Here is a 55,250-nt window from a genome sequence, read left to right as displayed (position 1 = left end):
CACCGCCAAGCAAGGTGTCGGCGCCCCAGGACGTGGTGAGGATGTCCTTGCCGGCGCCTCCGTCGAGGAAATCGTCACCGCCAGGAATGTTGACCTGCGGATCATCGCCTTCGGCTATGCCGCCGACATCGGATTTGTCGCCATCGAGCTGGTCATCGCCATCGCCGCCATACAGCCGGTCCTTGCCTTTCGATCCGGCCAGATTGTCGTTGCCGGCGCCGCCTTCGATGGTGTCGTCGAGCAAGCCCCCGAGCAGGGTGTCTGCGGCGGGGGTACCAAGCAGGTCCAGGCCGCGCTCCGATCCGGATGGCGCAAAGCCGCCGATAAAGGAAGCACTCGACAGGCTGGCAAATGTGGTGTTGTCGAGCGTGACGGCGAGCTTGAACCCGCTGCCATTGCGCGCGGCGCCATCGCTGTCGACGTAGATCTTGACTTGCGTTCCCGCCTGTTCCGCTTTCAGGTAGCCAAGGGTGCCGAATGGATTGCCGCTCGTAGTCTGGGAGACGAGCAGGGGGCGCAGGTCGAGCCTGTCGCCTTGCGAGAAATCGGTAATCGTCAGGTCGGCGTAGGCGCCGATGCGGAATGTGTCGGCCCCCGAGCCTCCGCTGGCGAGTACTTTCTCCGAGCCGGTAGCATTGGACACATGCAGGAGGTCGTCGCCCTCGTCTCCTTCCATGCTGACGGTGTGCGCCTTGCCGCCGAGGGACACCAGCATCAGCTGGTCGTTGCCGGCGCCGCCGGACATCCGGTCGTTACCGCTGCCGCTCCTGAGGCGGTCGTTGCCCTCGCCACCGCGCAGCGTATTGCTGCCCGAAGTGTCGTCCAGGTAGTCGTCACCGGCGCCACCGTCGATCAAGTCGTTACCGCCGCCTCCGTACAGGATATCGGCGCCGTCCTCGCCGTTCAGGGTATCGTCGAGCAGCATTCCCTCCAGCTTATCCGCCGCGGTCGTGCCGGTGAGGATGATGCCGGTGGTCCCGCCACGCGGATCGATTCCTCCCATGAAATTGGCGCCGGTGAGTTGGCCCGGCTGGATCCCGGCCAGCTTGAACAGTGTGTGGTAAACCGATTCGTTCACGGCGTCACGCCGTTGGAGCAGGGTGTCGGTACCGGACGCCACCAGGCGCAACTGGCCGCTTGCTAAGGGATTGACGCCGCCTTGCAGCCCCGGCATGCGCAGAAGGTCGATGACGTCGCCGCCGGCGCCTGCGCCAAAATCACGGATGGATATCGCCGTGCCGATGCCGAATGCATCCAGGACGAATACATCAGCGCCATTGCCTCCCGAAACGGAGACATTGCTGCCGTAACTTGCGTCGCCCCTGATCTTGATCGTGTCCTTGCCATCTCCGCCGTCAATGGTGGTCGGGCCCGAATCCTTCCCATACAGATCCACGTCGATGAGATCGTCGCCGGCCCCGCCCAGGTATGCGACACCGGCGCCGCCGCTCAGCTTGTCGTTGCCGCTACCGCCATCGAGCGTACCGCTGCTGCCGGGCGATGCGGACAGGGTATCGTTTCCTTCGCCTCCCGACATGGTATTCCGGCCCGCGTCTCCATTGAGCGTGTCGTCACCAGCGCCGCCATTAAGCTGGTCGTCCCCGGCACCGCCCCAGAGAGAGTCATTGCCATCGCCACCGAGCATGATGTCGTCGCCATCGCCGCCATCCAGGGCATCGTTTCCGCCGTAGCCATAGAGCGTGTCCTTCCCCGCCAGGCCACTGATGGTATCGGCATGGTCGCTGCCCTCCAGGGTGTCGTCACCATCGGTGCCGCTCAGATTCACTGCGACCGGGCCCGGACCGGTGGTGATGCCGAAGACAATGGGATTGCCATCGTTTGCCATCGTCGCGATGAGCGGAGAAATGGTGCTGGTCGCCACGGCATTGCCGAGCATCAGGCCATTCGAAACGGGAGAGGAGCGTTTGGTCATGCCGGAATCGTTCGTGAGTCAACAGGAGCGACGACTATCCCCGACACATCGACGGCTGTCCATATCCAGAGGCAATTTCATGCCGCCTGGATGAGAGGGCGTCTGATTCATGGCGGCCGATGGCAATCGCCCCTCAAACAGCGGCGCCTCGCCCCGCTACGCCTGTCGGTTTGCTATGCTAGCGCCTTTACGCGCGCCGGCGCCGTGCCGGCCGTCATCGAAGGAGCAGAACAATGGTCTCGCTGCAGGAGCAGTTGCTGAAAGCCGGCCTGGTGGACAAGAAGAAGGTCCAGAAGGTCAACCAGGACAAGAGCAAGCAGAAGAAGATCGAGCGCCGCACCGGCGCCGAGTCGGTCAACGAATCGCGCGAGGCCGCGCTCGAGATGCAGCGCCAGAACGCCGAACGGGCGCGCGAGCTGAACGCCCAGCGCGACGCGCAGGCGGCGCAGAAGGCGGTGCGGGCCCAGATCGCCCAGCTGGTGCAGGTGAACCGGCAGCCGCGCGCCGGGTCCGGCAAAGGCGCGGGCAAGGGCGACATCGCCTACAACTTTACCCACGGCAGCAAGATCGAACGCATCTATGTGTCGGAACAGGTGCAGCAGCACCTGGTCGCGGGCCGCCTGGTGATCGTGTTCCTGAATGGGAACTACGAGCTGGTGCCCAAGGTCATCGGCGAGAAGATCGCCGAGCGCGACCCGGCCAGCGTGATCCAGGTGAAGCGGAGCGAGGCCGCGCCGCAGGCAGGGGAAGAGGATCCCTACGCCGACTTCAAGATCCCGGACGACTTCACCTGGTAAGCGCGGCGCATGCCGGACCCGACGCCACCTGCACGGTGGCGTTTTGCATTCGACCAATTGAAACGAATCATTGTTGAGTTGACATTCTCACTGCGCTACACTGGCTCTGTCTCGTTTTTGTAGCGGGACTTGCATAGACAATTGGTTCAAAGGCTGGTCGTATGAGCGCGAAGAAAATGGATGGTTCAGGAGATGGACAGGGCGCCGGCAGCCGGCAGGTGACCTACCGCAGCGGCGTGGCTGCGCGGCTGGCGGGCCTGCCGGTGGAAACGCTGCGGGTGTGGGAGCGGCGTTATGCGCTGTCGGAGACCCAGCGTTCGGCGCACGGGCAGCGGCTGTACACGGCGGAGCAGGTGCGCCGTCTCGGGCTGCTCAAGCAGCTGGTCGACCTCGGCCATCCGATCGGCGTGCTCACCGGCCTGCCGGTAGAGCGGCTGGAAGAGATGATCGCACCCGATCCGGCGCGGGCGCGCGAGGTCAGCGGGCCGATGCGGGTATTGGTGGTGGGCGACAGCCTGGCGCGCCGCATCGCGGCCAGCGGACGCGACGGCCGCGCGCTGCAGGTGCAGCACCAGCATGCACGGCTCGACCAGGTGGTGGCGAGCGGCGACGGCGTCGTGATCGACGTGCTGCTGATCGAAGCGTCCGAGCTCGACGAAGCCCCGCTGGACAAGGTGATGGCCGCGCGCGACGCGGTGCATCCGGCGGCCACCGTGGTGCTGTACCGCTTCGGCGGCAGCGCCACCATCCGCGCCCTGCGCGCCGAAGGCTGCCTGGTGGCGCGTGTACCGGCCGAGGTCGGCGAACTGGTGCTGCTGTGCCGCTCGGCGCTGGCGGGGCAGGGCATGCCCGCCGAGGATACCGAGGGCGTGGAGGTGGCCCCGCGCCGCCTCGACGATGCCGCGCTGGCGGCGATCACGGCGGCCGGCAACCGCCTCAACTGCGAGTGCCCGCGCCACCTGTCCGAGATCCTCATGATGGTCGGCAGCTTCGAGCGCTACAGCGCCCAGTGCGCATCGCGCAACCAGGAGGACGCGCGCCTGCACCGCGAACTCGAACTGGCCTCCGGCCGGGCCCGCGTGGTGCTGGAAGAGGCGATGATCCGGCTGGCATTGGCGGAGGGATTGCCGCTGCCTGGCAAGGACGGCTAATCCGCTGCAAAGAGAACACCGAAGGGAAGAGAGCCTGGCTACAACGCCAGGCTTTTTTTCGCCCGTATGCCGGTAATTGCGTGCTTAAGTGAAATTGCTGCATGTAAAGCGGATATCGCTTTTGGCGCGCGGACAAGAACACGTTTGATCGGCATCATGCCGACGCGCGATGCTGGGATAAGTCGAACCGTGCGCACCGTGTCCGCTCCATGATCACCCTGATCCGCCCGGATTGTCCGATGCGGCGGGACGGAATTCATCTTTACGGGAGAGACATATGCGGCGCGTGCATACAAACGGCAGGTCGAAGACGAGCGTGGCGTGGTGGCCCTGCCTGCTGCTGGCGCTGGCGGCAGGCGGCACGGCGCTGGCGCAGCAAGCCCCGGCGCCAGCCCTCGAGGAAAACAAGGGCGGTGCGGTCCGCACCACTTACCGGGTGGTCAACCTCGGGTCCGGCGAACTCAGTGCGCTGCCGAAGATCAACGCCCGTGGCCAGATCGTCTTCTCGCTGTGGGACGGCGCCGCCTCGCGCGGCTATTTCTACGACGGCAGAACAGTCCGGGACATCGGCACGCTGGGCGGCAGCGGCACCGTGGCGCTGGGCCTGAACAATGCGGGGCAGCTCGCCGGCGGTTCCTTCACCGTCACGGGCAGCGAACATGCCTTCGTGTGGAGCGCGGGCGGCGGCATGCTCGACCTCGGGGTGCTGCCGTTTACCGCCAACTCGCGCGCGCAGGCGATCAACAACCGCGGCGTCGTCACCGGCTTTTCCGAAGGCGTCCCGAGCACGCCGCCGCTGGCCTTCCGCTGGAGCGTGAGCGAAGGCATGAGCAGCCTCGGTGCGCTTGCGCCCGGCGTCGACGGGGCATCCTGGGGCGCCGCGCTGAACGACGCCGGCCTCATCGCGGGCGCCGCCAACACCGCCAGCCTGGAGCGCCACGCCTTTGCATGGATGCCCGCGCGCGGCCTGGTCGACATCGATACGCTCGGCAGCCTCTACTCGGACGGCATCGCCGTCAGCGCCAGGGGCGAGGTGGCCGGCAGCCGCCTGCCGGCGGACGACGCCACCTATCGCGCCTGGCGCTGGGCGCCCGGCCGCGGCATGCAAGACCTCGGCGCGGCCGGCGGCGTCGAGTCCTTCACCCTCGCCATGAGCCCCGGCGGCCGGATCGCCGGGCTCGTCAACCTGGCCAGCGGCGACCAGCGCGCCATGACCTGGACGCGCACGGAGGGCATGCGCCTGCTCGGCACCCTGGGCGGCGCCAACTCGCGCTCCCAGCAGGCCAACGATCGCGGCCAGGTGGTCGGCTATGCCACCGACCGCACGCAGGCCTTCCGCGCATTCGCCTGGTCGGCCAGGAGCGGCATGGTCGACCTGAACACCCGCCTGCGCAACGCGCCGCCGGGCCTGGTGCTGGACGATGCGCTTGCCATCAACGACAACGGCGACATCGTCTCCAGTTCCAACGCCGGCCTGGTGCTGCTCACCCCCGGCCATCGGCACAAGGGCGGCCATGTGGTCGGGCCCGTGGCGGCGCCGGAGGTCGTGCGGGCAGGCGCCGCATTCGCCGCCACGGTGGCCTGGGTCGATTCCGCCAGGGTGGGCACGCGCAGCGTGAGCTGGTCCTGGGGCGACGGCAGCGGCGCGCAGGCCGGCAAGGTGCGCGAAGCGGGCGAGGCGGGCAGCGCCAGCGCCAGCCACCATTTCGCCATGCCCGGCGTGTATCGCGTCACGGTGACCGTGACCGACCGCAACGGCCGCAGCAAGGCCGTCAGCCGCACCGTCGTTGCCGCCGCATCCGCCGCCGGCACGGTGGCTGCCAGGGGCAGCGTGCTGTCGCCAAGGGGCGCTTACCGGAAAGCGCCGTCATGGGTCGGCAAGGCGGCGTTCAGCCTGGTGGCGCCGCTTGCCGCGACGGGACCGGCGGCGCAGGTGGCGGGCATGCCGGCGCAGGTGCACTTCGACCTGCCCGGGCTGCGCTTTCACAGCAGCAGCTTGCGCTTCCTCGGCCGCCAGGGGGCGCAGCACGTGTTCCACGGTGAGGGATCGATCAATGGCGCAGGCAAGGTGCGCTTCCGCCTCGCGACCACGGTCGGCCTGGCGGGCGCCGCGCCGGAGCGCTTTGCGCTGAAGATCTGGCAGCCGGATCCTGTCTCCGGCAAGGAAGTGGTCCATTACGATAATAGCGGCACGCCCTCGGGAGAGGCCGCGGCCCCGCTGGTGGAGGCAAGCGTGCTGGCGCAATAAAAGGGCGTGGCGGCCTGCGGCCAGGGAGTCTCCTGGCGTGCGGGCGCGGATGGCGATCTGTGCTTGAATGGCGATCCCGGTTCGCGAATGTCCCGGTGCGGTTCAAATCCGGGGCATCGCGGCCATCCATTCGACTATTTCGATGAGGCCAACATGGCAGACACATTCAAGGCTGGCGACAAGGTGCAATGGCAGTCGTCCCAGGGCACGGTGCATGGGACGATCAAGAAGAAGCTGACAGCGCCCACCGAGATCAAGGGCCACCACGTGGCGGCCTCGAAGGAGCACCCCGAGTACCTGGTGGTCAGCGACAAGACCGGGGCGGAGGCGGCGCACAAGGCGGACGCGCTCAAGAAGGCCTGAACACTGCCTGCCCGGCTGGCCCGGCATCGGCTTCATGCCGGGCCGAGGCCCCGCATCCGTGCGTCAGGGCGCTGCCGGCTTTCCGTCGTGCGCGCCGTCGTGTGCCGCTTGCTGTCCTTCGCCATGCGCCGCGTGGGTATTTTCCCAGCCGCCACCAAGCGCCAGGAAGAGCTGCGCCTGGTCCTCCGCCAGTTTTGCGCTGGAAGCGGCGAGCATGCTCTCCGCACTGGCCAGGGTACGGTCCGCGTCCAGGGCAGCGAGGAAGTCGCTGCGGCCGAACTGGTAGAGCCTGGCTGTCTGCTTCGCCGCCAGTGCGCTCTGGTCACGCGCTGCGCGCAGGGCGGCATTGCGGTCGAGTTCGCGGGCGTAGACGGTCAAGGCACTTTCCGTCTCGCGCAGCGCGTTCAGCACCACCGAGTCGAAGCGCGCCAGCGCGCCCTGGGTAGCGATGTTCGCCTGGGCGATGTGCACGCGCGCCGGGCTCAGGGCCGGCAGGTTCCAGGAAATCAATGGCCCCAGCGAGAACTTCCAGGTGTTGGCGTCGCCGAACTGTTCCATGAAGCCGACGCCTCCGAAGGAGGCGCCCAGCGTGATGTTCGGGTAGAGCTCGGCGGTGGCGACGCCGATGCGCGCCGTGCTTGCCGCCAGCCGGCGTTCGGCCTGGCGCACGTCGGGGCGACGGCGCAGCAGGGCCGCGCCGTCGCCGACCGGAATGGCCGCGGCCACGCGCGGCGGCGTGGCGCACTGCGCGACCTCCGCCGGGAACTGGCTCGGCGCCTCGCCGGTCAGCACCGCCAGGCGGTACAGCGCCGTGCGGCGGCCTGCTTCCAGCGGCGGCAGGTTGGCGCGCAGCAGCTCCAGCTGGGCTTGGGCGCGGCTGGTGTCGATGGCGATGCCGCGGCCGCGCTGCACGCGCTGGGCCGTCAGCTTGACGAACTGCTGCTGCAGCGCGACCGATTGCTGCGCCACCTTCAGCTGGTAAGCGGCCGAGCAGGCCTGGGCATAGGCGCGCGTGGTGTCGGCCGCCACCATCACGTGGGCCAGGTCGCTGGCCGCCTGCGCAGCTTCGTGGTCGGCGTGCGCGGCCTCGACGGCGCGGCGGATGCGGCCCCACAGGTCGACCTGGTAGGCCACCTTGATGTCGCCTTCATAGATGCCGGTGCGCGGCAGCTGTTCCGGCAGGCCGATCGAGGCGCCGGCGATGCGGCCGTACAGCGGGGCGGCGCCCATCTCGACCTCCGGGCGTTTCTTTTCCTCGACTTCTTCGAGCACCGCATGGGCGCGCGCCAGGTTCGCCGCAGCCACCCGCAGGTCGGCGTTGGCGCTGAATGCCCTGGCAATCAGCCTGTCCAGTACCGGATCCTGGTACAGGCGCCACCAGTCCTCCGGCAGTGGGTCGGCACTGAACGGCGTCTCGGCGGCTCCCATCAAGGGCGCCCTGGCGGCGTCGCGCTGGATGACGGCCTCTTTCGGCAGCTGGTAGTCGGGGCCGACCGTGGTGCAGGCGCCCAGCACGGCAAGCAGGCACAATGACGCTGCCTTGCCGGCGAGCTTGCGGTTACGATGCATGTTCACTCTTTACTCCGCCTTCCTGGCGCCAGGCGCAGCCGCCACGGCGCGCGCGACGGGTGCGGCATCGGCTTCAGCCGGCAGCACTTCCACGGTCGCGGTCTGTCCGGCGACCAGGCGCACGCCTGCCGGCACCTGGTCGATCGCGATGCGCACCGGGATGCGCTGGGCCAGGCGCACCCAGTTGAAGGTCGGGTTCACGTTCGGCAGCATGTTCGCGCCGGTGCTGCGGTCGCGGTCGGTGATGCCCTCGGCGAAGCTCTCGACGTGGCCCTTGATCGGCTGGCGCACCCCCATCAGGGTCACGTCGACCCTGTCGCCGACCTGGATGGCGGGCAGCTTGGTTTCTTCAAAATAGCCTTCGACATAGAAGGTGTTCCGGTCGATCAGCGCCATCACCGGACGCGCCGCGGTCGCATACGAGCCTTCGCGCAGGTCGAGGTTGGTGACGATGCCGCTGACCGCCGACACCACGTGCGAGCGTTCCAGGTTCAGCCGGGCCGTGTCGCGGTTGACGATGGCCTGGGCAAGGGCTGCCCTGGCCTGGTCGGAGCGGGTGAGGCCTTGCTCGCGCGTTTCCGTCGATACCAGCTCGTCCAGCTCGGTATTGCGCTTGTTCTCGCGCCGGGCCTGGGCCAGGGCCGCCTCGCTTGCGGTCACCTGGGCCTCGGCCTGGCGCAGCGCCAGCGCGAAGCGCGCACGGTCGATCTCGAACAGCGGTTCGCCGGCCGCGACGTGCTGGTTGTCGCGCACGTAGACCTTGGTCACCTGGCCGGTCACGTCCGGCGCCACCTGCACCACATACGCTTTCACGCGGCCGTCGCGGGTCCACGGCGCCAGCTCGTAGTGGCGCCACATATGCCAGAGCGCGTAGGCCGCGCCGGCGGTGGCCAGCAAGGTGACGCCGACCCGGCCCAGGGCCGGTAGAAATTTGTTCGTAGCCATGTCAGGACCAATTGCGGGTGAAGTAGGCCAGCGTGCCGAGCACGATGACGAACAGGGAAAAATCGAACAGCGCCGGATGCCACACCAGGCGGTAGAAGCCGGTGCGCGCCAGGGCCAGGTTCAGGACGCGGGATATCAGCAGTGCCGCCAGCGTCAGCAGCAGGAGCGGAGGAAGGTAGAGGCCGTAGAGGCTGACTTCGCCGATCATCGGATCTCCTTGTCGTAAGCAGTCAGGGTGGAAGGTTCGTAGGCCGGCGCCTGGGGAAACAGGTCGCGCCGCATGCCGGTGAGGGCGGCCAGCGCCTCGCGCTGGGCGGTATCGACCGTGCCCTGGCAGACCGCGCGCAGGCTGTTGTCGAGGGCAGCCAGCAAGGCGGCTTCCTCATCCCGGTCGAGCGCCGGCAAACGCGCGAAGCGGCGCGACAGCCGGGACATCAGGGAGGCGAGTGCCGCTTCGCCACGCCCGAGCTGCGTCCGTACGGACTGCAGCAGGCTCATGTTCAGGCCCACGCGCAGGTCGCGCAGCGCGTCGGCCGCCTGCAGGTCTGCGTGGGCCCCGGCCATCGCCAGGCGCGGGGTGAGCAGGCCGACGCGGTCGACCATGCGCGCCGAGAATTCCCTTGGTGCGGTCACGCGCTCGCCGCTGCCCAGGCGCGCCAGCTCCTGCCAGCCCGCCCTGAGCAGGCGGCGCGCGGTCCAGCCGGCGCCGACGCTGCGCAGCACGCGGGTGATGAGGGCGGCGGCGGCCAGGCCCATGATCTGCGCCAACATGCCGTTGGTGAAGGAGACGATGTCGGCGCTGTGGGTGTCGACCATGGCCAGGGCGCCGCAGATGCCGAAGAGAAAAGGCATGGCACGCCCGAAGGTCGACGGCCGTGCCAGCAGCACGCCCAGCACCAGGAAGGTCGGCGCGCAGGCCAGCACCAGCGACTCGAATCCGTGCACCGCCGGCAGGATCGCCAGCAGGTACAGCGCCGCTACCGGAATCGAATACACGGTATAGGTGAGGAAACCCTGGATGAAGGGCGCCGGGTCGTCCTGGCCGGCGAAGAAGCAGCACAGCACCGCCGCCATCATTGGCGCGGCCGCGCCGGCCGGCCAGCCGGTGAGGATCCAGAAGGCGCAGCAGGCCAGCACGGCGACGACGGCGGCAAGCGCCGACAGCAGGGCCATGCCGCGGTCCTGGTGCAGGGCGCTGGGCGCGACGCCGGGCAAGTGGCGCACGCTGTCGGGCAGGTGGCCATGCACGCCGGCGTCGATGTGCTGGCGCAGCAGGCGCGTCTCCAGCACCAGGTCGACCAGCATGTGCAGGCGCGCCGCCAGGTTCAGCGCCAGGAGGCCGGGCCAGTCGAGTTCACGCCCGCCTTGCGGGGCCAGCGCGTCGATGCGCGTGTGCAGGGCCGCGCCCCGGACCGCGAGGGGCGTGTCTTTCGGGGTTTCAAGCAGGGCAGTCACGTCTTCCAGCACCGTGCGCCAGCGCGCCGACACGACGTCCGCGCCCAGTTCGCGCAGCGCCGCCAGGCGGTCCTCGATGCTTGAAACGATGGGCACGAACTGCGCAAGCCGTTCCTGCAGCGCGTTGACCGCCTTCTCGGTCCAGCGCAGCTGCGAGGTGTCGAAGGGTAGATGAGTGCTCATCAGGCGCAGCTCGGTGATGTCGCCGGCCAGCCTGCGGCGCTCGCCCGCGCTGCGCGCATCGCCGCCGGGTTTGAGCGCATCGCGGATCCAGGCCCCGGCGTCACGCGCCGCGCCGTCCAGGCGGGCCAGCAGCACCGGCGCGAAGCTCTGCGGCAGCACCAGGGTGTGCACCAGGGTCGCGCAGGCCATGCCCAGCACGATCTCCTCGACCCGCGCGAGCGCGATGTCGAAGATGGCGCCCGGTTCGCCCACCGCCGGAAAGCCGATCAGGCCGGCCGTGTAGCCGGCCAACATCAGCACATAGGAACGCGGTGTGCGGTCCAGCAGCGAGAAGTACAGGCAGCCGCCGATCCACAGCGCCAGCGCGAGCGAGAGCAGCTCGGGGGCGTTCGACAGCTGCGGCACCAGGAACACGACCGCAATGGCGCCGAGCACGGTGCCGCCCGCCCGGTAGATGCCCTTGGAGCGGGTCGGCCCGGCGAAAGGGGCGGAGACGATATAGGCCGTCATCATCGCCCAGAAAGGACGCGGCAGTCCGATGCGCATCGATAGGTAAACCGAGAGCATCGCTGCCGCGAATGACTTGATGGAGAACAGCATCTCCGACCGGCTGGCCAAGGTCATGCCTGCCTCACGCTTGCCTGCTGCCGGCGCCGTCGGAAGAAGTCATGTTGGCAATCGCCGCCGGCAGGCCGGACAGCACCCGCAGGCAGGCCTCGACGTCGGCGGGTTCGAACTCGCCGAACAGCTTGCGGCGGAAGGGCCGCAGGGCCTGGTCCATCTGTTCCGCCGCCTGGCGCCCCTCGTCGGTCAGGCGCAGGATCTTCGCGCGGCGGTCGGCCGGGTCTTCGTGGCGCTCCACCAGCTTCGAGGCGATCAGGCAGTCGACCACGCGCACCAGCGAGGACGCTTCCAGGCCGAGGGCAAGCGCCAGCACGCCGGGCCGCACGCCGTCCTCGCCGAAGCGGCTGATGACCAGCACCGGCAGGCCGGTCGCCTGGGACAGGCCGTAGTCGGCCGCGATCTTGTCGGCGGCGGCGCGGTAGGCGCGCGAAGCGTAGCTGAGGGCGGCGGTCAGCTTGCCGAGGGTCTGGTCGGATACGCTCATTTGATTGGCATACACATTGTTCTCATGCGAAAGCTTAGCATGCGAAGTAATTTCTTTCAAGGAGAGGCTGTGATCAAGCGAAAACGCCGGGCCTCAAGGCCCGGCGTTTGTCGATGGTGGCTTGCCGGCGCGGCGGCAGCGTTCGGAGCAGTATTTCACCCGCTCCCAGTCGCGTTCCCACTTCTTGCGCCAGGTGAAGGGCAGTCCGCAGTGCGCGCACTCCTTCGTCGGCAGTTCCGACTTCTTGCGCATTTTCATTGGAGCGGGGCGCCGCAAGGGTCGAGCGCGGAATGCGCGGTCGACGACATCTGGCCCTCGCCGGCGGGCACGTCCTGCGTTGCCCCATACCGCAGCGCCAGGCTGGCGGCGATCTGTCCGACGTGCTCGCGCAGCGACGCCGGCGCCAGCACTTCGGCTTCGGCGCCGAAGCGCAGCAGCTCGTACGCCGCGTGGCGCACCGGTCCGACCGGCAGGGTGACTGTGCGCCAGCCATCGGCCGACGCCTCCCCGACCGTGGCGTGGGTGATGGAATAGGGCGGCAGGAAGGCGTCCATCATCTTGAACCCCCAGGGCGACAGCCGCAAGGTCGCCAGTTCCGGATGCTGCTCCTGCTCGAAGCGGCGCGCATTCTCGGCCCAGTAGGTCGGCAGGTCGAACTCCCTGGCCCCGTCGATGTGGCCGTCGAGCAGCTGCAGCGCGAGGATGCGGGAAACGCGATAGGTGCGCACATCGGCGCCGCACCGGGCGACCAGGTACCAGGCCCCGCCCTTGAGCACGATGCCGAGCGGGTCCAGTTCGCGCTCGTTTTCGCCTTTCCAGCTGCGGTAGCGGATGCGGATCGGCTGTTCGCCCCACACGGCCTGCGCCAGTTGCGGCAGGCAGGCCGGCCGTTCGCTCGCTTCGAACCAGCCGGGCACATCCAGGTGGAAGCGCAGGCGCATCCGGCCGGCGCCTTCGCGGACGTCGGCGGGAAGGGCGGCCAGCAGCTTGTCACGGGCGCTGGCACAGGCCGCGTCCAGGCCGAGTTCGGCCGCCTGTCCGGACAGGCCGCTCAGGAACAGGACTTCGGCTTCCAGCGCGGACATGCCGTTCAGGCGCGTGCGATAGCCGTCCAGCAGGCGGTAGCCGCCCTGGTTGCCGCGTTCGCTGTAGATCGGGATGCCGGCGGCGCTCAGGGCGTCGACGTCGCGGTAGATGGTGCGCAGCGATACCCCGTATTCGTCGGCAAGCGCACGCGCGCTCGCGCGGCCGCGGGCCTGCAGGGTCGTGAGGATGAAGAGAAGTCGGCTCGCTCGCATCGGGCCAGTGTAATCCAAATCCTTCCGCATACCTGACAGAAGATGTCAGCTTGGCAGGCATACCATGCTCGCAGTCGACCGCGGATCGGCCTTCATCAACCATTCATCCAGGACATCACCATGAGCACACAGCGCAGCATCACCTTCTTCCACTCGCCGCACACCCGGTCCTCGAGTACCTTCACCCTGCTCGAGGAACTGGGTGCGCCCTACGAAATGCGGGTCCTGAACATGAAGGCCGGCGAACAGCGCCAGCCCGCCTACCTGGCCGTGAATCCTTTAGGTAAAGTGCCTGCCATCATGGACGGCGACACCGTCGTCACCGAGCAGGTCGCGATCTTCATCCACCTGGCCGACAGGGTTCCCGAGGCGGGCCTGGCGCCCTCCCTCGGCGATCCGCGGCGCGGCGCCTACCTGCGCTGGCTGGTCTACTATGCGGCCTGCTTCGAGCCGGCGCTGGTGGACCGCAGCATGGAACGCGCACCGGCTCCCCATATGAGTTCGCCCTACGGCGACTTCGACGCCATGCTCGGCGTGATCGACGCCCAGCTGCAGCGCGGTCCCTACCTGCTCGGCGACACCATGTCGGCCGCCGACGTCCTGTGGGGAACGGCGCTGGGCTGGGCCATGGCCTACGCCGGCGTACCGCGCCTGCCCGCTCTGGTCGAGTATGCCGAACGCATGGGCGCCCGCCCGGCGTCGAAACGCGTGGAAGAACGCGACATGGCCCTGGTCGCCGAACACGAGGCGGCCCTGGCGCAAGCGTAGGACTGCCCGCCACGGCCAGGTCATTGCCAGGTCATATTCCACGCTTACATTGCCCGCATATCCTTGATGGAGAAGCGGGATGAGGGAAGGCGAACTCCAGCGTGGCATGGCCGGAAAGACGATCCTCGTGCTGAGCGTGCCGGCCGGCGCCGGCCATACCCGGGTGGCCGAAGCCATCCGCCGTTGCGCCATCGATGAATATGGTGGCGCCACGGTCGTCCACCTGGATGCGATGGCCTTCGCCACCCCGCGCCTGCGCAAGGTCTATACCGACGTCTACCTGGGCCTGATCAAGCGTGCACCAAGCCTGTGGCGCCACGTCTACCAATGGACCGACCGGCTGCGGCCGGATGGCTGGCTCAACCGTCTGCGGCGCCGGATCGAAGCGCACGACAGCCGGCCCCTGCTGGCGGAAATCGCTGCGCTGGCGCCGGACATCATCATCTGCACTCACTTCCAGCCGGCCGAGCTGCTGTCGCGGCGCATCGCGTCCGGCCTGCTTCGCTGCCCGGTCTGGGTCCAGGTGACCGACTTCGACCTGCACCGCATGTGGGTGCATCCGCATATCGCCGGCTACTTCACCGGCAACGACGAGGTGGCCTTCCGCATGCGCGAGGTGGGCATCCCGGCGCAGGCGATCCACGTCGCCGGCATCCCGACCATGCCCGCCTTTTCACGCCACCACGAGCGCGCCGAATGCGCACGTGACATCGGTCTCGACCCGGGCCGCACGACCTTGCTCCTGATGGGTGGCGGCGCCGGACTGGGCGGCCTGAGCCGGGTGGCGCAGCGCTTGCTGGCGATTCCCGGCGACTTCCAGCTGATCGTCCTGGCCGGCAGGAACGCTGCCGAACTGGCCGCGCTGCGCACGCTGGCCGCGCAGTTTCCCTGCCGCCTCGCGCCCCAGGGTTATACCGACCAGGTCGAGCGCCTGATGGCCTGCGCCGACCTCGTGATCACCAAGCCCGGCGGCGCGACCACGGCCGAATGCCTGGCCATGGGCTTGCCGATGATCGTCAACGCGCCGATTCCTGGGCAGGAAGAGCACAACGCCAATTTTGTCCTGGAGCAGGGCGCCGCGCTCGCGGCATCCGACCTGCCGGGCCTGGAATACCGCGTCCGCCACCTGCTGGCGCATCCCGCGAAGCTGGAAGAAATGGCCGGCCGCGCGCGGCTGCTCGGACGTCCGCATGCCGCGCGCCAGGTGCTGGAAACCGTCCTGGTGGCCGAAAGGGCCTATGCTTGAGTTGTCGGAGGCGGGCCGCTTCGTGTCGATGGTGGCCGCGGTACTGGTGCTGGCCTACCTGTTCGCCCGGGTAGAGGTGGAAATCGAAGGGGAGGCCGGATGGGCGGCGAACCTGCCGACCTGGCGCATCGAGGAGCATCCCCTGCTCGACCTCTTCATGGGCGGCCGCGCCCTGACCGGCTACCACCTGTGGATGTTCGCCTTCATCGGCCTGGTCTTCCACTTCCCGCTGTTCTTCATCGGCCGCTGGTCGCCGGAACTCGAGGCGCGGGTGCTGGCTTCGATCATGCTGTTCTGGATCGTCGAGGACTACCTCTGGTTCATCGTCAATCCGGCCTTCGGCTGGCGCCGTTTCAAGCAGGAGCACGTCCCCTGGCACAAGCACTGGGCCTTCGGCGCCCCGGTCGATTACTGGGTGTTCGGCGCCATCAGCATGCTGCTGCTCTGGTACGGGGGCTGAACCAGCACGCCCAGGTCGAGCGCGTGGCGGATGCGGCAGCACAGCTCCGTCGAGGTGCGGGAAATCAGCTCCTGCGGGATGGCGTACTTGCTGGTGAGCCGGTCATGGTCTTCGAAGCCATAGGAAACCATGAAGGGATGCATGCCGGTATTGATTGCTGCGGTGAAATCCTTGTGCTCGTCGCCGCAGACATAGGCGCGCGCCGGGTTGATGCCGAAGCGCTCGCGCATCGCGCGGAACTGGGCGGTCTTCTTTTCCTTGAGCGGGATGTGGACCAGGAAGTCCAGTTCGTCGATGTCGATGTCGTGGCGGCGGAACAGCCGGCGCAGCGTCTCGAGCGGTTCGATGGTCACGTTGCGCGTCACGATGCCGACCGTGATGTCGGGCGCGGCGATGAGTTCGCGGAGCAGGTCGGCGATGCCCTCGTACAGGCTGGCCTCTTCGCGGTAGATGCCGGTCAGGGTGTCGACCAGCCTGGCGCGGCTGTTACTGCGCAGGTTTTTCCGGATGATGGAGGGGAATTCCTTCAGGCCGCCCACGTACTTGAGGAGGTGGTGCCGTTTCTGGAAGTTGGTTTCCGCCCCCAGCGCCATGCCGTGGCGGGCAAAGGCCGCTTCGATGGCGGAGAACGCGTCGATGGTGGTGCCGTCCGCGTCGAGGATCAACAGCCGTTTGTCGCTTGTGTACATGGGACACCATTTCGAAAGGCCTTGTAGGTATCATCCGGCGCTGTCATGACGGGCGTATGACAGAAAGGCCCATGATGCTCCCCAGTCGGATTGTCCGGTGGTAAGCTAGTCATGTTGTCACTTCACTCTGAAGGAAAGTCATGAAACCCTTGTTCTCCTCCGAAGAAGAAGCGAATGCAGCCGCCCAGCAGCCTGTGGCGCCCGCGCCCCTTGCTCCTTTGCTCAATCCGGCGCCGACGCTGGACCGGCTGCCTGCATCGCTGTCGGAGGTGAGCCCGGCGCCTGCGGCGCCCGTGGTGCCCGCCGCCCCCGTGGTGCGCGTCGATGTCTCCGGCATCGATGACAAGGCCATCGAGGCCCTGGGCGGCAACACCGGCGCGGGCGTGGCCAAGGTGTCGGCCAAGCTGCTCGGCACCGTGCGCGCATCGGATGCGGACGTCTTCGGCACCCAGCTCAATGAGCTGATCGCGACCTCCAAGGGCCTGGACCCGGCCAAGCTGCGTTCCGGCGGCCTGCTGTCGCGCGTTACGAACATGTTCGGCTCGGTGAAGGAAAAGATGCTGTCGCAGTACCAGGTGGTCGAATCGCGCATGGACACACTGATCGCGGAGATGACGCGCCATGCGAATGTGCATCGGGGCCGCATCAAGGACTTCGACGACATGTACCTGGGCCTGGAGCAGTATTACCAGGGGCTCGACGCCGACGTGAAGAAGGGCGAGGCATGGGCCGAGCAGCTCCGCCTGGCGGTCGCCCAGCAAAGCGCCGCCACGAATGCCTTCGAGGCCCAGCAGGCGACCGAACTCAAGCGCCGTCTCGAGCGCCTGGAAAAGCGCATCGACGACCTGCGCCGCGCCATGCTGATGGCCACCCAGATGGTGCCGCAGATCCGCCTGTCGCAGGACAACGCCCGCGCGCTGACGGACACGTTTACCGACATCGTCAACGTGTCGATCCCGGCCTGGCGCAATGTGTTCTCGCTCTACCTGCTGCAGCTGGAAGCCAAGCAGAGCGCCGCGGTCGCCAACGCGGCCTACGACGCCACCGACGCGGCCTTCCGCGCCCAGGCCGACATGCTGCTGGAAAATACCGAGACCGTGGCGCGCGCCAAGCAGCGCTCGCTGGTCAGCCTGGAAACCGCCCAGCACGTCCAGAACCAGCTGGTGAGCGCCTTCGACAAGCTCGAGCAGATCTCGAACGAAGGCCAGCAGCGCCGCAAGGACGAGCTGCCCAAGCTGCAGGAACTCGAGCGCGAACTGATCGCGCGCTTCTCGCCGGCGGCGGGCTGAGCCAGGCACCTTATCAACCGTTTCGATCATAGAAGGGAAGTCCATGTCGACGACACTCCAAACCGGCCACCGCATCAACCTGGAGAAGACCGCGCCGGGTTTGAAACGCGTGCGTATCGGCCTCGGATGGAAAGTCAACGCGGCCGCGGGCCATGCTTTCGACCTCGACTCGTCGGTATTCCTGTGCAGGAAGGATGCGAGCGACCATCCGGTCATGATCAGCAATGCCCACTTCGTCTACTACAACCACAACACCTCGCCCGACGGCGCGGTCGTGCACTCGGGCGACAACCGCACGGGCGACAAGGATGGCGACGACGAAGTCATCACCGTCGACCTGTCCAGGGTCGACGCCGAGGTCATGGAAATGCCGATCGTCGTGACCATCCACGAGGCCGAGGCGCGCAGGCAGACCTTCGGCAGCGTCACCGACGCCTACGTGAAGGTGTACAACGACGAGACCGGCGAAGTGCTGGCCGAATACGACCTCGACGAGGATTATTCGGACAAGACCGCGCTGCAGTTCGGTTCGCTGTACCGCAAGGATGGCGAATGGCGCTTCCAGGCCGTCGGCGCCGGCTTCAAGCTGAGCCTGGCGACCTTCATCCGCAAGCTCGGCGGCACCGTCGGATAAGACGGACCTGCTCCATGCGGTCATGCCGGCCACGATGACAGACCCTACGCCCAAGGCATTCGATTTCGGTGAGACGGAGCGGGCGCCGGCCGCGCCTTCCAACGCGTCCGGCACACCCAGGGCGTTTTCGTTCGACGACGAGCAGACCGCGCCGCACCCGCCGTCCAGGCCGGCGGTAGCGGTCCTGTTCGACAGCGACGACCATCCGGCCGTGCGCGACGCCATGTCACTGGCCCGGTCCGGGCACCCGGCGCTGTTCGCCACGGCGGAACAGCGCCTGGCCGCGCTGTTCCGCCGCATCCTGCCGGTTCAGGTCTCGCTCGCAGCGCAGTGGGGCGATGAGCCGCTCAGGGAGCAGGTCGCACAGCTCCAGCCCGTTGCCGAGCTGGTGCGGGCCTTCGCGCAAATGGCTGTGCCTGCGCAGCTGGAAGCGGCGCTTGAACAAGCCAGGCCCGCAAGCGGCATCATCGGCAAGCTGCTGCGCCGCACGGCCACGCTCGATGAGCACCAAAGGAGCCTGGCGACAAGCCATGTGCGCCTTTTGCAATTCGTTGCCGACAGCCAGGCCGCCGCACGGACGCTGGAAGCGTCGGCGCGAGAGCTGGCCTTGCACGGCGCCGTGCTGGGTGTGGTGGCGCAGCTGGCCGGCGGTGCGGACGAACTGCTGCGCGACGTGATCGGCCAGCGGCGCAGCTTGATCCAGCAAGCATTGCGCCAGGCGGAGCTGTCGATCCTGCAGCTGCGCCAGGTGGAACGGCAGGCGGCGGAGCTGGCGGGACAGGTGGCCTCCTTCCTGCACGTGACCCTGCCGGCCCTTGAACTGGCGCGGCGGGAGGCCGGCCGCTAGCGCTTTTTCGCTTGCACGTTCTCTTTGGTGCAATTTCGGCAATATTATTTGTGCGAAGCTATAATCAAGTAAATGCCGTTAACAATCACCAAAAAGGGACTTCATGCGCCTAAGATCTCTGCAATTCGCATTGCGCTTCATTGTCCCCCTTGCGATCGTCCTCGCGCTGATCGGATATTTCGCCTTGCCATGGATGGAGCGCCTCACCGAACGCTGGTTCGTGCGCGACCTGGAAGCGCGTTCCCGCCTGGTGGCGAGTACGCTGGAGCAGCCCTTGCTCAATTACCTGGAAGCGGGCGCGGGCCAGCGCATCGACGCGATGTTCGATCGGGCGATCCAGGATGAGCGCCTGTTCGCGCTCGGTTTCTGCGATCCCGATGGCCGCCTGTCGCATCGTACCGCCACCTACCCCGACCGGATCGGCTGCTGGAACAAGGGCGATCCCTTGGCGGATGAAAAATCCGTGCTGCATCTCCCCCAGGGGGTGGTGCATGTCTCGGCCAGGGAAGTGACCCAGGACGGCCGTCCGGCCGGCCGCCTGGTCGTGTTGCAGGACATGCGATTCATCGCTTTGCGCGGCTCGGATGCGCGGACGTATTTCATCGGTCTGTTCGTCCTGGTAACGGGCGTGGTGTCCCTCCTGACCGTCCTGATCGCACAGCTGAGCTGGCACGGCTGGCTGACAGGCGTGAAGGACATGCTGCACGGTGAACTGTTGCGGCGCACGACGCGCCGAGCGCCGCCGGAACTGGCGCCGCTGGCCAGCGATCTGCGCTCCCTGCTGAACGAATACCAGCGTGAGCTGCAGGTCGGCGGCCTGGAGACCGCAAGCTGGGATGCGAACACGCTGAAGGTGCTGCTGAACAAGGAGCTGGCCGGCGACGAGATCCTGGTCGTCTCGAACCGGGAGCCGTATATCCACGTGGCGACGCCGGACGGCGTCGTGGTGCAGCGTCCCGCCAGCGGACTGGTCACCGCGGTGGAAGCCGTGATGCGCGCCTGTTCGGGAACCTGGATCGCACATGGCGCCGGATCCGCCGACCGCGCCACGGTCGACGCCAACGACCACGTGCGCGTGCCGCCCGAGCAGCCGAGCTATACGCTGCGCCGCGTCTGGCTGTCGAAGGAGGAAGAGCAGGGGTATTACTATGGATTCGCCAATGAAGGGTTGTGGCCGCTGTGCCATATCGCCCACGTGCGTCCGGTATTCCGCTCGTCCGACTGGGATGAGTATGTCAAGGTCAACCAGCGCTTCGCCGATGCGGTGATCAGCGAAGCGCGCTCCGAGAATCCCGTGGTGCTGGTGCAGGATTATCACTTTGCCCTGTTGCCCCGCATGGTGCGTGCGGTGCTGCCGAAGGCGACCATCATCACCTTCTGGCACATTCCCTGGCCGAACCCGGAATCGTTCGGCATTTGCCCATGGCGCGAAGAGATCCTCGACGGCATGCTGGGCAGCACGATCCTCGGCTTCCATACTCCTTTCCACCGGAAAAATTTCCTGGACACGGTCGACCGCTATCTCGAATCACGCATCGAAGACGAAGCATCGACGATCAGCTACGGCAACCAGCTGACCCAGGTGCAACCGTATCCGATCTCGATCGCCTGGCCGGACCCGCGCAGCGACGATCCGGATGTCGCGGCATGCCGCGCCGACGCCCGCCGTGCGCTGGCGCTGCCGGACGACCGCCTGCTGGGAATCGGGGTCGACCGGCTCGACTATACGAAGGGTATCGTGGAGCGGTTCCAGGCGGTCGAGCGCATGCTCGAGCTGCATCCGGAGATGGTCGGCAGGTTCACCTTTGTGCAGATCGCGGCGCCGACCCGTTCCTCGCTCGACGAGTACCAGAACTTCGAGGCGCGCGTGCGGGCGCTGGCGCGGCGGATCAACGACCGTTTCTCGAGCGAGGGCTACGCACCCATCATCCTGAAGGCCGAGCACCACGAGCAGGCGGCGCTGCGTACGTACTACCGCGCCGCCGAGGTATGCAGCGTGACCAGCTTGCACGATGGCATGAATCTGGTGGCCAAGGAATTCATTGCAGCCCGCGACGACGAGCAGGGAGTGTTGATCCTTAGCCAGTTCACCGGCGCCGCCCGCGAGCTGAGCGAGGCCTTGCTCGTCAATCCCTACCATATCGAAGAAGGCGCGGAAGCGCTGTATCGCGCGCTGACCATGCCGGCCGAGGAACAGCGCGAGCGCATGCGCAGCATGCGCCGCCGGGTCCGCGACTTCAACGTCTACCGCTGGGCCGGGCGCATGCTGCAGGATGCCGCCCGCCTGCGCCAGCGCGAGCGCGTGCAATCGCGGATCGTCTCGCTCAGCCAGGGTCGCGCGCACGAGGGGCGGACATGAGTGCCGGCCATCATGACGCCCTGGATCTGCTCGGCGGCGCCGATTGCGCGCTGTTCCTCGACTTCGACGGTACGCTGGTCGACATCGCTGCGCTGCCGAGCCAGGTAGTCGTGACGCCGGAGCTGCTTGCGACGCTGGCCGCCTTGCAGCTGCGGCTTGGCGGCCGGCTGGCGGTCGTGTCCGGGCGGCCGATCGCCGAGCTTGACACCTTGCTGGCGCCCCTGGTGCTGCCCGCCGCCGGCGTCCACGGCATGGAGCGGCGCGGCGCGGACGGGGTCGTGCGGCGCCTGCCGCAGCCGGATTTCTCCCGCGTGCGCGCCGAGGCGCAGGCGCTGGCCACCCGGCATCCCGGCCTGTGGGTCGAGGAGAAGCATGGCGCACTGGCCCTGCACTGCCGCCAGGCGCCCGCGCTGTATCCCCTGTGCAGCGCGGCGATGGGAGCGGCGATCGCCGATCGCCCGGACCTGGCCCTCATGGCCGGCAAGATGATCGTCGAAGTCAAGGCAACCGGCACCGGCAAGGGAACGGCGATCCGGGATTTCCTTTCCGAAGCACCGTTCCGCGGGCACCGGCCGCTGTTCATCGGCGACGATACGACAGACGAGGCCGGTTTCGAATACGTACAGCGAATCGATGGAATCGGCCTCAAGGTGGGACCGGGGCCAAGCATGGCCAGATGCCGCATCGCGTCGGCGGCTGAACTGCGCGCGGTATTGGCGCGGTCAGCCGCGACGCCAACCTCAGACAAGGACATGACATGATGGATGCTCAGCAGACGCCGCGCGCCGTAGCGCCGGACCAGACACCGGGAACGCTCGATTGCGGCGTCATCGGCAATTGCTCTTTCAGCGCCATGATCGACCGCATGGGCAGGATGGTGTGGTGCTGCCTGCCGCGCTTCGACGGCGACCCGGTGTTCAACGCCTTGCTTGACCCGGGGCCCGACGGCAGCCTGTGGAGCATCGATATCGAGGATTTCGCGCGCAGCGAACAGGCATACGAAGCAAATACGGCGGTGCTGCGCACACGCCTGTATGACAGTGCCGGCAACGGCATCGAGATCACCGATTTCGCTCCGCGCTTCATGAGCCGCGACCGGATGTTCCGTCCCTTGATGCTGGCGCGCCGCGTGCGCCCGCTCGGCAGCGGGGTCAGGGTCCGGGTGCGGTTGCGCCCCCGCTTCGAGTGGGGCGCGAGGCTGCCCGAGATCACCCAGGGCAGCCATCACATCCGCTATGTCGGGCCGACCCAGACCCTGCGTCTGAACACCGACGCCTCGCTCAGCTACGTGCTGGCCGAATCGTTCTTCCTGCTCGATCGTCCGATGAACTTCCTGCTGGGTCCGGACGAGACGCTCGCCGACGGCATCGAAGAGATCGCTCACCGCTTCGAAAAAGAGACCATCAGCTACTGGCGCACCTGGTCGCGGCGTCTGGCTTTGCCGCTGGAATGGCAGGATGTCGTGATCCGGGCGGCGATCACGCTGAAACTGTCGCTGTACGAAGACACCGGCGCGATCATCGCCGCCATGACCACGAGCATACCGGAGGCGCCAGGCAGCGAACGCAACTGGGACTACCGCTACTGCTGGTTGCGCGATGCCTTCTTCGTGATCCGCGCGCTCAACAGCCTGTCCGAGGTCGGCACCATGGAAGACTACCTGCGCTGGCTGGGCAACGTCGTGGCCCGCGCCAAGGGTGGCCATATCCAGCCCTTGTACGGCATCGGGCTGGAAGAGCATCTGCCCGAATCGATCGTCGATCATCTGCCCGGTTACCGCAACACCCGTCCGGTACGTGTCGGAAACCAGGCACAAGAGCACTTCCAGCATGATGTGTATGGAAACATCGTGCTCGGCGCCGCGCAGGCATTCTTTGACCACCGGCTGTTCCGGCGCGCCGGGCATGCCGAGTTCCGCCAGCTGGAGGCGGTCGGCGAGCAGGCGTTCCGCCTGCATGCCGAACCGGATGCCGGCATGTGGGAATTGCGCACGCGGGCACGGGTGCATACCTCGTCGGTGCTGATGAATTGGGCTGCCTGCGATCGCCTGGCGAAGATCGCCGTCGAGCTGGATCTGCCGGAGCGCGCCGCGCTGTGGGCGGACCGCGCGGAACACATCCGCAAGCGCCTGCTGGCCGAGGCCTGGAGCGAGGAGCGCCAGGCCTTTGCCGAAAGCCTGGGCGGCCGCGACCTGGATGCGAGTGTCCTTCTCATGGCCGAGATCAATTTTATCGATCCCAAGGATGCGCGCTTCGTCGCCACGGTCGATGCGCTCGAACGCTCGCTGTGCGACGGCCCCTACATGCGCCGCTACGAGGCGCCCGACGACTTCGGCAAGCCTGAGACCGCCTTCAATATCTGCACGTTCTGGCGCATCGACGCCCTGGCGCGTATCGGCCGGATCGACGAAGCGCGGGCCGTGTTCGACGCCATGCTGGCGGCGCGCAATCACCTCGGCCTGCTGTCCGAGGATACCCATCCGGTTACCGGGGAAATGTGGGGGAACTTCCCGCAGACTTACTCGATGGTTGGCTTGATCAATTGCGCAATGCGTTTGTCGGCGCCGTGGAACAGCGTGGTGTGACTGCCGGAGCGGACAGTAGGCGGCAGCCTCAGCTCTTGCGGACGAACGCCGACTTCAGGCTCATCGCGCCGAAGCCCTCGATCTTGCAATCGATGTCGTGGTCGCCATCGACCAGGCGGATATTCTTCACCTTGGTGCCCTGTTTCACCACGCCGCCGCCGCCCTTGAGCTTGAGGTCCTTGATGACGGTGACGGCGTCGCCGTCCTGCAGCACGGTGCCGGCTGCGTCACGCCACACACGCGCCGTTTCCTCGGCCATCGCCTCGGCCTTGACCGGCCATTCGTGGGCGCATTCGGGGCAGGCGTAGTTGCCGAGACCGTCTTCGTAGGTCAGTGTGGAGCGGCAGGCGGGGCAGGGCGGCAGGGCTTGCATGGACATATCCGGTCGAACGGTAAAAGGGAAGCGCGGGTGCGCAAACGTCCATTGTACGCGCTGAGGGCCGCGCTTTCCCGACAGGCGGCCGCAGCGGGCACCGGAGATGCGGCCCTGCGTCCGGTGCTGTTAAAATTTGCGGCAGCCTGTCGATGCCATTTGCTGGAGTACAGAAATCCTACGTCTATTCGTCACGGCGGCGATCCGCCGGCCAAAACTCGCCGCGGTCGTCGCGCTGCTGCTGCTGGCAGTACTGGCCGGCACGATGACTTACACGGCTTACCTCGTCATCGGGGTCCTGGCTGACTATCTCGGCACCGGACGGTTCCTGGCGGGACTGCTTCTGGGCGCCGTTCTTGCGCGGTTTCCCTGGATCCGCGAGGGCAAGCTGCGCATCGTCGGCCTGTTGCCCAAATCGTTGCGCCGGCCGCTCATCGTGGGCCTGCTCGCGCTCTGCTGCCTGCACTTTTTGTCGCGGGCCGACTATGTGGCCGCGGCGTTTACCGGTTTTTCGACCGCCTTCGTTCTCACCATGCCCTGGTTGCGGCGCACTGTGTTCGATCGGGTCTCGTCATCCGTGTTCTCGTTCGCCGGCCGACAAGCGCGCAAGCGCAGCGACGACATGGTGATCGAGGGTGAATTCAGGGAGAAGAAAGACTGAAACGAAAACGCCAACCTGCGTGGGTTGGCGCTTGCCTGGCACGGCCCGGAGGCGGGCGCTGACGTTGACGCAATGACGGGATTCAGCGGCCAAACAGTTTGAACAGCGTGAACTGGTCCGGTTCTCCGGTGGCCGGCAACTGGTTACCAGCCTGGAAGCGGCTGACGGCGCGCGCCATCTCCCCAGTGAAGGCAGGTTGGGCCGGCAGCGTCCCTTTGTAGTAGCCCTTGTGCTTCAGGGCCTCTCCCATGCGCTTGATGACATCGCCGTACATGACGAAGGGCTTGTTGTTGTGAGTGAAGCGCACCGGCTGCGAGGCCGCGGTCAATCGCATCGGCTTGAGCGCCGCCGTCAAGTTGAAAACGGCTTGCGCAAAGCTCGTGCGCGGGTTCTTCTGGCAGTATTCGATGACGAAATTGGTCAGCGTGTTCAGGTCTTGCCAGGTCGCGAGGTCGAAGGTGTCCGGCGTGGCCTGGTTGACGGCCGTGAGATAACCGTACAGCCAGCCCCCATACATCATCGCGTTGGGCGTGCCGCCCTTGTATTCGCGTACGGCGGTGGCGCAGTCACTGGCGCCGATACCCTTGACGCCGAATTCGCCGTGCGCCGAGGTGGCTTGCGCCAATACGGGCGCGCACAGGCTTGCTGCAACGAGGAGGTGTACCACCGGTTTCTTCAGGCGCGCTAGCATGGGCAGGTCCCTAGAGAATGGATGCGTCATTGTAGATGGCGAACGTTGTAATTGAAACATCTAAACCGTGAAGATGCGCCCGGCGGCGCCAGGGTGCCGGGCGCGTTTCCTGGCGCTGTCTCAGGCAGCGCGGCGGCGCGAGCGCACCAGCAGCAGCAAGCCCGGCGCCAGCAGCAGGAGCGTGCCGGGTACCGGCACCCCGCTTGGATCATCCACCAGAATCGGCGACATGAACAGGGTGTCAGGCGAGCCGCTGAAATCCAGGAAGGTCGGGAACGCACGCAAGGGATCGTAGTCCGGGGCGCCGGTGTCGAGGAGCAGTCCGAGGATCTTGAAACTCTTCGGCGCCAGCCCCCTGGCCGTGAAGTCGATCGTGGTGCCGGCGGCGATGGCGATGCGGGTGCCATCCTCCAGTACGATCGTCAGGTCGCCGAAACCGGTGTCGATGCCGACCGCGGTAAAGGTGCCATCGCCTGCCAACCGATACTCGAAGCCTTCCGCGAATGGCGGGTCGTACCAGCGGCGGGCAACTGGCGCAGGAAATTCATACACGCCGGTGCCTACGTCGACGATCGGCAGCAGTGGATTGTCCGGCGACATGCCCGGTTCTGTGCTGCCGACGCCGCCGAAGGCAAAGATGAAGGTCGGGGCGTCGTCATTGGCGCCGCCGCCGCCGCCCATCGACTGGCCAAGCGAATAGACGTCCGCATTGATTGTTGCCAGGGCCGACAGGGCGCCGGCCTTGGTGGCTGCGGCGCCATAGAAAATGTTGAAGGTGCGGCTTTCGCCGGCGCCCAGGCTGCCGAAGGCGAAGTCGAAGACCGAACCATGGTCGGTCGGGCCACTATCGATGAAATCGGTGTTCACGGTCGCGCCGATGATCGCGCCTGCGCCCACGAGCGGATTGCTGGAGGCGAAGCCGTTATCGCTGGCATACCGGATTGCGCCGCCATTGCTCTCGAGGTTCGCCACCACGCCTTTGTGGGTGACATATTCGGAGAACTCGGTATTCGGCACGTCCCAGTCCATGGCGCGGCGGTAGACCACGTCCGAGAGCATCGTGCTGCCCGTATTGGTAATAGTAATGTTCCCTTGGAACAAGTTTGGAGCGATCGACACGCCGTATGCGTGCGTGATCACGACCGGGGCGTCGCTCAGGCCGATCTGCGATGTGGCACGTGTCGTCGTCGAACTGAACGTACCACCGGTCAAGCCGCCGGAGCCCGCCGCTTCATTGGCAAAACCCGACACCCGGTTGCCGTCGCTGCGCGTGACTGCCACGCCCCAGCCTTCGCACAGGCAGCCCGGCGCAGTCGAATCGCGCAAGGTGCCGTCCGCGAAACGGTAGGCCAGGCCCATTGCACTGGCGTTGCCTGGAATCTCTCCACCCCTGAAATTCAGGTGGCCGGCATCGTTGATGCCGAGCGCGACCGTGGCCAGGCTCGGGTTGGTGTTGTTATAGATGACCACGCCGGCCTTGGCCGGTAAGACAACAGCGCTCAGGGCGAGCACTGCGCAAGCGGCCCCTGCCCGCCATCCCGGACGCGGCCGAGCTTTCCCATTTGTGTCCATATTCGAGTCCCCCTCAAATGTTGACTTACTATCGGTTTTGCTGCGCGTGAAACCGAGAGCAATGATCGTGCCAGAAGAGGGGTTGGTATTTACAGGCCTGATTTCATTGCGAAAACTGCTGAGCTCGAAATGAAGGTGCTAGTGCCGTGTAAATATGCTCGACACCAGGCAGGAGCAACGGCGGCGGGTCCTGGAAACGACGACACCCACGTGCATGAGTGGGCGTCGGGTGAAGGAGGCTCTTGGTGCCCCGGGGCGAATCGAACCACCGAATACAAGGACTGTCGATCCTTTGCTGCGGCTGACGGTGCGAAAAGTAGCGCCAGACTTCGTCAGGAGGCGCGCTGCGCTGTCCCGGCCAACGTCAGCAGGCTCACTTTTTCTCAGGGTCGTGGCCCCAGTTCATCAGCGAATAGCGCCAATCGCTCGATGCCGGATCGCTCTTGGTCGGCCCCTGCGCCAGGTGCCGGTGGATGTATCCGACCACTTTGCGCATGTGCGCGATGTCGTCTGCACGCAAGTCCTGAACGTGCCGGTGCAATAGTTCGACAATGCGGCGTCCGGACTGGTGCCCGGTCGATTCGGCATTGCCGTGCTTCTGGCCGACACGCCTGGAATCGTCGGTATCGAGCCATTTCTCCAGTTGGGCCGGCGTCATGTTCACCGCCTGCTTGAACTCCGCGATCGTCTCGCGCCTCGCTGCGCTCTCGTCATCGGCGCCTGCTTGTCTTGACATGCTTACTCCATTTACTGGGATGGACAAAGGCAGCACAAAATGTTTCATTGGCTACCGCAAGCGTGGTTTCCGACACATGTCTGGTGTCCGATAGACCAAACCAGTTTTTAAAGTAGCATGAAGCCCGTTTTTTCTGGCGCACCACTTCCTGAATCAACAGTTAAAGAAGTTTACTGCGCAGTGCCTGGCCATAAAAAAGGCGCTGTCACCGTTCAGTGTGGGCTCGCCGTGCTGAATACACCAAGCGCCACACATAGCAGCCGCTCGGCTGTCTTGATGCGCCGCCCATCAAGCGCCCACTGCCAGCCAAGATAGTTCGGCAGATATCGTGACGCCACGCCATTGAACCGCGCCAGCCACTGACGGAAACGGCGGTGATAGGCGTTTACGTTCTGGACGTGTACGGCGCCACGCACTCTTTCTCCGCTGCTGACGTTCACCGCCTCGTGCGATATGCCGGCTTCCAGGGCAAATGTCCTGTAGGCCGGATGGGCGTCCGTAACCAGCAACACGTCGCGGTCGAGCACCGGCAGCAGGTGCCGGTGCAGCTGGGCCACGGTCACCTTGCCGCGCCCGGTCACGCAGTCAATTGTTGCGCCAGTCCGATCGCGTGCCACCAGGATGCAGACGTGCTCGCGGCTGATGCCGCGGCGTTTGGCGACGCCGCCCCGTTTGCGAGGCGCTCGCCTGAGCTTGCGCGATCCCTTCTGCGACTCGAGCAGGAACATTTCGTCGGCTTCGGATATCCCGGCCAGCGAATCGGCTCGATCGTGTTTCACCAGGTGGAGGAAGCGATGGCGCCAGCGAAAGCTGGTGTTGCGATGCACGCCGACCGCGTCGGCTGCCGCACGCACGGTGCGGCTGTCGAGCATGTTGCCCAGGTATTCCAGCCACTTGGCACGGTGGCGCAGCCTGGCCAGCGGGGTTCCGCTGAGCGCGTTGAAGGTGCGCCCGCAGCCGCAACAGCGGTAGCGCTGAATGCCGCGGTCGCTTCCGTGACGGTGGCTGTGCCGGTGGCCACAGGCTGGACAGCAAGGCGCCGGCCGCGCTCCGTCGATGGCTGCACAAACCCGGTCGAGTCCGATTGCCGGCCCCAGTAGCGCAAGCAATTGCTCGCGCTGGCGCCGGTCGAGATGCCTGACGCGCGCCAGCCACCTCCTGAAGCCCGCCGCCTGCATTGCCGCCTCCGCTATCGACCGAGATGGCAGTCAGACAGCGAGGCAGCTCGACAGTTCAACCTGGCCCAACAGCCAACGGTGACAGCGCCTAAAAAAACGGATTCACGTTGCACGTGAACCCGTTTCAATGCAAGCCGCCGACAGGCCAATGCCTTCTCAAGTCAAGTAACAGGCATGAACCCGCAGCTGGCGATTTTGTTTGCCTTACTTTCGCAATGCTGTATTCCTGGTGGCCCGGGGCGTAATCGAAGCACCGATACAGCGATGTTCAAGTTACGTGTCTGCGGCAAGGCACCGATGGCGACGGCCGCGATCAGGCCAGCAGCTTGAGCAGCGCTTTTGCAGCGTCTTCCGATGAAGCCGGATTCTGTCCGGTGATTAGCTTGCCATCGGTAAGCACATAAGACTGCCAGTCGGCGCCCTTCGTGTACTGACCGCCGTTTTCCTTGAGCATGTCTTCGACAAGGAAGGGCACCACTGCGGTCAAGCCGACCGCTTCTTCTTCGGAATTGGTGAAGCCGGTTACCCGCTTGCCCTTGACCAGCGGACTGCCGTCCACAGCTTTCACGTGGCGCAACACGCCGGGGGCATGGCACACGGCGGCGACCGGTTTGCCGGCCGCGGCCATCGCTTCGATCAGCGCGATCGATGCCTTGTCTTCCGCCAAGTCCCACAGCGGGCCATGCCCGCCGGGATAGAACACCGCATCGAAGTCGGCGGCGTTCATCTCGGCCAGCTTGCCGGTGGCGGCAAGCACGGCCTGCGCGGAGGCGTCGGCCTTGAAGCGGCGGGTGGCGTCCGTCTGCGCGTCCGGTTCGTCGCTCTTCGGGTCGAGCGGCGGCTGCCCGCCCAGCGGCGACACCACGGTGACGTCGGCACCGGCATCCTTCAGGATGTAATACGGCGCGGCGAACTCTTCCAGCCAGAAGCCGGTTTTCTTGCCTGTATCGCCGAGCTGATCATGCGAGGTCACTACCATCAATACTTTCATGTGCTTCTCCTGTTGGGTTGGTCAGTTGGGGGCGACGCGTACCACGAGCTTGCCGAAATTCTTCCCTTCGAGCAGGCCGCTGAACGCTTGCGGCGCATTCTCCAGGCCGTCGACAATGTCCTCACGGAACTTGATCTTGCCGTCCTGGAGCCATTCGCTCATCTGGGCAAAGAATTCGCCATAGCGCTGCCCGTAGTCGTCGAATATGATGAACCCCTGCATCTTGATACGCTTGGTCAGGATGGTGCGCGCGAGCAGGCCGAGCCGATCCGGGCCGGGCGGCAGGGCCGTGGCGTTGTAGTCGGCGATCAGGCCGCAGACGGGCACGCGCGCCTTGGTGTTCAGCAAGGGCAGCACGGCGTCGAACACGGCGCCACCGACATTCTCGAAGTACACGTCGATGCCTTCCGGGCAGGCCGCGGCCAGCTGCTGCGCGAAGTCCGGCGCGCGGTGGTCGATGCAGGCGTCGAACCCGAGCTCTTCGACCACATAGCGGCATTTGTCGGCGCCGCCGGCGATACCGACCGCGCGTGCGCCCTTGCGCTTGGCGATCTGTCCGACCAGCGATCCGACCGCGCCGCTGGCGGCGGCGACCACGACTGTTTCGCCCGCCTGGGGCTGGCCGATGTCGAGCAGGCCCATGTAGGCAGTAAACCCTGGCATGCCGAGCACGCCGAGCGCGCGCGAGGCCAGCTGAACGTCGTCGCCCAGCTTGTTGAGGCCGGCGCCGTCGGACAGCGCGTAGTCCTGCCAGCCGCTGTAGCTGAGCACCAGCTGGCCGGCCTGGAAATCGGGGTGGCGCGAGGCTTCCACGCGCGCCACCGTGCCACCGACCATGACGGCGCCGATGGCGACCGGAGCGGCATACGACTTGGCGTCGCTGATGCGTCCGCGCATATAGGGATCGAGGGACAGCATCAGCGTGCGCAGCAGTACCTGGCCCTCCTGCGGGACCGGCACCGGCCCTTCGGTCAGGCGGAAGGTATCGGCGTCGGGCGCGCCGCGCGGGCGTTGTTGCAGCACGATGCTGCGGTTGACGGTGGCGGTTTGCGGCATGGTGGTGGTCCCTCGTTCAAAGAGCGGTTTCAAGAATCGCGCGGCTGAGCGCAAGGTCGACATCGCCGTGCTCGCCCAGGCGGGTCATGCCATGCGCCTCGAGCCGGACGACGACATCGTCGACCGCCGCCATGCCCAGGCCATAGGCGGAAAGACGCGTCGGGATGCCGAGTCCCTCGAAAAAGTCGCGCGTGGCCGCGATCGCGGCGTCGATGCGCTGCGCCTCGCTGCCTGTGGAAATGCCCCACACGCGTTCTCCATATTGAAGCAGCTTGGCGCGCTTCTTGTCGCGCTGTATATCGAGCAGGGCGGGCAGCACGATCGCCAGCGTGCGTGCATGGTCGATGCCGTACAGGGCCGTCAACTCATGGCCGATCATGTGGGTGGCCCAGTCCTGCGGCACGCCCGCTCCGATCAGTCCGTTGAGGGCGAGCGAGGCGGTCCACATCAGGTTGCTGCGGGTATCGTAGTCTTCGGGTGCGGCGATCGCCTGCGGCGCGATTTCGACCAGGGTCTGCAGCAGGCCTTCGGCAAACCGGTCCTGGGCCAGCGCCTGCACCGGATAGGTCAGGTACTGTTCGGTGATGTGGACGAAGGCGTCCGCCAGGCCGTTGGCGACTTGCGTTTCCGGCAAGGTATAGGTCTTGGTCGGATCGAGCACCGAGAATTGCGGAAACACGTGAACACTGCGGAACGGCAACTTCGTTAGGGTCGCCTTGCGCGTGACGACCGAGCCGTTGTTCATTTCGGAGCCGGTCGCCGGCAGTGTCAGGACGGTGCCGAAGGGCAGGGCGCCGGTGACGCTGGCGCCGCCGGTTTCCATGATGGTCCACGGATCGTCCTCGTGATGGGCTGCGGCAGCCACGAACTTGGTGCCGTCGATCACCGAGCCGCCGCCGACGGCGAGCAGGAAGTCGAGGCGCTCGCTGCGTACCTGCTCGACCGCACGCATCAGGGTTTCGTAGCTGGGATTCGGTTCGATACCGCCGAATTCCTGCACGAAGCGCGTCCCCAGCGCCTTGCGTACTTCGGCCAGGGTGCCGGTCTTTTCAGCGCTGGCGCCGCCGAACAGGACCAGTACACGGGCGTTCTGCGGCACCAGCTGCGCCAGCGCGGCGACCGTACCTGCGCCGAACACGATCCGGGTTGGATTGTGGAATTCAAAATTCATCATGTTCTTCTCCAATATTAGACTGGTCGTCTAGAAAAGGTGTGTAAAACGGCAGGCCGCCGGATGCCGGCATGCCGCGTGTCAGGCGGGACCGGTGTCCGGAAGGCGCAACAGTAAGCGGGTAGCGCGCAGCGCGCCGTCGAGTGCGCTGGGTTCGCGCCGCAGCTTGGTCAGCAAGGCGGCGCCCAGCCACATTTCATAGAGGGCAAGCGCGCATTGCCGCGGGTCGGGTCCGGCAGGAATCGAACCGTCGGCCAGCCCTTCCTCGATGCAGGCCGCCAGCCGCCCCACGATGTCGTTCGTGCCCCGCAACAGGACGGCGCGCATCGCTTCGGACATGTCGGCCACTTCGCCGCTGAGCTTGACAACCAGGCACTTGCTGCCGGCGCATCCCTGGTCCGGCAGCGCCAGCCAGCCGTCCCAATAACGCATCAGCCGCGCGGCGGCCGGGCTGCCGTCGGGCGCCAGCAACGCGTCGAGTTCAGCCAGGTATTCCGCGACGTAGGTGTCGAGCAGGGCTTCGCCGAACAGTTCCTTCGACTTGAAATAGTGATAGAAGGAGCCCTTCGGCACGCCGGCAGCCGTCAGGATCTCGTTCAGGCCGACGGCGGAAAAGCCCTTGCCCGTGATGATTGCGCGTCCGGTGGCAAGGATGTGCTGCCGCACGCTGTGTTGGTCGGTACCCATGGAAAGCAGTATAGCGCAAATTAGACCAGTCGTCTTGGAAGGTGCCTATCTGGCCTGCTGGTAGGCGCCGGCGCCGTAGGTCAGCTCGTAACTGTGGCTGTAGATTTCCAGGATGTTGCCAAACGGGTCTTCCATGTACACCATCCGGTACGGCTTCTCTCCCGGATAATAGTAGCGTACCGGCATGCGCTGCTTGCCGCCTGCGGCGACGATGCGCGCCGCCAGGGCCTCGAGGTCGGGGTCTTGCACGCAGAAATGAAACACGCCGGTCTTCCAGAACTCGAAGTTGTTTTGGCGTTGCTCGCTGTTGGGGAACTCGAACAGTTCGACGCCAATGCGGTCGCCGGTCGACAGGTGGGCGATCCGGAACGCGGTCCAGTCTGGTCCGAACACGTCGGTGCACATCGCGCCGATCGCCGATTCGTCCCTGGCAATCGTGGTCGGCGGCATGATGACGTACCAGCCCAGTACGTCGGAATAGAAACGCACCGCGGCGTCGAGATCGGTAACGGTGATGCCGATGTGGGAAAAGTTGCGCGGGTAGGTCATGGCTGGCTCCTGGGTGAAAAAACCAGTATAGGCATCAGGGAATATAATTAAAACAGATGATTTGTGATGGTTTCAATAATATATATTTATGAATGATGGCCTGAACCCGGCCTGGCTCCGGGCCTTCGTGGCGGTGTGCGACACCGGCAGCTTCACCCGTGCGGCAGCCAGTCTCGATCTCACGCAGGCGGCGGTCAGCCAGCAGGTGCAGCGCCTGGAGGCCGAATGCGGGCCCCTGCTGATCCGCCGGACACGTAAGGCAAGCCTCACGCCGGCCGGGGTGAAGGTGCTCGCGTATGCGCGCGACATGGAAGAGGCGCACGCTCGGCTGAGGCTGGCGCTGGCCGACGACGACCCCCACGTCGGGCAGATCTCGGTCGCCAGTCCCGGCAGCATCGGCCTGCTGCTGTATCCGCGGCTGCTGGCACTGCAGGCGGCGCATCCCGGTCTGTCGGTCAGCTACCGGGCCGCGCCCACCGCGGACATCATCGCCGCCGTGCTGGCCAGCCGCGCCGAACTGGGCATCGTCACCCACCGCCCCGACGACGAGCGCCTGAGGACGGAGCTGTTCGCCCATGAAAGCCTGTGCCTGGTGGTGCCGGCGCAGATGGACGACGTCAGCTGGCCCGCCCTGGTGCGGCTGGGCTATATCGACCATCCGGATGGCATGGACATGGGCCGCAGGCTGCTGGCGCGGGTGCATCCGGGACAGCGTATCGACCAGTTGCCGGTGCGTGGCTTTACCAACCAGATCGGCGCCATCCTGGATCCGGTGGCGCATGGCATCGGGTTCGCCGTGCTGCCGCGCTTCGCCGTCCAGGCCTACCCGCGCCGGCAGGCGATCCGGGTGGTCGATACGGCCCCGCAGGTGATCGACAGCCTGTGGCTGGTGACGCGCGCCGAATGGCCCCTGTCCGCCAGCGCGGCATGGGCGCTGGAACGGCTGCGCGAGCATGACTGGCTGGCGGGCGCCGATGCGCCGGCATCCTGGCCCGCGCACGATAACGGATGAGCCAAACGCATGAAAAGCGTTATCATTCCAACCACGACACCTGTCATGGATGATGCGTAACGCGCGCCGGGCGTGCGCGCCGCGGATGGCAGGTCCACCATCGACTACCGGAGCGAGACATGGAATTGCGGACTGTCCTGCCTGGAATCGCGGCCGTGGCGCTGCTGGCGCTGGCCGGGGCCGCGCACGCTGCTGACGGCGTCGATTACGCCGAGGCCCTGCGCCGCGCGCGGGCCAGTGCCGGATCGGTGAACGGGGCACGGCTCGACTTCCAGGCGAGGCAGTTGCAAGCCGAGGCGCTGCGCCGCATCGACGGCCCGGATGTGCGCCTGTCCGGCTTTGCCGGGCGGGTCTCGACGACCTTCAGCGTCGACACCGGCGCGATCGCGCAGCTGGCCAATCCGCTGCTCGACTCGCTGCCGCCCCTGCCGGCGCTGAACCTGCCGGACATTCCCCCCTCCCTGAATGCCGACCGGGTATTCGATGTGCGTTCGCTCGGACTGAGCTCGGTCTGGCCGCTTTATACCGGCGGGCGCCTCGATGCGGTCAAGCAGGCCGCAGCGGGCCGCGCCGACGAAGCCGGCGCGGCCGTCCAGGCGGAGCAGGATGCGCTGGCGACCCAGCTGGCGGAGCGTTATTTCAAGGTGCAGCTGGCCCGGAAGGCCTGGCAATTGCGCAGCGCTGCGGCGGACGTCGCGAAGGAACACCAGCGCATGGCGCACAAGATGGAGCTTGGCGGCTTGATTGCCAAAGTGGAGCGCCTGAAAGCCGATGTCGCCGTCGACAATGCGCTCAGGGAAGCGGCCAAGGCGGGAAGCGATCTCGAGATCGCCCAGCTCGCCCTGCGCCGCCTGCTCGACGCGCCCGGCGCCGTCCTTCCCACCACGCCGCTGTTCGTGCACGCGCAGGCGCCCGGCTCGCTGGCCTCGTTCATCGACGCCGCCATGGCCTCGAACGCATCCTGGAAACAGATCGCCAGCAAGCGCAAGCAGGCCGATGCGGCGCTGCAGCTGCAGGGGCGCGCGTTCAGCCCCACCGTCATCGGCATCGCCAACTACAACCTCAATCGCGGCAGCTCCAGCCGCGCCAACTGGCTGGTGGGCGTATCGGTCAGCGTACCGCTGGTCGAACGCATCGACCGCGCCAGGATGATCTCCGCCGCCCGGCTCGAGCAGCAGCGCGTCGACGCCGCCGCCGAACAGGCCGGACGCGATATTCCGACCCTGGCGGAAAGCCAGTGGCGCACCATGGAGGATGCGCGTTTGCGTTACCTGTCCATGGATTCCGCGATCGCCCTGGCGGACGAGACGCTGCACCTGGCGCAGGTAGCGTTTCGCAATGGCCAGGCCACCTCGACCGAGGTCGCCGACGCCGCGCTCAATTCCACCAAGACATCGCTTGAGCGGGCACAAGCGGCCTACGACTACGTCCTGGCCCTGGCCAGGCTGCTCGGCACCTCCGGCGATCCGGACCGCCTGTATGCGCTCTCACGTACGGCCACCCACACCGTCGACTTCACGAAGGACTGACCATCATGGCAGAAGCCCGCAACCGGCGCCTGGCCGCCATCGCCGCCGCCGCCATCATCGTCCTGCTCGCGTGGGGCCTGTACCAGGCTTTCCAGCCGATCCGCGATCCCGTTCAGGGACAGATCGAAGCGCAGGAGATCAATGTCTCGTCGAAGGTTCCCGGGCGGGTTGGCCGGGTCCACGTGCGACTCGGGCAGACGGTTGCGCGCGGCGACCTGCTGTTCGAGCTGGACAGCCCGGAAGTACGGGCCAAAGTGGCGCAGGCCGAGGCCGCGCGCGACGCGGCCCGCGCCGCCAGCCAGAAAGTGCAGGCCGGCGCGCGGCCGCAGGAAATCGCCGCCGCGCGCGCCAACTGGGAGCGCGCGCAAGCCGGCGCCCGGCTGGCCAGCCTGACCTACCAGCGGATCGCTGCGATGTACGCCGAAGGGGTGGTCGCGCGCCAGAAGCGCGATGAGGCCGAGGCGCAGGCGCGCTCGGCCAACGAACAGGCGACGGCCGCCAGGGCCCAGTACGACCTGGCGCGCCAGGGCGCACGCCCGGAAGACAAGCTGGCCGCCGAAGCGCAGCTGCGCCAGGTGGCCGGCGCGCTGGCCGAGACCGGTGCGGCGCTCGACGAGACGCGCATCACGGCGCCGGCGGCGGGGGAAGTGACGAAAATCGCGATCCAGCCCGGCGAGCTGGCGCCGCAGGGATTCCCGGTACTTACCCTGGTCGACCTCGGCGACGTCTGGGCCGTGCTGGCGGTGCGCGAGGACATGTTCAAGCCTTTCGCCCAGGGAACCGTGCACCAGGCTTATATTCCGGCCCTGAAGACAGGCGCCTCGTTCAAGGTCGAGACCGTATCTGCGCTGCCGGCCTTCGCCACCTGGCGCGCCGCCCGCCCCGGCGGCACCGACCTGCGCACCTTCGAGCTGCGGCTGCGGCCGACGGCGCCGGTGCCGGGCCTGCGTCCGGGAATGACGGTGGTGTTCGAGCGCTGAGCCGCCGATGTCCGCCCGCGCCCCTTCCGCCTGGTCGGCATCGCTCGCGCGCGAGTGGGCGCGCCTGCGCGCCGACCGCTGGGACCTGGCGATGCTGGGCTGGATTCCATTGGCCCTGTACTTGCTCACGTGGTGGATTTTTTCCGCCGGCATTGCCCGCGACTTGCCGCTGGCGCTACGCGACCTCGACCAGTCCGCGCAGTCGCGCAGCCTGGTGCGCATGCTGGACCAGTCGCCCGGCTTGCGGCCGGTGCCGGCCGTGAGCGACGCCGAGGCGCTGGCGGCGCTGCGCGCCGGCGAGGTATATGGCATCGTGTCGATCCCGGCGCGCATGGGAGAGCGCCTGGCGCGCGGCGAAGCGCTCGGCCTGCAATGGGCGTACAACGCCCAGTATCCGGCGCATACCGGGGCCATGACGCGCGACGTGCGCGCGGTGGTGGCGACCATCTCGGCCGGCGCCGAGCTGCAGGGACGCGCCAGGCGCGGCGCCGGCCCGGAGCAGGCCGCCCAGCAGCTCGAGCCGGTCGCCTCCCGCGCAGTGGCGCTGTTCAACGAAAGCGGCAGCATGGTGCCCGCGCTGGCGCTGCCGGCCGTGTGGAGCCTGCTGCATATCTGCGCCACCCTGGCCGCGCTGACCGCGATCGGGCGCGAACTGCGCGCCGCCAGCGTGCCCGACTGGCTGGACACGGCGGGCGGGCGGCCGGCGGTGGCCGTGCTGTCCAAGCTGGCGATTCCGGCGGCGGTGTTCCTGCTGCACGCGGTACTGGTGGGCGTCGGGTTCGGCGCGCTGCTGGGCTGGCCGGTGCTGGGCAGCGCGCTGGCGATGGCGCTCGGCGCCGTCCTGTTCGTCGCAGCCTGCCTGGCCCTGGGCACCTGCATCGCCGCCTTCTCCGGCTCGCTGCGCTCGGCCCTGTCGGCCTGCGCCTTCGTCACGGCGCCGGCCTTCGCCTTTTCCGGCCAGGGCTTCCCGGTGCTGGCAATGCCGGCCGCCGCGCGGCTATGGGCCGAGGCGCTGCCCCTGACCCATTTCCTGGAGCTGGTGAACAAGGTCTGGCTGGCCGGGGCCCCGCTGCGCTTCGGGCTCGGGGCGCTGGCGGTGCTGGCCGGCTTCAGCGCCGTGCTGGGCGCGGCCGGCTACCTGCGCCTGGCCGCGCGCATGCGCCAGCCGGACAGCTGGGGCAAGGCATGAGCCGCCTGGCGGCCGCGCGCCAGGCCTGGCGCCTCACCTGGCGCGCGATCCTGGGCGACAAGGCGGCGCTGCTGCTGCTGTTCATCTCGGGCGTCATCTATTCGTTCTTCTACCCGCTCCCCTACAGCGGCGAAACGGTGCACCGCGTGCCGGTGGCGGTGGTCGACCAGGACGGCTCGGCCCTGTCGCGCCAGCTGATCCGCTGGGCCGGCGCCCACCCTGGCCTCACGGTGGCCGGCGTCACCACCCGCCCGGAACAGGCCCAGGAATGGATCTGGCGCGGCGAGGCCGCCGGCGTCATGTTCATCCCCGCCGATTTCAGCGGCAAGCTGCTGGCCGGCAGGCAGCCGGAGGTCGAAGTGGGCGGCATGGGCGCCTATCCGCTCATGAACAAGGTGGTCCTGAACGGCCTGGCCGAAGTGGTGGGCACGGTCTCGGCCGGCGTCGAACTCAAGCGATTGGGAGCCGCCACGCCGTCCGCGCAGCAGGCGGCCGCGCAGCGCCAGCCAGTGGCGCTCGAAGTCTTGCCGATGTTTAACGTCAGCGAGGGCTATGCCTCGTATATCGTCCCGGGCGTGGTGGTGCTGCTGATGCAGCAGACCTTCCTGCTCGGGATCGGCCTGTTGTTCGGCAGCTGGACCAGCAGCGGGACTTTCCCCTACGCGGCCAGCGCCGCCTCCTACGCGGGCGCACTCGGCGCCTTTGCCAGCGTGGTGCTCCTGAACGCCGCATATTACTTTGGCTTCGTGTTCTGGTGGCAGGACTACCCGCGCGGCGGCAACCCGGCAGCCATCCTGGTGCTGAGCCTGCTGTACAGCGTCTGCGTGGCGGCGCTCGGGATCTTCATGGGGCTGTTCTTCCGCACCCGCGAGCGCAGCGTCCAGCTGCTGGTGGCGAGCTCGATGCCGGTGCTGTTCCTGGCCGGCCTGGCGTGGCCGGCCAGCGCCTTGCCGTGGCCCCTGCAGGAGCTGCGCTGGCTGCTGCCCTCGACCGCCGCGATCCAGGGCTTCATTGCGGCCAACCAGATGGGTGCTTCGCTGGCCGAACTGCGTCGCGAAGTACTGGCGCTCACTGCGCTGGCGCTGGTGTTCATCATGCTGGGCCTGCGCCGCTGGCGCCGGCGCGGCGACGGGCCGGACTACCAGGGCAGCGCGCTGCCGTCGTAGGCCCGGAACGCGCCGCTGTCGGCGGGCGTCAGGGCATCGAGCACCCGCAGCATGTCGACGGCGGCGCTGTGCGCCGGGCGTCCGATGCTGTCGCCGCGAAACGGCCGCGACAGGCTTGACGTCACCGTACCCGGGTGCAGCGCGACCAGCACGGCGTCCGCGTGGCTGCGCGCCAGTTCGATGGCGGCGGTCCTGACCAGCATGTTGAGCGCGGCCTTGGACGCCCGGTAGCTGTACCAGCCGCCCAGCCGGTTGTCGCCGATGCTGCCCACCTTGGCCGACAGCATCGCCATGATGGCGCGCTCGCGCGCCAGCAGCGGAGCGAAATGGCGCATGAGCAGGGCGGGGCCGAAGGCATTGGCCTGGAACGTCGCCTGCAGCTGCGGGTAGTTCAGGTCGGCCAGGCGCTTTTCGGGCATGAAACCCGGGCCGTGCAGCACGCCGGCCGCGTTGATGATCAGGTGGTAGCGCGGGCCGTCCGCCAGCATGCGCGCCGCCTCCGCGATGCCGGCCTCGTCGCCGAAGTCGAGGGCCGGCGTGGAATGGCGATGCAGGCCGCGTACCGACGCGCAACGCGGCGCGTTCCGGAGCAGCTCGACGAAGGCGGCGCCGAGCGCGCCGGAAGCGCCGGTCACCAGGGCGTGGAAGCCCTCGGGGAGACTGTTCATCATGCCGGGGGGGCTCCCTGCAGCTTCCATGATCAATCGAGCGCGAGCCAGATTTCGTTGCGCCGCATGAACCAGGGCGTCATCGGACCGTTGTAGCGGGACAGTACCGGCTCGCCCTTCCAGGCGATGCCGGCCGCGCGCAAGGCATCCTGAAGCTTGGCCAGGTGCCTGTCGTAGTTCGACTCGGACCAGAAGCCGGAATAGCGGATCACCGCGACCCGCCTTGGCGGTACGTCGCGCAAGGTGACGCGCGCATCCAGCGGAACCGGCGCACGGGCCGCATCGATGCCGGCCGGCAGGACGAATTGCACCAGGAAGCCGTCCTGGCTGGCGCTTTGCGTGACCGGCGCCGTCATGTCCAGCTTGACGGGCGTGGCGGCCTGGGTCACCGGTGCGGTCATGGCAAGCTTGCGCTCGCCCTTGTTGTTGCCGAAGATGTAGCCCGCCAGGATCGGGAAGGCGCGGCTCGCCGCATCCTGCGCCGGACCGGCCACCACGACCTCGGCAACCGCATAGCCGGCATAGCGTCGGATCTCGAATGCCGGAAATGCCTGGACGACCGTGTATGCCGGTTCCTCGACCGCATGGCTGGCCGCGGGAATCATTCCCAGCACCAGCAGGAGCAGCGTGGCGGACAGCCATGCCGCCTGGCCGGGCAGGGTGCGGCGGCGGACTTGATTGGCAAGATTCATGGACATCCTCGGCAGCGTGGCGAACAGGTCGGATTCATGGATATCATGCTGCGAAATGGGGGGACGGACAAGCCTGTTCCGAAACGGGCACGAGCGGCAACGGGTCTGGTACGGGTCAGGTCCGATGCAGAAGCCCTGGCGCGAAAACAGGTCGAGCACTGCAGCGAAGCAAAGCCACCCTTCGCAAGTGCGGATGTAGGTGATGCCGGTGACCCACACACGGTTTGGTTCTTGAACATCGAATCGCCGCTGCAATGGGTTCGGTGCGCTTTCCAAGCATGATCTCTCCTTCAGCCTGGAATCATGGCGCAAGAGTGTCCATGAAACCGTCGTCGATTCACGAAGGTGTGCGCCGGGCGGTTGGGCGATTCGGACGGTTGCAAGACAAGTGACAGCCTCTCCGGAAAGAGACCGGACGCGAGACGAGCGGGCCAGAAACGACAACGCCAACCTGCATGGGTTGGCGTTTCGTGATCGATGCTCTTGGTGGCCCGGGGCGGAATCGAACCACCGACACAAGGATTTTCAATCCTCTGCTCTACCAACTGAGCTACCAGGCCAAGGGCTCGCATTCTAGCACAAGCATTGACGCGGCGGTAGTGCTGCGGGAAAACACGGCTACGGTGCCTGTTTGGTGGGCACCAGCCGCTTCATGTCCAGCCCCTGCGCGGCCAGCCGTTTCAACAGCGCGTCGTAGGCGGCCGGGTCGACCGTCGGCGTGCGCGACAGGATCCACAGGTACTCGCGCTTCGGCTCGCTGACCGCGGCCAGGGTGTAGTTCGCATCCAGGTCGATCACCCAGTAGTCGCCCCAGACCATCGGCAGGAAAGAGACGATGGCGGGCGCGAAGCGCACTTCGAGCTTGGGCGAGGTCGGGCCCTCCGGCTGGCGCGCGATGCCCTCGGCGACGTCGTTGTCGCCATCCTTGCGGCGGCAGCGGTTGACGACGTCGACCCGGCCGTCCTCGCGCGCGCTGTAGGTGGCGGTCGTGTAGCCGACGCACTTGTCCTGGAAGGAGTTCGGGAATTTGGCGATCTCGTACCAGGTGCCGGCATAGCGCTTCAGGTCGAGCGAGGGAATGGTCGTCAGGGGCTTGGCCGCGCTGTCGGGCGCGGCTGCGTGGGCCTGGAATGCGAGCAGCAGCGCCAGTAGCGCCGGCATTGTCCGCAAGACGTTTTTCATGCTTACTCCTGGTAATGGTCGAGCAGCTATCGTAGCCGCCCGGCCGGCATCATGCCGCACGGCAGCCTAGCTGCGCGCCGCCGCCCGTTCCGCATGCTGGCGCTCGAGCGCCAGGCGGGCCTCCTTGCGGCCCTTGGCTTCCTCGTAGCGGCGCTCCTCGTCCGGCGTCGACGGGGCAAGCGGCGGCACCGCCACCGGCTTGCGATCGTCGTCCACCGCGACCATGGTGAAGAAGCAGCTGTTTACATGGCGCACCACCTTCGAGCGGATGTCTTCGGCGATCACCTTGATGCCGATCTCCATCGAGCTGCGGCCGGCATAGTTCACCGAGGCCAGGAAGGTCACCAGTTCTCCCACGTGGATGGGCTGGCGGAAGGTCACCTGGTCGACGCTCATCGTCACGACGTAGCGGCCGGCGTAGCGGCTGGCGCAGGCATAGGCGACCTGGTCGAGCAGCTTGAGGATGGTGCCGCCGTGGACGTTGCCGGAAAAATTGGCCGTGTCCGGGGTCATCAGGACCGTCATCGACAGCTGGTGGGAAGGCAGGTTCATGCGTGGACTCGTCGGAAAATAATCTCGATGCTATGCTGCGCCAAAAACTGCTGCACAGCAATAACAAGGTCCGCATACCTAACGATGATTTTCTTATATCGAAGTGTGATCTGAATCGTTCCCAATCGCGCCAAGCTGGTTTAGGCTCGGGCTCATGAACAGCGAACTTCCAACCCCGAACGGCTCCGTGCACTGGCACCTGGGCCCCATCATCGACGCGCTGCGCACCTCGCGCGAGTCGACCCACAACATCCGTCATCATGGCCGGGTGCGCGAGCTGCCTTCGCGCGAGGTCCTGACGCAGGTGGTCAATGGCGTCTCTGCGGCGCTGTTTCCCACCCATTACGGACGGCCTGACCTGAACGACGAGAGCATCGACTATTTTGTCGGCGATACGCTGGGCGTCACGCTCGACCGCCTGGTGGGCCAGGTGCGGCGCGCGCTGCGTTTCTCGCCGCAGTTCACGGACGCCGACGAAGCCGGTCTTGCCGAGCGCGCCGAGGCGATCACGCGCGCGTTCGCGGCCAGCCTGCCAGGCATCCGCGCGCTGCTGGTGTCGGACGTGCAGGCCGCCATGGCGGGCGATCCGGCGGCGAGTTCCGTGGCCGAGATCATGCTGTGCTACCCCGGCACCATTGCCATCCTCTACCACCGCCTGGCGCACTGCCTGCATCGCCTCGGCGTGCCTTTCCTGGCGCGGCTGGCGGCCGACATCGCGCACTCGCTGACCGGGATCGACATCCACCCGGCGGCGCAAATCGGCGGCAGCTTCTTCATCGACCACGGCACCGGCGTCGTCATCGGCGAGACCGCCATCCTCGGCGAGCGCGTGCGCCTCTACCAGGCGGTGACCCTGGGCGCCAAGCGTTTCCCGGTGGACGCCAGCGGCGCTCTGGTCAAGGGTTCGCCGCGCCACCCGATCGTCGAGGACGATGTCGTCATCTACGCCGGCGCCACCATCCTCGGACGCATCACGGTGGGCGCGGGTTCGACCATCGGCGGCAACGTCTGGCTCACCCAGAGTGTGCCTCCAGGCAGCAATGTGTCGCAGGCGCAGATGCGCAATACCTAGGGGGCTTGCTCCTGCGGCCATGCCGGCGCACTGCTATCATGGCGCGATGTCCATCCTGCTCGTACCCGGCTACATGGCCGATGAAACGCTCTGGGACGACGTGACCGACGGCCTCGCCCAGTTCGGGCCCGTGGTCCACGCCGACCTGCGTCACGATGCCACCATCGAAGCGATGGCGGCCCACGTCCTCGCCCACGTACCCGATGCATTCATCCTGGTCGGCTTCTCGATGGGCGGCTACGTCGCCCGCGAGATCGCGCGCCTGGCGCCGGAACGTGTCCGCGCCCTGGTCCTGATTGCGACCTCCTCGCGCGCCGACAGCCCTTCGCTGCGGCAAAGCCGCGGAACGGTCGGCGCGGCCGCCGCCTCGGTATCCTTCTCGGGACTGAGCCGCACCGCGATCGCCACCTCCCTCCATCCCGACCAAGCCGGCAACGAAGCACTGATCGAGCGCGTGCGCGCCATGGGTGTGCGGCTGGGCGGCGAGGTATTCCGGCGCCAGTCGGCCATCGTGCGCGCGGGCGACCGCGAGCGCCTCGGCGAGATCCGCTGCCCGACGCTCGTGATTGCGGCCGGCCACGACCGTCTGCGCAGCCGCGTGGAATCCGAAGAGCTGCAGGCCGGCATTCCCGGCGCAGAGCTGGCGGTGATCGAGGACAGCGGTCACATGGTGCCGATCGAGGCGCCCGAAGCGCTGCTGTCGGTCATGCTGCCCTGGCTGGAGCGGGTTTCGTAGGGATGGCCGGCTTCGCCGGCCATCCCTACGGGCGCGCATCGGCGGATGACGCCCAGCCGCGCAGTCCGCGGATCGCTTCTTCCTTCATCTTGGCCTCGATCTCGATATACGGCGCGCCGAGATAGGACGAGGGCATCACGCCGATCAGGTCCGAATGCTGGCGGTCGTTGAAGCCGTCGCGGCCGTTCGAGATGTGCACCAGCTGGTGGGCCGGATTGATCCAGGTCTCGCGCGCCTTGCGCAGCATGGCGCCCACGCTCGGGTGCTCGTAGCTGTCGAGCTTGTCGTGCACCACGTGGTGGTGGGCGTCGAATACCATGGGCACGCCGGCGCGCATGCAGATGGCGTGGATCTCCTCGGCGCCGTAGGCGTACTCGTCGTTCTCCAGTCCGAGGCGGCAGCGGATGCCGTCGGGCAGCTGGGCGATGCGCTCGACCAGGGCGTCGGCGCGATCGCCCTTGCCGCCGTGGATCTCCAGCAGGGCCCAGGACGAGCGCGGCTGTTCAAGGAGATCCATGATGTCGGCATGCATCTGCAGGATCTTGACGCTGTTCGCGACCACCCCTTCCGAATCCGAACTGAGCACCACGAACTGGTCGGGATGCATCACCAGGCGGACGCCGCGCTCCGTCGCGCGTCGCCCCGAGCGGCCGAGGGTCTCGGCGAAGGGCGCCAGCACCGCGCGGCCGATGTCCTCGTCGGCGAAAGGAAAGATCGAGGAGGGCAGGCGGTACAGGCCGATGCCCTCGGCCTCGCAATAGCGCATGGCATTGTCGAAGGTCTGGATATTGTCGCGGTACAGGTCTTCGAGCAGTTTTTCCTGGGCGTCGAGGCTGTGTTCGAGGAGGCGCTTGCGGGTCACCGTGCGGTAGCGGACGTCCTTCGACGCGGTGATGCACACGAGTCCGAGATGTGGTTGCATGGTCTGCCTGTTGCTTGCGGTTCATGCGCGGCCGCGGCGGCCGCGCTGTCGGGGCAGTCTAGCGCAGGCCGCTTCTTCGGGCGGTACGGCACACCGCATTGTGCGGGTCGGAAACGGGACGCGCAGCGCGTTGGCCGCGCGAGGCCGCAGGCTCAGCGCGGCGTGGCGAAGACCTGGGTCCAGTAGACCAGGCCGCTGCGCCGCTCGGCCGCGATGCCGTAGGCGGCGCCCATCTCGGTGAAGCCCGGATTCATGATGTTCGCGCAATGCCCCGGGCTCTCCAGCCAGCCGGCCACGGCCTCGGCGGGCGAGCTCTGGCCGAAGGCGATGTTCTCGCCGACGCGGCTCCACTGGTAGCCGGCCCGCGTCGCGCGCTGGGCCACCTGGCTGCCGTCCCTGGCCTTGTGGTTGAAGTAGCGCCTGGCCGCCATGTCGCGGCTGTGCGCCAGCGCGGCCTCGCCCAGGGCCGGGTTCCAGCGCACCGGCGGCACCGGTCCGAAGCGCCGGTCGCCGCAGCTGCGCGCGTTGGCGCGGGCCGCGTTCACGCCCTCGAGGATGGCCTGGCCGGCATCCTGCCAGTCGGGGAAGGTCTCGGAGGGCAGGGGCGGCGCCGCGCGCGCCAGCACCACGGTCCATTCATTGCCTTCGCGGTAGCTGCCCACGGCCGAGAACCCGGGGCTGAGCAGGGTGCGGCAGTATTTTTCCTGCAGCACCGTCATGGCCTCCTGCGCGGTCGCCGGTCCGGTCACGCTGATCGCTTCGGCATGGTCGGCCGCGAAGCCGGCGCGTTCCAGCGCCAGTTCGATGAAGGTGCCCGGCCCGATGCGCACGCGCGACAGGGCTGCCGGCTCGGCCAGGCTTGCCGCGGGCGTGGCGGCGGCGCCCCGGCAGCTGCCTGGCGCCGCACGGAAGGCATTGACCATGGGGCCCAGCTCGCTGCCCTGGGCCGCGGCTGCGCCGCTGCTTGCGGCAAACAGCAGCGCGGCCAGCGTGCTCCCCAGCCGGAAAGCGACAGACGAAAAATGTGCTTGCAAGATGGTGCTTCCTCATCAAGCATGGCGCGCGCTCACAGCGCTGCGGCATGTCGGAAGTGAATTGACAGGAAAGAAAGACAGGTACAAAGCAAAAACGCCGACCCGGCAAGGTCAGCGTTTTCGATGGCCGGTGCAGCTTTCGCCGGACTGCCGGTACGCGCTCACTATAGCAGTGCGGCCGGCGCCTGCAAAGCGCCGGCCTGTAACAAGGCGCAACAGCAGGGCGCATTCACAGGCGTGCCAGCGCCGGCCCGCCCCGTTCTCCCAGCCAGGTGGTCTCGAAGCGCTTCTGCGCCGCCGCCAGCGCCGCCGTATCGCCGCGTTGCCGGTAGACCTCGATGAGGCCGCGCAGGGCCCAGCCATTGCTGGGCGTGCGCGCCAGCGAATCGCGGAACACCTGCTCGGCGGCGTCCAACTGTTTGCTGCGCAGCAGGACCACTCCCAGCGACTGGCGCACCGGGTAGTACCAGTAGGGCGGCTCCATATAGGGCAGCTTGTCCTGCACCGCGATCGCCTCGCGGTAGGCCGCGGCCGCGCCCGGCAGGTCGCCGCCGGCATCGAGCAGCCGGCCGCGTGCGACGGCGCGCGCCGTCTGCACGATCTCGCGCGCCGGGACGCCCCAGTCGGCGATCGGCTTGAAGTCGGCGCTTTGCTCGATGCGGTCGAGCGCCGCGACTTCGCGCCGGCCTTCGCTCAGCAGGCCCTTGCGCGCGAAGCCCACGGCCCTTGCGTAATGCCACATGGCCTTGACCAGCACGAAGTCCGGCCCCGGATCGGGCAGGCCCAGGAGCACGTCGGGCGAGCTGAACTGCACATGCGAAAAATAGGGCGCCGCCTTCACCGGCTGCAGCCCGGCGAAGCCCTTCAGGAGCTCGGCGGGCACCGCCCTGTCCAGCTTGTTGGCGGCCTCGAGCGCGACCTCACCCTTGCCGCCCATCAGGGCGGACACCATCACGAAGTGGATGTTGTGCGGGTAATAGGCGCCCTTGTAGACCGGGTCGCTGGGCGAGCCGCCGAAGTATTTCTCGTCGACGGCGATGGCATCGAGATTCGATTGCAGGGCTTCGCGGTACTTGCCCAGCCGGTAATAGATGTGCGAAGGCATGTGGACGATGTGGCCGGCGCCCGGTATCTGGCGCGCCAGCACCTGGGCCGAGGGCAGGGCGCGCTCCGGATGGGTGGAGGCCTCCACGGCGTGAATGTAGTAGTGGGCCGCGCCCGGATGGCTGGGGTTGCGCTCGAGTACGCGCTCGAGGGCGGCCAGCATCGCGACGCTGTTCGGCCTGGGCCGCGCGCCGCCGGCTTCCCAGTAGTCCCAGGGCGCCAGGTCCATCAGGGATTCGGCGTACAGCACCTGGATGGTGTCGTTGTTGGGGAAGCTGCGCGCCGCTTCGCCCATCGCGTCGGCATAGGCCTTGTCGAGGGGCGCCCGGTCCGCCGGCGGCGTGGCCGCGTAGCGCCTGGCGACGGCGCGGATCAGCGCCTGTTCGGCCGGCGTCGTGGTGCCGGCAAGCGCCACCGCACGGGCGGCGGCTGCCGCAGCCGGTGCAGCAGCCTCGGGGAACATCGGCGCGTTGATGTTCGGCCCCATCACCAGGGCCTCGCCCCAGTGGCACATGGCGCAGTTCGGGTCGAGCTGGCGGGCGGCGCGGAAGGCGCGCCCGGCTTCGGCATGGTTGAAGGCGAAGGTCAGGCGCAGGCCCTGGTCGAAATAGGCCTGGGCCTTCGGCACCGAGGTGGTGACCTTGACGTGCAGGGCGCCGAGATTGCCGTACAGGGGCGGCGGGGCCTCGGTGGCCGGAGCGGGCAGCTGCTGGCCCGGCTTGAAGGGTTTGGTCTCGGCCTGGGCCAGCACCAGCCGGTCGAGCAGGGGCGGACGCCCGGCCTGGCCGCGGGCACACCGGGCGCCGGCGAACAGGGGATCGAAGCCGGACGCGGCTGCTCCCTTGGCCTGCTGCGCAGAGGTGGGTGCGACGGGGAGGGCCGCCACGGCCGCGACGGCGACTGCGCCGAGCGCTGCGAGGAGGTGCTGGGGTTTCATCGGTATCCTCCATCGGATGCAATACCGGCAGCATGCGCCGCCCGTCTGGTTTGGAGTCGAGCGGATGCTCCTGGTTCGGAAACTGCAAGGCAGCAGTTGCGCCCTTTGCGCCGGATCAGAGTATTCTCTATCGTTTTCAAGATTTTGCCGACAGCCGGATTGACGCGAATGCAACACTCGGCGCCATAGGGGAGTCCTTGTTTCCGGCCGGCTGTAGTTGCATTTCGTCACAGACCATCCGACAATCGTGTTGCAATCTTCCTAAAACCAGGGCTCTGGAACTCATCAAGGGATTTGACGAAACATGCCAAGTGGCGCGCCGCTCTACAGGAATCATGTCCTGGTCTTGTGTCAAAGTTTCTTCATCAAGGACAACCGGTCCGAGTTGCTGCTGCACGCCCACAAATACGATTTCGACATCGTTTTCTTCGACGAGGTCAGCCGCTTCGTCGAGGCGGTGGCGCGCGACAATGGCGACAACCTCTACGTCATCGACCTCGACGCCCTGCACACGATGCAGGCGGACATGGGCGAGGGCCGCCGGACCCTGATGCTGGGCGAGCTGCTGCAGCGCCTGCCGGGCGATCACAGCTATATCTACCTGCAGAGCGCGCGCCAGGGCGGCCGCTTCCTGCTGCAGCAGCGCCTGGTCGACAGCAATTGCCTGGCCTATGCCGAAAAGCCGATCGCCAACGATGTGCTGGTCGACAAGCTGTTCAACCTCTTCGTGCAGAAGAAGCGCGGCGACCTGGTGCGCGTTGCCGTGCTGGGCGAAGTAGCGGGGCTGGACGAGGCGGCCCTCTTGCTGCGTCGCATCGAACTGGTGCGCCACCAGGACCCGTACACGCTGCACGTGCGCGTCAAGGAACTGCAGCCGGACCTGATCCTGGTGAGCGACACCGAATACGCGCGCACCGATGCCATTGTTCGCGTGCTCAAGCGCAATATTGAAGCGGACCCGGTACGCGAAACCGCGCTGCTGCAGCGCCGGCCGGATGCCGCCCTGGCGCGGCGCGCGCTCCTGGATGGCTTCGACGCGGTCTTCGACATGAGCGACCCGGCGCTGCTGGAAGCCCAGCTGCTCAACCGGGCCGGCAAGATTCGCATCAACAAGGACCTGATCGGCAAGGACCGCGCCACCGGTCTCCTGAACAAGGTCGGCCTGCAGAAGAAGGCCCAGGACCTGATCCGCCAGGCGGCGCAGGACGGCCTTCCCCTGGCCTATGGCGTGATCGACATCGACAAGTTCAAGACGATTAACGATACCTGGGGCCATTCCTTCGGCGACATCGTCATCAAGCGCCTCTCGCTCACCCTGGCATCCCGGCTGGGCGAGCAGGGCCTGCTCAGCCGTTTTGGCGGCGAGGAATTCGTGCTGGTGTTCTGGGATTGCTCGCTGGAAGAAGGGCAGCGTCGCATGGATGCCATGCGCCAGGCTTTCTGCGCCATCCCCTTCGAGGTCGGGCCGGGCGATACCCGCCACTTCTCCTTCAGCGGCGGGGTGGCGGCCTATCCCGAGCACCGCAGCGAGAACGAGCTGTTCCTGCGCGCCGACGCGATGCTGTACGAGGCCAAGCAGGGCGGGCGCAATCGCATCTGTGCGCGGGAGGATGGCGCCCGCAGGCTGGCGGCCAGCTGAGCACCAACAAAAACGCCAGGCATCCAGCCTGGCGTGGTGATGGCGGCGATGCCTTATTGCAGCCTGGTCTGCTGCGCGTGCAGTTGCTCGCGCAACTGCTGGGCACTCGAGTGCGTGTAGTCCTTGTTGACCTCGGTCTTGATCAGCTGCTGGACCTGCGGGTTGAGCTTGGTGCGCAGCACGCCCAGGAATTCCGGCGAGGCGGCCAGCATCAGCTGCTGGTAGCGGCCTTCCTGGTGCGACTTCAGGAGGAATTCCGCCACGTCCTTGGCGAACAGGTCGGTCGCATGCTGCTGCGGCGTCTGGGCGGGCTGGTATTGCTTGTTCGGCGCGCCCGCCTGGGCGTTGTGCGCAAAGCCGGCGCCGGCATTGCTCCCGATATTGTGCGCGCTGCCGGCGGCCGAGGTCGGGCCGAGCCGGTCGGTCTCGGTATCCACGGTGCGCAGCTGCGCAGCGGGGTTGACCATGTCCTGCATTTCCTGCAACGGTTCGTTGGCGTCGGACTCGGAGAAGAATCGTGCACGGCCCGCATTGGCCGCAATAATCCAGGTTGTTGGCATGCTACCCCCTGTCGGTTGTGAGTTGTCGGTGATCGCCTGCAGCAGGGCTCATGACGGGCGGAAATACCTGCGCGAACAGCAGGCCTCCGGCCCATGGCGGCGGCCATGTGCAGCTCGATCAGGCGTTGGCCCAGTATAGCCCCGCTTCCCGAAGCCCGGCGCACCGGCGCCGCCTACCGTGCGCGGGCTGAAGCTGCGCGCGATCTTTTGCACGGCCCGCATGTCTAACCGAGCTTCCCCGGCTTTTTCGAAGGAGAGCTACGATGAGTCAACCTGTTCCTTCCACACCGGCGCCGCGCCAGCCCGATGCCGTCGGGCCGGACTATGCGGCCATCAAGCAGCGCCAGCAGGCCACCTGGGCCAGCGGCGACTTCGCCGTCGTCGGCGTCACCCTGCAGATCGTCGGCGAGTCGCTGGCCGAGGCGGCCGACATCCGCGCCGGCGAGCGCGTCATCGACATCGCGGCGGGCAATGGCAATGCCAGCCTGGCCGCCGCGCACCGCTTCGCGCGCGTCACCTCCACCGACTACGTGCCCGCCCTGCTCGAAAAGGGGCGTGCGCGGGCGGCGGCCGAAGGCCTGCAGATCGACTTCCGCGAGGCCGATGCCGAGGCGCTGCCTTTCGGAGACGCCAGCTTCGATGTCGCCCTGTCCACCTTCGGCGTCATGTTCGCGCCCGACCAGCAGCGCTGCGCGCGCGAGATGATGCGGGTGGTGCGCCCCGGCGGGCGGATCGGCCTCGCGAACTGGACGGCGGAGGGCATGATCGGCCAGCTGTTCAATATCCTGGGGCGTTACGTGGCTCCCCCGGCCGGCCTGTCGCCGCCTTCGCAGTGGGGTAATGAAGACTACCTGCGCCAGCTCTTCGGTGCGGAGGCGGCCAGCGTGCGCTGCACGCGCCGGATCTTCAACTTCCGCTACGCCTCGCCGGCGCACTGGATCCAGGTCTTTCGCGACTACTACGGCCCCCTGCACAAGGCCTTCGGCGCGCTCGACGCGGACCGGCAGCAGGCCCTGGAGGCCGATATCGCCGCCATGCTCCAGCGTTTCAACGTGGCCGGCGACGACGCGCTGGTGGCGCCCGCCGAATACCTCGAAGCGGTGATCGTCAAGCGCCTGCCCGAGGTCCTGCACTAAACCATGCGCGGCAGGCAGGCGGGGGCCTGCCGCGCCATCTCTTCGCCACGGCCGGCCGCACGCTTGCTGCTGGCTGCTCATCTTTCCCGGCAGTACAATCGAAGCCATCCCTTCGAGAAAGGCCGCCATGCGCCCGTCCGCACTGTTGTCCGCATTCCTCCTCACCCTGGCGGCCGCGCCTGCGAGCGCGCAGCGCGATGTCGTCATCGGCACCGCCTCGCCCCTGTCCGGCCCTGGCGCCCACCAGGGCAAGGACATCGAGAACGGCGCCCGCATGGCCATCGACGAATTGAACGGCAAGGGCATCGTGCTGGACGGGCAGAAGGTGCGCTGGCGCCTGATGGCGGAGGACGACGCCAGCGACCCGAAGACCGGCACGGCGGTGGCCCAGAAACTGGTCGATGCGCGCGTGGCCGCCGTGGTCGGCCACCTGAATTCCGGCCCTACGGTGCCGGCATCGAAGATCTATGCGAACGCGGGCGTGCCCCAGATCTCGCCGGCCGCCACCACGCCGGTCTACACCCGCCAGGGCTACAGGACGGCGTTCCGGGTGGTGGCCGACGACAGCCTGATCGGCCGCACCCTGGCCGGCCACGCCCTCGTGGCCCTGAAGGCGAAACGCATCGCCGTGATCGACGACCGGACCGCCTTCGGCCAGGGCCTGGCCGACGAATTCCTCAAGGAGGTGCGCAAGCGCGGCGGCGCCGCCATCGTCAGCCGCCAGTTCACCCACGACAAGGCCACCGACTTCAGCGCCATCCTGACCCAGATCCGCGGCAAGAAACCCGACGTGATCTTCTACGGCGGCATGGATGCGGTGGCCGGCCCCATGCTCAAGCAGATGAAGACCCTGGGCCTGCAGGCGGCCATGGTCTCCGGGGACGGCGTGTGCTCGGAAAAGCTGCCGCTGCTGGCGGGCGATGCGCTGGGCGAGGGCAGGGTGGTGTGCGCCGTCGCCGGCGGCGTCGAAGGGCCGCGCGAAGCCGCTTATACTGCCTTCCTCGAACGCTATCGCCAGCGTTACGGCATGCCGGTGGAGACCTATGCACCCTATGCCTACGATGCGGTGATGGTGTTCGCGCAGGCGATGCAGAAGGCAGGGTCGGCCCAGCCGGCGCGCTTCCTGCCGCAACTCGCCGCCGTGCGCCACGAGGGCGTGACCGGTTCCATCGCCTTCGATGCGAAGGGCGATCTGCGCGACGCCGCGATGACCTTGTACACCTATCGCCAGGGCAAGAAGGTCAAGCTGCAAGTGGTGCGCGGGCGCTGAAATGCATACGCGTATTGACGAGTGTATGTAACAACACCTGTACAAATCTGCCCTTGGCATGGCGCTTCCAGTTGGATTAGGATCATTTGATTCCTAACACCAATAATGGAGAATGAGATGAAGCGTAGCCTGTGCAGCAGTGTGATTGCGGGGTTGTTCGTCGTTGCCGCCCCTGCCTTTGCGCACGATGGGGCTACAGTCGTAGCGCCATCGAGGGCTACAGTCGTAGCGCCATCGAGCGCTGCCGCCACCACGGCGCCGGCGAGCGCCGTCGCCGCAACGGCCTCCGGCATCGACATCACCGCGATGGACCGCGACGTCCGTCCCCAGGATGACTTCTTCCGCTACACGCAGGGCAAATGGCTGAAGGATGTCGACATTCCTTCGGACCGTTCCAGCTGGAGCGCTTTCAGCATCGCGCAGGAACGTGTCGAGCAGCAGATCAGCGCCATCATCGCCGACGCAGCCGCCCAGAAGAATGCGAAAGCCGGCTCGGAAGCCCAGAAAATCGGCGACCTCTACACCAGCTACGTCGACCAGGCGCGCCGTGACCAGCTCGGCCTGGCGCCCTTGAAAGCGGAACTGGCGCGCATCCAGGCGCTGAAGGACAAGCGCGGCCTGGCCGCCCTGATGGCCCGTCTCGACCGCATCGGCGTCGATGGCCCGGTCGGCATGGGCGTGGGCCAGGACAACCGTGATTCGACCCGCTACGTGGTCGGCATCTCGCAGTCGGGCCTCGGCATGCCCGACCGCGACTACTACCTGAACGACAAGGACGCGCGCCTGCAGGACACCCGCGCCAAGTACCAGGCCCACGTCGAGAAGATGCTGGCGCTGGCCGGCCACCAGGACGCAGCTGCCAAGGCCCAGCAAATCGTGGCGCTGGAAACCGAGATCGCCCGCATCCAGTGGACCAAGGTCGAGAACCGCGACCCGGTCAAGCGCTACAACAAGAAGACCCTGGCCGAGCTGCGCGCCCTGGCGCCGGGCTTCGACTGGGATACCTACCTGAAGGGCACGGGCGCCGGCAAGGTGACGTCGGTCATCGTCAGCCAGCCGTCCTACCTGGAAGGCCTGGACAAGCTGATCGCGGCCACCCCGGTCGACACCTGGAAGTCGTATTTCGAGTTCCGCGCGCTGAGCAGCTATGCGCCCTACCTGTCGCAGGCCTTCGTCGACGAGAGCTTCGCCTTCCGCGGCGCGGTGCTGTCGGGCCAGAAGGAAAACCGTCCGCTGGAAAAGCGCGCGATCGCCGAAGTGAACCGCACCCTGAGCGAAGTCGTGGGCAAGGCCTACGTGACCCAGCACTTCCCGCCGGAGCGCAAGCAGCAGGTGCTGGACATGGCGAAGAACTTCATCACCGCCTTCGGTGAAGGCATCGACCAGCTCGAGTGGATGTCGCCGGAGACCAAGAAGCAGGCGCACGCCAAACTGGCCAAGATCAACGTCAAGATCGGCTACCCGGACAAGTGGCGCGACTACTCCAGGCTGAAGATCGTGCGCGGCGACCTGGTCGGCAACGTGATCCGCGCCCGCGAGTTCGGCCACGACTACATGGTGAACCGCCTCGGCAAGCCGGTCGACCGCAGCGTCTGGGGCATGTCGCCGCAGACCGTCAACGCCTACTACAGCCCGACCCTGAACGAAGTCGTGTTCCCGGCGGCGCGCCTGCAGTACCCGCTGTATGACGCGAATGCCGAGCCGGCGGTGAACTACGGTTCGGTCGGTATCTCGATCGGCCACGAGATCAGCCACGCCTTCGACGACAAGGGTTCGCAGTACGACGGCGACGGCAACCTGCGCAACTGGTGGACCGAAGAGGATGCCAAGCAGTTCGCGGCGCGCGGCAAGGTGCTGGTGGACCAGTACGCCGGCTACAGCCCGCTGCCCGGCTACAACCTGAACGGCGAGCTGACCCTGGGCGAGAACATCGCCGACAACGCCGGCGCCATCATGGCCAGCCGCGCCTACAAGATCTACCTGAAGGGCAAGCCCGGTCCGGTGATCGACGGCTTCACCGCCGAGCAGCGCATCTTCATGGGCCTGTCGCAGGCGCGCAAGGGCAAGGCGCGCGACGCCGCGCTGATCTCCCAGGTCAAGACCGACCCGCACTCGCCGTCGGAATTCCGCGTCAACGGCAGCCTGCGCAACCATCCGGGCTTCTACGAAGCCTTCGACGTCAAGCCGGGCGACAAGATGTACCTGGAGCCGAAGGATCGCGTGATCTTCTGGTAAGCGGGGGATACCAGCGAACGCCACCGTCAGGTGGCGTTTTTTTT

Annotated in this window: 52 protein-coding genes, 1 tRNA gene and 1 pseudogene (1 of these 54 running past the window's edge); 25 read left to right on the top strand and 29 right to left on the bottom strand. The window is 67.0% G+C overall.

What is annotated here, in order from left to right:
- On the bottom strand, positions 1–1,933 hold the 5' portion of the coding sequence (locus ACQ7JA_RS22555; protein WP_430901932.1) for a DUF4214 domain-containing protein. Its footprint begins 1,169 nt before the window's first position; only the first 1,933 of its 3,102 coding nucleotides appear in the window; the start codon lies at positions 1,931–1,933; its stop codon lies off the left edge, out of view.
- Positions 1,934–2,166: 233 nt separating this feature from the next.
- Here ACQ7JA_RS22555 and ACQ7JA_RS22550 point away from each other — a divergent pair, with 233 nt between their 5' ends.
- The 4 genes from ACQ7JA_RS22550 to ACQ7JA_RS22535 all read left to right on the top strand — a co-directional run bounded on the left by ACQ7JA_RS22550 (position 2,167) and on the right by ACQ7JA_RS22535 (position 6,492).
- Positions 2,167–2,730, top strand: a complete 564-nt coding sequence (locus ACQ7JA_RS22550) for a DUF2058 domain-containing protein (protein WP_430901930.1) — start codon at positions 2,167–2,169, stop codon at positions 2,728–2,730.
- Positions 2,731–2,891: 161 nt separating this feature from the next.
- Positions 2,892–3,881, top strand: a complete 990-nt coding sequence (locus ACQ7JA_RS22545) for a MerR family transcriptional regulator (RefSeq protein WP_430901928.1) — start codon at positions 2,892–2,894, stop codon at positions 3,879–3,881.
- A gap of 277 nt (positions 3,882–4,158) precedes the next feature.
- Positions 4,159–6,129 carry a PKD domain-containing protein gene (locus tag ACQ7JA_RS22540; protein ID WP_430901926.1) on the top strand — a complete coding sequence of 657 codons (1,971 nt, stop codon included), beginning with the start codon at positions 4,159–4,161 and terminating at the stop codon, positions 6,127–6,129.
- 153 nt (positions 6,130–6,282) lie between these two features.
- Positions 6,283–6,492, top strand: coding sequence for a DUF2945 domain-containing protein (locus ACQ7JA_RS22535; RefSeq protein WP_430901924.1), 210 nt, complete (start codon positions 6,283–6,285; stop codon positions 6,490–6,492).
- A gap of 63 nt (positions 6,493–6,555) precedes the next feature.
- Here ACQ7JA_RS22535 and ACQ7JA_RS22530 read toward each other — a convergent pair whose 3' ends face one another.
- The 7 genes from ACQ7JA_RS22530 to ACQ7JA_RS22500 all read right to left on the bottom strand — a co-directional run bounded on the left by ACQ7JA_RS22530 (position 6,556) and on the right by ACQ7JA_RS22500 (position 13,050).
- On the bottom strand, positions 6,556–8,061 hold the full coding sequence (locus tag ACQ7JA_RS22530; protein WP_430902007.1) for an efflux transporter outer membrane subunit: 1,506 nt from the start codon (positions 8,059–8,061) through the stop codon (positions 6,556–6,558).
- A gap of 9 nt (positions 8,062–8,070) precedes the next feature.
- Positions 8,071–9,006, bottom strand: a complete 936-nt coding sequence (locus ACQ7JA_RS22525; RefSeq protein ID WP_430901922.1) for an efflux RND transporter periplasmic adaptor subunit — start codon at positions 9,004–9,006, stop codon at positions 8,071–8,073.
- A 1-nt stretch (position 9,007) separates the two neighbouring features.
- Positions 9,008–9,214 carry a DUF1656 domain-containing protein gene (locus ACQ7JA_RS22520; protein ID WP_430901920.1) on the bottom strand — a complete coding sequence of 69 codons (207 nt, stop codon included), beginning with the start codon at positions 9,212–9,214 and terminating at the stop codon, positions 9,008–9,010.
- Entirely contained in the window at positions 9,211–11,268 is a 2,058-nt protein-coding gene (locus ACQ7JA_RS22515) for an FUSC family protein (protein WP_430901918.1), read from the bottom strand. The genes ACQ7JA_RS22520 and ACQ7JA_RS22515 overlap by 4 nt, the downstream gene beginning before the upstream one ends.
- Positions 11,269–11,275: 7 nt before the next feature.
- Entirely contained in the window at positions 11,276–11,752 is a 477-nt protein-coding gene (locus ACQ7JA_RS22510) for a MarR family winged helix-turn-helix transcriptional regulator (protein WP_430901916.1), read from the bottom strand.
- Between the two features lie 93 nt (positions 11,753–11,845).
- On the bottom strand, positions 11,846–12,004 hold the full coding sequence (locus tag ACQ7JA_RS22505) for a DUF2256 domain-containing protein (protein ID WP_430902006.1): 159 nt from the start codon (positions 12,002–12,004) through the stop codon (positions 11,846–11,848).
- A 2-nt stretch (positions 12,005–12,006) separates the two neighbouring features.
- Positions 12,007–13,050, bottom strand: a complete 1,044-nt coding sequence (locus ACQ7JA_RS22500) for a helix-turn-helix transcriptional regulator (protein ID WP_430901914.1) — start codon at positions 13,048–13,050, stop codon at positions 12,007–12,009.
- Between the two features lie 120 nt (positions 13,051–13,170).
- Here ACQ7JA_RS22500 and ACQ7JA_RS22495 point away from each other — a divergent pair, with 120 nt between their 5' ends.
- From ACQ7JA_RS22495 to ACQ7JA_RS22485, 3 genes are all read left to right on the top strand, one after another.
- The gene (locus ACQ7JA_RS22495; RefSeq protein ID WP_430901912.1) at positions 13,171–13,818 is read left to right on the top strand and encodes a glutathione S-transferase family protein; all 648 of its coding nucleotides are present in this window, start codon (positions 13,171–13,173) and stop codon (positions 13,816–13,818) included.
- 79 nt (positions 13,819–13,897) lie between these two features.
- Entirely contained in the window at positions 13,898–15,064 is a 1,167-nt protein-coding gene (locus ACQ7JA_RS22490) for an MGDG synthase family glycosyltransferase (protein WP_430901910.1), read from the top strand.
- Positions 15,057–15,524 (top strand): hypothetical protein, encoded by a 468-nt coding sequence (locus ACQ7JA_RS22485; RefSeq protein ID WP_430901908.1) that lies wholly within the window; start codon positions 15,057–15,059, stop codon positions 15,522–15,524. The genes ACQ7JA_RS22490 and ACQ7JA_RS22485 overlap by 8 nt, the downstream gene beginning before the upstream one ends.
- On the opposite strand, the gene ACQ7JA_RS22480 is transcribed toward ACQ7JA_RS22485, so the two are convergent.
- A complete protein-coding gene (locus ACQ7JA_RS22480; protein ID WP_430901906.1) occupies positions 15,473–16,213 on the bottom strand; it encodes an HAD family hydrolase in 741 nt (246 codons plus the stop codon). The two genes, ACQ7JA_RS22485 and ACQ7JA_RS22480, sit on opposite strands and share 52 nt — an antisense overlap.
- A 140-nt stretch (positions 16,214–16,353) precedes the next feature.
- Between ACQ7JA_RS22480 and ACQ7JA_RS22475 the strand changes: the two genes are divergently transcribed.
- From ACQ7JA_RS22475 to ACQ7JA_RS22450, 6 genes are all read left to right on the top strand, one after another.
- Entirely contained in the window at positions 16,354–17,502 is a 1,149-nt protein-coding gene (locus ACQ7JA_RS22475; RefSeq protein ID WP_430901904.1) for a toxic anion resistance protein, read from the top strand.
- Between the two features lie 43 nt (positions 17,503–17,545).
- A complete protein-coding gene (locus ACQ7JA_RS22470) occupies positions 17,546–18,136 on the top strand; it encodes a TerD family protein (RefSeq protein WP_430901902.1) in 591 nt (196 codons plus the stop codon).
- A gap of 34 nt (positions 18,137–18,170) precedes the next feature.
- Positions 18,171–18,983, top strand: a complete 813-nt coding sequence (locus ACQ7JA_RS22465) for a hypothetical protein (RefSeq protein WP_430901901.1) — start codon at positions 18,171–18,173, stop codon at positions 18,981–18,983.
- A 103-nt stretch (positions 18,984–19,086) separates the two neighbouring features.
- On the top strand, positions 19,087–21,342 hold the full coding sequence (locus ACQ7JA_RS22460; RefSeq protein ID WP_430901900.1) for an alpha,alpha-trehalose-phosphate synthase (UDP-forming): 2,256 nt from the start codon (positions 19,087–19,089) through the stop codon (positions 21,340–21,342).
- Positions 21,339–22,103 (top strand): trehalose-phosphatase, encoded by a 765-nt coding sequence (gene otsB / locus ACQ7JA_RS22455; RefSeq protein ID WP_430901899.1) that lies wholly within the window; start codon positions 21,339–21,341, stop codon positions 22,101–22,103. Before ACQ7JA_RS22460 ends, otsB begins: the two co-directional genes overlap by 4 nt.
- On the top strand, positions 22,100–23,926 hold the full coding sequence (locus tag ACQ7JA_RS22450; RefSeq protein WP_430901897.1) for a glycoside hydrolase family 15 protein: 1,827 nt from the start codon (positions 22,100–22,102) through the stop codon (positions 23,924–23,926). Before otsB ends, ACQ7JA_RS22450 begins: the two co-directional genes overlap by 4 nt.
- A gap of 28 nt (positions 23,927–23,954) precedes the next feature.
- On the opposite strand, the gene ACQ7JA_RS22445 is transcribed toward ACQ7JA_RS22450, so the two are convergent.
- Positions 23,955–24,299, bottom strand: coding sequence for a zinc ribbon domain-containing protein YjdM (locus ACQ7JA_RS22445; protein WP_430901895.1), 345 nt, complete (start codon positions 24,297–24,299; stop codon positions 23,955–23,957).
- 136 nt (positions 24,300–24,435) lie between these two features.
- Between ACQ7JA_RS22445 and ACQ7JA_RS22440 the strand changes: the two genes are divergently transcribed.
- Positions 24,436–24,960: a hypothetical protein gene (locus ACQ7JA_RS22440; protein ID WP_430901893.1), complete on the top strand. Its 525-nt coding sequence runs from the start codon at positions 24,436–24,438 to the stop codon at positions 24,958–24,960.
- Between the two features lie 82 nt (positions 24,961–25,042).
- On the opposite strand, the gene ACQ7JA_RS22435 is transcribed toward ACQ7JA_RS22440, so the two are convergent.
- The 9 genes from ACQ7JA_RS22435 to ACQ7JA_RS22395 form a co-directional block, all read right to left on the bottom strand.
- Positions 25,043–25,651, bottom strand: a complete 609-nt coding sequence (locus ACQ7JA_RS22435; protein ID WP_430901891.1) for a peptidoglycan-binding domain-containing protein — start codon at positions 25,649–25,651, stop codon at positions 25,043–25,045.
- Positions 25,652–25,771: 120 nt separating this feature from the next.
- On the bottom strand, positions 25,772–27,163 hold the full coding sequence (locus ACQ7JA_RS22430) for a hypothetical protein (protein ID WP_430901889.1): 1,392 nt from the start codon (positions 27,161–27,163) through the stop codon (positions 25,772–25,774).
- 433 nt (positions 27,164–27,596) lie between these two features.
- Positions 27,597–27,959 (bottom strand): DUF3140 domain-containing protein, encoded by a 363-nt coding sequence (locus ACQ7JA_RS22425; RefSeq protein WP_430901887.1) that lies wholly within the window; start codon positions 27,957–27,959, stop codon positions 27,597–27,599.
- A 212-nt stretch (positions 27,960–28,171) separates the two neighbouring features.
- Positions 28,172–29,137, bottom strand: a complete 966-nt coding sequence (locus ACQ7JA_RS22420) for an IS1595 family transposase (protein ID WP_430901885.1) — start codon at positions 29,135–29,137, stop codon at positions 28,172–28,174.
- Positions 29,138–29,450: 313 nt separating this feature from the next.
- A complete protein-coding gene (locus tag ACQ7JA_RS22415; protein WP_430901883.1) occupies positions 29,451–30,128 on the bottom strand; it encodes a type 1 glutamine amidotransferase domain-containing protein in 678 nt (225 codons plus the stop codon).
- Between the two features lie 21 nt (positions 30,129–30,149).
- Positions 30,150–31,184 carry an NADP-dependent oxidoreductase gene (locus ACQ7JA_RS22410; protein WP_430901881.1) on the bottom strand — a complete coding sequence of 345 codons (1,035 nt, stop codon included), beginning with the start codon at positions 31,182–31,184 and terminating at the stop codon, positions 30,150–30,152.
- A gap of 16 nt (positions 31,185–31,200) precedes the next feature.
- Positions 31,201–32,358, bottom strand: a complete 1,158-nt coding sequence (locus ACQ7JA_RS22405) for an iron-containing alcohol dehydrogenase (protein ID WP_430901879.1) — start codon at positions 32,356–32,358, stop codon at positions 31,201–31,203.
- 78 nt (positions 32,359–32,436) lie between these two features.
- Positions 32,437–33,042, bottom strand: a complete 606-nt coding sequence (locus ACQ7JA_RS22400; protein WP_430901877.1) for a TetR/AcrR family transcriptional regulator — start codon at positions 33,040–33,042, stop codon at positions 32,437–32,439.
- A gap of 45 nt (positions 33,043–33,087) precedes the next feature.
- Complete coding sequence (locus tag ACQ7JA_RS22395; RefSeq protein ID WP_430901875.1) at positions 33,088–33,591, bottom strand: lactoylglutathione lyase family protein; 504 nt, start codon at positions 33,589–33,591, stop codon at positions 33,088–33,090.
- Between the two features lie 88 nt (positions 33,592–33,679).
- Between ACQ7JA_RS22395 and ACQ7JA_RS22390 the strand changes: the two genes are divergently transcribed.
- The 5 genes from ACQ7JA_RS22390 to ACQ7JA_RS22370 all read left to right on the top strand — a co-directional run bounded on the left by ACQ7JA_RS22390 (position 33,680) and on the right by ACQ7JA_RS22370 (position 39,467).
- On the top strand, positions 33,680–34,603 hold the full coding sequence (locus ACQ7JA_RS22390; RefSeq protein WP_430901873.1) for a LysR family transcriptional regulator: 924 nt from the start codon (positions 33,680–33,682) through the stop codon (positions 34,601–34,603).
- Between the two features lie 119 nt (positions 34,604–34,722).
- Positions 34,723–36,132, top strand: a complete 1,410-nt coding sequence (locus ACQ7JA_RS22385) for a TolC family protein (RefSeq protein WP_430901871.1) — start codon at positions 34,723–34,725, stop codon at positions 36,130–36,132.
- A 5-nt stretch (positions 36,133–36,137) separates the two neighbouring features.
- Positions 36,138–37,112: an HlyD family secretion protein gene (locus tag ACQ7JA_RS22380; protein WP_430901869.1), complete on the top strand. Its 975-nt coding sequence runs from the start codon at positions 36,138–36,140 to the stop codon at positions 37,110–37,112.
- 7 nt (positions 37,113–37,119) lie between these two features.
- Entirely contained in the window at positions 37,120–38,301 is a 1,182-nt protein-coding gene (locus ACQ7JA_RS22375; protein WP_430901867.1) for an ABC transporter permease, read from the top strand.
- Positions 38,298–39,467, top strand: coding sequence for an ABC transporter permease (locus ACQ7JA_RS22370; protein WP_430901865.1), 1,170 nt, complete (start codon positions 38,298–38,300; stop codon positions 39,465–39,467). Before ACQ7JA_RS22375 ends, ACQ7JA_RS22370 begins: the two co-directional genes overlap by 4 nt.
- On the opposite strand, the gene ACQ7JA_RS22365 is transcribed toward ACQ7JA_RS22370, so the two are convergent.
- From ACQ7JA_RS22365 to ACQ7JA_RS22340, 6 genes and pseudogenes are all read right to left on the bottom strand, one after another.
- A complete protein-coding gene (locus ACQ7JA_RS22365) occupies positions 39,440–40,135 on the bottom strand; it encodes an SDR family NAD(P)-dependent oxidoreductase (RefSeq protein ID WP_430902005.1) in 696 nt (231 codons plus the stop codon). The two genes, ACQ7JA_RS22370 and ACQ7JA_RS22365, sit on opposite strands and share 28 nt — an antisense overlap.
- Positions 40,136–40,167: 32 nt before the next feature.
- Positions 40,168–40,827 carry an SOUL family heme-binding protein gene (locus ACQ7JA_RS22360; protein ID WP_430902004.1) on the bottom strand — a complete coding sequence of 220 codons (660 nt, stop codon included), beginning with the start codon at positions 40,825–40,827 and terminating at the stop codon, positions 40,168–40,170.
- Between the two features lie 135 nt (positions 40,828–40,962).
- Positions 40,963–41,097 (bottom strand): annotated as a pseudogene (locus tag ACQ7JA_RS22355) (IS3 family transposase); the annotation flags it as partial.
- Positions 41,098–41,311: 214 nt separating this feature from the next.
- Positions 41,312–41,387: transfer RNA gene (locus ACQ7JA_RS22350), tRNA-Phe, on the bottom strand.
- Positions 41,388–41,445: 58 nt separating this feature from the next.
- Complete coding sequence (locus ACQ7JA_RS22345) at positions 41,446–42,009, bottom strand: lipocalin family protein (protein ID WP_430901863.1); 564 nt, start codon at positions 42,007–42,009, stop codon at positions 41,446–41,448.
- A 66-nt stretch (positions 42,010–42,075) separates the two neighbouring features.
- On the bottom strand, positions 42,076–42,561 hold the full coding sequence (locus ACQ7JA_RS22340; protein ID WP_430901861.1) for an acyl-CoA thioesterase: 486 nt from the start codon (positions 42,559–42,561) through the stop codon (positions 42,076–42,078).
- A 154-nt stretch (positions 42,562–42,715) separates the two neighbouring features.
- Here ACQ7JA_RS22340 and epsC point away from each other — a divergent pair, with 154 nt between their 5' ends.
- Together epsC and ACQ7JA_RS22330 are read left to right on the top strand one after the other, a co-directional pair.
- Positions 42,716–43,633: a serine O-acetyltransferase EpsC gene (gene epsC, locus ACQ7JA_RS22335; protein WP_430901859.1), complete on the top strand. Its 918-nt coding sequence runs from the start codon at positions 42,716–42,718 to the stop codon at positions 43,631–43,633.
- Between the two features lie 46 nt (positions 43,634–43,679).
- A complete protein-coding gene (locus ACQ7JA_RS22330) occupies positions 43,680–44,369 on the top strand; it encodes an alpha/beta fold hydrolase (RefSeq protein ID WP_430901857.1) in 690 nt (229 codons plus the stop codon).
- A 25-nt stretch (positions 44,370–44,394) separates the two neighbouring features.
- Here ACQ7JA_RS22330 and uvsE read toward each other — a convergent pair whose 3' ends face one another.
- The 3 genes from uvsE to ACQ7JA_RS22315 form a co-directional block, all read right to left on the bottom strand.
- Positions 44,395–45,291 (bottom strand): UV DNA damage repair endonuclease UvsE, encoded by an 897-nt coding sequence (uvsE, locus tag ACQ7JA_RS22325; RefSeq protein ID WP_430901855.1) that lies wholly within the window; start codon positions 45,289–45,291, stop codon positions 44,395–44,397.
- Positions 45,292–45,443: 152 nt separating this feature from the next.
- Positions 45,444–46,325: a CAP domain-containing protein gene (locus ACQ7JA_RS22320; RefSeq protein WP_430901853.1), complete on the bottom strand. Its 882-nt coding sequence runs from the start codon at positions 46,323–46,325 to the stop codon at positions 45,444–45,446.
- Positions 46,326–46,554: 229 nt separating this feature from the next.
- Complete coding sequence (locus ACQ7JA_RS22315) at positions 46,555–48,366, bottom strand: hypothetical protein (RefSeq protein ID WP_430901851.1); 1,812 nt, start codon at positions 48,364–48,366, stop codon at positions 46,555–46,557.
- A gap of 346 nt (positions 48,367–48,712) precedes the next feature.
- Between ACQ7JA_RS22315 and ACQ7JA_RS22310 the strand changes: the two genes are divergently transcribed.
- On the top strand, positions 48,713–50,005 hold the full coding sequence (locus ACQ7JA_RS22310; RefSeq protein WP_430901849.1) for a diguanylate cyclase: 1,293 nt from the start codon (positions 48,713–48,715) through the stop codon (positions 50,003–50,005).
- Between the two features lie 53 nt (positions 50,006–50,058).
- Here the strand turns inward: ACQ7JA_RS22310 and ACQ7JA_RS22305 are convergent, their stop codons facing one another.
- Complete coding sequence (locus tag ACQ7JA_RS22305) at positions 50,059–50,565, bottom strand: host attachment protein (RefSeq protein WP_430901847.1); 507 nt, start codon at positions 50,563–50,565, stop codon at positions 50,059–50,061.
- 263 nt (positions 50,566–50,828) lie between these two features.
- Between ACQ7JA_RS22305 and ACQ7JA_RS22300 the strand changes: the two genes are divergently transcribed.
- The 3 genes from ACQ7JA_RS22300 to ACQ7JA_RS22290 all read left to right on the top strand — a co-directional run bounded on the left by ACQ7JA_RS22300 (position 50,829) and on the right by ACQ7JA_RS22290 (position 55,206).
- A complete protein-coding gene (locus ACQ7JA_RS22300) occupies positions 50,829–51,701 on the top strand; it encodes a class I SAM-dependent methyltransferase (protein WP_430901845.1) in 873 nt (290 codons plus the stop codon).
- Positions 51,702–51,828: 127 nt separating this feature from the next.
- The gene (locus ACQ7JA_RS22295; protein ID WP_430901843.1) at positions 51,829–52,971 is read left to right on the top strand and encodes a branched-chain amino acid ABC transporter substrate-binding protein; all 1,143 of its coding nucleotides are present in this window, start codon (positions 51,829–51,831) and stop codon (positions 52,969–52,971) included.
- Between the two features lie 117 nt (positions 52,972–53,088).
- Positions 53,089–55,206, top strand: a complete 2,118-nt coding sequence (locus ACQ7JA_RS22290; RefSeq protein ID WP_430901841.1) for a M13 family metallopeptidase — start codon at positions 53,089–53,091, stop codon at positions 55,204–55,206.
- Positions 55,207–55,250: the final 44 nt, after the last annotated feature.

Source organism: Massilia sp. BKSP1R2A-1 (assembly GCF_050586525.1).
In the GTDB taxonomy this organism is placed as follows: domain Bacteria; phylum Pseudomonadota; class Gammaproteobacteria; order Burkholderiales; family Burkholderiaceae_D; genus Telluria.
This window is presented reverse-complemented; position numbering and strand designations above follow the sequence as displayed.

Bases quoted from the DNA above. Each gene is read 5' to 3' on its own strand.
- ACQ7JA_RS22360 (WP_430902004.1), bottom strand. From the start codon at position 40,827: ATGAATCTTGCCAATCAAGTCCGCCGCCGCACCCTGCCCGGCCAGGCG.
- ACQ7JA_RS22330 (WP_430901857.1), top strand. From the start codon at position 43,680: ATGTCCATCCTGCTCGTACCCGGCTACATGGCCGATGAAACGCTCTGG.
- ACQ7JA_RS22305 (WP_430901847.1), bottom strand. From the start codon at position 50,565: ATGCCAACAACCTGGATTATTGCGGCCAATGCGGGCCGTGCACGATTC.
- ACQ7JA_RS22380 (WP_430901869.1), top strand. From the start codon at position 36,138: ATGGCAGAAGCCCGCAACCGGCGCCTGGCCGCCATCGCCGCCGCCGCC.
- ACQ7JA_RS22290 (WP_430901841.1), top strand. From the start codon at position 53,089: ATGAAGCGTAGCCTGTGCAGCAGTGTGATTGCGGGGTTGTTCGTCGTT.
- ACQ7JA_RS22525 (WP_430901922.1), bottom strand. From the start codon at position 9,006: ATGGCTACGAACAAATTTCTACCGGCCCTGGGCCGGGTCGGCGTCACC.
- ACQ7JA_RS22550 (WP_430901930.1), top strand. From the start codon at position 2,167: ATGGTCTCGCTGCAGGAGCAGTTGCTGAAAGCCGGCCTGGTGGACAAG.
- ACQ7JA_RS22460 (WP_430901900.1), top strand. From the start codon at position 19,087: ATGCGCCTAAGATCTCTGCAATTCGCATTGCGCTTCATTGTCCCCCTT.
- ACQ7JA_RS22500 (WP_430901914.1), bottom strand. From the start codon at position 13,050: ATGCGAGCGAGCCGACTTCTCTTCATCCTCACGACCCTGCAGGCCCGC.
- ACQ7JA_RS22385 (WP_430901871.1), top strand. From the start codon at position 34,723: ATGGAATTGCGGACTGTCCTGCCTGGAATCGCGGCCGTGGCGCTGCTG.
- ACQ7JA_RS22505 (WP_430902006.1), bottom strand. From the start codon at position 12,004: ATGCGCAAGAAGTCGGAACTGCCGACGAAGGAGTGCGCGCACTGCGGA.
- ACQ7JA_RS22495 (WP_430901912.1), top strand. From the start codon at position 13,171: ATGAGCACACAGCGCAGCATCACCTTCTTCCACTCGCCGCACACCCGG.
- ACQ7JA_RS22410 (WP_430901881.1), bottom strand. From the start codon at position 31,184: ATGCCGCAAACCGCCACCGTCAACCGCAGCATCGTGCTGCAACAACGC.
- ACQ7JA_RS22480 (WP_430901906.1), bottom strand. From the start codon at position 16,213: ATGTACACAAGCGACAAACGGCTGTTGATCCTCGACGCGGACGGCACC.
- ACQ7JA_RS22375 (WP_430901867.1), top strand. From the start codon at position 37,120: ATGTCCGCCCGCGCCCCTTCCGCCTGGTCGGCATCGCTCGCGCGCGAG.
- ACQ7JA_RS22365 (WP_430902005.1), bottom strand. From the start codon at position 40,135: ATGAACAGTCTCCCCGAGGGCTTCCACGCCCTGGTGACCGGCGCTTCC.
- ACQ7JA_RS22485 (WP_430901908.1), top strand. From the start codon at position 15,057: ATGCTTGAGTTGTCGGAGGCGGGCCGCTTCGTGTCGATGGTGGCCGCG.
- ACQ7JA_RS22340 (WP_430901861.1), bottom strand. From the start codon at position 42,561: ATGAACCTGCCTTCCCACCAGCTGTCGATGACGGTCCTGATGACCCCG.
- ACQ7JA_RS22490 (WP_430901910.1), top strand. From the start codon at position 13,898: ATGAGGGAAGGCGAACTCCAGCGTGGCATGGCCGGAAAGACGATCCTC.
- otsB (WP_430901899.1), top strand. From the start codon at position 21,339: ATGAGTGCCGGCCATCATGACGCCCTGGATCTGCTCGGCGGCGCCGAT.
- ACQ7JA_RS22425 (WP_430901887.1), bottom strand. From the start codon at position 27,959: ATGTCAAGACAAGCAGGCGCCGATGACGAGAGCGCAGCGAGGCGCGAG.
- ACQ7JA_RS22535 (WP_430901924.1), top strand. From the start codon at position 6,283: ATGGCAGACACATTCAAGGCTGGCGACAAGGTGCAATGGCAGTCGTCC.
- ACQ7JA_RS22395 (WP_430901875.1), bottom strand. From the start codon at position 33,591: ATGACCTACCCGCGCAACTTTTCCCACATCGGCATCACCGTTACCGAT.
- ACQ7JA_RS22390 (WP_430901873.1), top strand. From the start codon at position 33,680: ATGAATGATGGCCTGAACCCGGCCTGGCTCCGGGCCTTCGTGGCGGTG.
- ACQ7JA_RS22520 (WP_430901920.1), bottom strand. From the start codon at position 9,214: ATGATCGGCGAAGTCAGCCTCTACGGCCTCTACCTTCCTCCGCTCCTG.
- uvsE (WP_430901855.1), bottom strand. From the start codon at position 45,291: ATGCAACCACATCTCGGACTCGTGTGCATCACCGCGTCGAAGGACGTC.
- ACQ7JA_RS22435 (WP_430901891.1), bottom strand. From the start codon at position 25,651: ATGCTAGCGCGCCTGAAGAAACCGGTGGTACACCTCCTCGTTGCAGCA.
- ACQ7JA_RS22400 (WP_430901877.1), bottom strand. From the start codon at position 33,042: ATGGGTACCGACCAACACAGCGTGCGGCAGCACATCCTTGCCACCGGA.
- ACQ7JA_RS22475 (WP_430901904.1), top strand. From the start codon at position 16,354: ATGAAACCCTTGTTCTCCTCCGAAGAAGAAGCGAATGCAGCCGCCCAG.
- ACQ7JA_RS22545 (WP_430901928.1), top strand. From the start codon at position 2,892: ATGAGCGCGAAGAAAATGGATGGTTCAGGAGATGGACAGGGCGCCGGC.
- ACQ7JA_RS22295 (WP_430901843.1), top strand. From the start codon at position 51,829: ATGCGCCCGTCCGCACTGTTGTCCGCATTCCTCCTCACCCTGGCGGCC.
- ACQ7JA_RS22370 (WP_430901865.1), top strand. From the start codon at position 38,298: ATGAGCCGCCTGGCGGCCGCGCGCCAGGCCTGGCGCCTCACCTGGCGC.
- ACQ7JA_RS22445 (WP_430901895.1), bottom strand. From the start codon at position 24,299: ATGCAAGCCCTGCCGCCCTGCCCCGCCTGCCGCTCCACACTGACCTAC.
- ACQ7JA_RS22515 (WP_430901918.1), bottom strand. From the start codon at position 11,268: ATGACCTTGGCCAGCCGGTCGGAGATGCTGTTCTCCATCAAGTCATTC.
- epsC (WP_430901859.1), top strand. From the start codon at position 42,716: ATGAACAGCGAACTTCCAACCCCGAACGGCTCCGTGCACTGGCACCTG.
- ACQ7JA_RS22345 (WP_430901863.1), bottom strand. From the start codon at position 42,009: ATGAAAAACGTCTTGCGGACAATGCCGGCGCTACTGGCGCTGCTGCTC.
- ACQ7JA_RS22450 (WP_430901897.1), top strand. From the start codon at position 22,100: ATGATGGATGCTCAGCAGACGCCGCGCGCCGTAGCGCCGGACCAGACA.
- ACQ7JA_RS22540 (WP_430901926.1), top strand. From the start codon at position 4,159: ATGCGGCGCGTGCATACAAACGGCAGGTCGAAGACGAGCGTGGCGTGG.
- ACQ7JA_RS22405 (WP_430901879.1), bottom strand. From the start codon at position 32,358: ATGATGAATTTTGAATTCCACAATCCAACCCGGATCGTGTTCGGCGCA.
- ACQ7JA_RS22530 (WP_430902007.1), bottom strand. From the start codon at position 8,061: ATGCATCGTAACCGCAAGCTCGCCGGCAAGGCAGCGTCATTGTGCCTG.
- ACQ7JA_RS22315 (WP_430901851.1), bottom strand. From the start codon at position 48,366: ATGAAACCCCAGCACCTCCTCGCAGCGCTCGGCGCAGTCGCCGTCGCG.
- ACQ7JA_RS22510 (WP_430901916.1), bottom strand. From the start codon at position 11,752: ATGAGCGTATCCGACCAGACCCTCGGCAAGCTGACCGCCGCCCTCAGC.
- ACQ7JA_RS22300 (WP_430901845.1), top strand. From the start codon at position 50,829: ATGAGTCAACCTGTTCCTTCCACACCGGCGCCGCGCCAGCCCGATGCC.
- ACQ7JA_RS22420 (WP_430901885.1), bottom strand. From the start codon at position 29,137: ATGCAGGCGGCGGGCTTCAGGAGGTGGCTGGCGCGCGTCAGGCATCTC.
- ACQ7JA_RS22415 (WP_430901883.1), bottom strand. From the start codon at position 30,128: ATGAAAGTATTGATGGTAGTGACCTCGCATGATCAGCTCGGCGATACA.
- ACQ7JA_RS22465 (WP_430901901.1), top strand. From the start codon at position 18,171: ATGACAGACCCTACGCCCAAGGCATTCGATTTCGGTGAGACGGAGCGG.
- ACQ7JA_RS22470 (WP_430901902.1), top strand. From the start codon at position 17,546: ATGTCGACGACACTCCAAACCGGCCACCGCATCAACCTGGAGAAGACC.